This window comes from Streptomyces sp. NPDC050610, from assembly GCF_040654875.1.
Classification (GTDB): Bacteria; Actinomycetota; Actinomycetes; order Streptomycetales; family Streptomycetaceae; genus Streptomyces.
In genome coordinates this window covers 171,970-229,123 of record NZ_JBFAIV010000009.1, presented here as the reverse complement: position 1 = coordinate 229,123, position 57,154 = coordinate 171,970, and the positions used below count along the sequence as shown (strand labels likewise).

The 57,154-nt window shown below is 72.4% G+C and carries 48 protein-coding genes, 1 pseudogene and 1 riboswitch (2 of these 50 running past the window's edge); of the genes and pseudogenes, 35 read left to right on the top strand and 14 right to left on the bottom strand.

Features of this window, described 5'->3' with window-relative positions:
• On the top strand, positions 1 to 669 hold the 3' portion of the coding sequence (locus AB0I22_RS14540; protein WP_363131080.1) for a serine protease. It extends 138 nt beyond the left edge of the window; the window shows 669 of its 807 coding nt (coding positions 139-807); its start codon lies beyond the left edge, outside the window; it ends in the stop codon at positions 667 to 669.
• Between the two features lie 149 nt (positions 670 to 818).
• On the opposite strand, the gene AB0I22_RS14535 is transcribed toward AB0I22_RS14540, so the two are convergent.
• Positions 819 to 1,055 carry a hypothetical protein gene (locus AB0I22_RS14535; protein ID WP_363131079.1) on the bottom strand — a complete coding sequence of 79 codons (237 nt, stop codon included), beginning with the start codon at positions 1,053 to 1,055 and terminating at the stop codon, positions 819 to 821.
• Positions 1,056 to 1,489: 434 nt separating this feature from the next.
• Between AB0I22_RS14535 and AB0I22_RS14530 the strand changes: the two genes are divergently transcribed.
• The 5 genes from AB0I22_RS14530 (at position 1,490) to AB0I22_RS14510 (ending at position 6,577) form a co-directional block, all read left to right on the top strand.
• The gene (locus AB0I22_RS14530; RefSeq protein ID WP_363131078.1) at positions 1,490 to 3,610 is read left to right on the top strand and encodes a DNA topoisomerase IV subunit B; all 2,121 of its coding nucleotides are present in this window, start codon (positions 1,490 to 1,492) and stop codon (positions 3,608 to 3,610) included.
• Positions 3,611 to 3,800: 190 nt separating this feature from the next.
• Entirely contained in the window at positions 3,801 to 4,289 is a 489-nt protein-coding gene (locus AB0I22_RS14525; protein ID WP_363131077.1) for a DUF1453 domain-containing protein, read from the top strand.
• Positions 4,290 to 4,338: 49 nt separating this feature from the next.
• The gene (locus tag AB0I22_RS14520) at positions 4,339 to 5,502 is read left to right on the top strand and encodes a histidine kinase (protein ID WP_363131076.1); all 1,164 of its coding nucleotides are present in this window, start codon (positions 4,339 to 4,341) and stop codon (positions 5,500 to 5,502) included.
• Positions 5,503 to 5,522: 20 nt separating this feature from the next.
• Positions 5,523 to 6,227 (top strand): response regulator transcription factor, encoded by a 705-nt coding sequence (locus AB0I22_RS14515; protein ID WP_363131075.1) that lies wholly within the window; start codon positions 5,523 to 5,525, stop codon positions 6,225 to 6,227.
• Positions 6,228 to 6,415: 188 nt separating this feature from the next.
• Positions 6,416 to 6,577, top strand: a complete 162-nt coding sequence (locus tag AB0I22_RS14510) for a hypothetical protein (RefSeq protein WP_363131074.1) — start codon at positions 6,416 to 6,418, stop codon at positions 6,575 to 6,577.
• Between the two features lie 145 nt (positions 6,578 to 6,722).
• Here the strand turns inward: AB0I22_RS14510 and AB0I22_RS14505 are convergent, their stop codons facing one another.
• Positions 6,723 to 7,412, bottom strand: a complete 690-nt coding sequence (locus tag AB0I22_RS14505; protein WP_363131073.1) for a response regulator — start codon at positions 7,410 to 7,412, stop codon at positions 6,723 to 6,725.
• Positions 7,409 to 9,034 carry a sensor histidine kinase gene (locus AB0I22_RS14500; RefSeq protein ID WP_363131072.1) on the bottom strand — a complete coding sequence of 542 codons (1,626 nt, stop codon included), beginning with the start codon at positions 9,032 to 9,034 and terminating at the stop codon, positions 7,409 to 7,411. The genes AB0I22_RS14505 and AB0I22_RS14500 overlap by 4 nt, the downstream gene beginning before the upstream one ends.
• 279 nt (positions 9,035 to 9,313) lie before the next feature.
• Between AB0I22_RS14500 and AB0I22_RS14495 the strand changes: the two genes are divergently transcribed.
• The 3 genes from AB0I22_RS14495 (at position 9,314) to AB0I22_RS14485 (ending at position 12,311) form a co-directional block, all read left to right on the top strand.
• Positions 9,314 to 10,162 (top strand): ABC transporter ATP-binding protein, encoded by an 849-nt coding sequence (locus tag AB0I22_RS14495; protein WP_363131071.1) that lies wholly within the window; start codon positions 9,314 to 9,316, stop codon positions 10,160 to 10,162.
• A 46-nt stretch (positions 10,163 to 10,208) separates the two neighbouring features.
• Positions 10,209 to 11,093 carry an ABC transporter permease gene (locus AB0I22_RS14490; RefSeq protein WP_363131070.1) on the top strand — a complete coding sequence of 295 codons (885 nt, stop codon included), beginning with the start codon at positions 10,209 to 10,211 and terminating at the stop codon, positions 11,091 to 11,093.
• Positions 11,094 to 11,258: 165 nt separating this feature from the next.
• Positions 11,259 to 12,311: an ABC transporter substrate-binding protein gene (locus AB0I22_RS14485; RefSeq protein ID WP_363131069.1), complete on the top strand. Its 1,053-nt coding sequence runs from the start codon at positions 11,259 to 11,261 to the stop codon at positions 12,309 to 12,311.
• Between the two features lie 188 nt (positions 12,312 to 12,499).
• Here AB0I22_RS14485 and AB0I22_RS14480 read toward each other — a convergent pair.
• Positions 12,500 to 13,396 (bottom strand): annotated as a pseudogene (locus AB0I22_RS14480) (sucrase ferredoxin); the annotation flags it as partial.
• A gap of 249 nt (positions 13,397 to 13,645) precedes the next feature.
• On the bottom strand, positions 13,646 to 15,082 hold the full coding sequence (locus tag AB0I22_RS14475; RefSeq protein ID WP_363131068.1) for a citrate synthase: 1,437 nt from the start codon (positions 15,080 to 15,082) through the stop codon (positions 13,646 to 13,648).
• Positions 15,083 to 15,193: 111 nt separating this feature from the next.
• Between AB0I22_RS14475 and AB0I22_RS14470 the strand changes: the two genes are divergently transcribed.
• Together AB0I22_RS14470 and AB0I22_RS14465 are read left to right on the top strand one after the other, a co-directional pair.
• Positions 15,194 to 16,357, top strand: a complete 1,164-nt coding sequence (locus AB0I22_RS14470; RefSeq protein ID WP_363131067.1) for a citrate synthase/methylcitrate synthase — start codon at positions 15,194 to 15,196, stop codon at positions 16,355 to 16,357.
• 19 nt (positions 16,358 to 16,376) lie between these two features.
• Positions 16,377 to 17,501, top strand: coding sequence for a GTP-binding protein (locus AB0I22_RS14465; RefSeq protein WP_363131066.1), 1,125 nt, complete (start codon positions 16,377 to 16,379; stop codon positions 17,499 to 17,501).
• A 95-nt stretch (positions 17,502 to 17,596) separates the two neighbouring features.
• On the opposite strand, the gene AB0I22_RS14460 is transcribed toward AB0I22_RS14465, so the two are convergent.
• Positions 17,597 to 20,047: a DNA topoisomerase IV subunit A gene (locus AB0I22_RS14460; RefSeq protein ID WP_363131065.1), complete on the bottom strand. Its 2,451-nt coding sequence runs from the start codon at positions 20,045 to 20,047 to the stop codon at positions 17,597 to 17,599.
• A gap of 204 nt (positions 20,048 to 20,251) precedes the next feature.
• Between AB0I22_RS14460 and AB0I22_RS14455 the strand changes: the two genes are divergently transcribed.
• From AB0I22_RS14455 to AB0I22_RS14445, 3 genes are all read left to right on the top strand, one after another.
• The gene (locus AB0I22_RS14455) at positions 20,252 to 21,649 is read left to right on the top strand and encodes a pitrilysin family protein (protein ID WP_363131064.1); all 1,398 of its coding nucleotides are present in this window, start codon (positions 20,252 to 20,254) and stop codon (positions 21,647 to 21,649) included.
• Positions 21,646 to 23,055: a pitrilysin family protein gene (locus AB0I22_RS14450; protein ID WP_363131063.1), complete on the top strand. Its 1,410-nt coding sequence runs from the start codon at positions 21,646 to 21,648 to the stop codon at positions 23,053 to 23,055. Before AB0I22_RS14455 ends, AB0I22_RS14450 begins: the two co-directional genes overlap by 4 nt.
• Before the next feature lie 232 nt (positions 23,056 to 23,287).
• A riboswitch (cyclic di-AMP (ydaO/yuaA leader) is annotated at positions 23,288 to 23,442 on the top strand.
• Between the two features lie 13 nt (positions 23,443 to 23,455).
• Positions 23,456 to 24,262 carry a M23 family metallopeptidase gene (locus AB0I22_RS14445; RefSeq protein ID WP_363131062.1) on the top strand — a complete coding sequence of 269 codons (807 nt, stop codon included), beginning with the start codon at positions 23,456 to 23,458 and terminating at the stop codon, positions 24,260 to 24,262.
• 190 nt (positions 24,263 to 24,452) lie between these two features.
• On the opposite strand, the gene AB0I22_RS14440 is transcribed toward AB0I22_RS14445, so the two are convergent.
• Positions 24,453 to 24,734 (bottom strand): HPr family phosphocarrier protein, encoded by a 282-nt coding sequence (locus tag AB0I22_RS14440; RefSeq protein WP_030884355.1) that lies wholly within the window; start codon positions 24,732 to 24,734, stop codon positions 24,453 to 24,455.
• A 243-nt stretch (positions 24,735 to 24,977) separates the two neighbouring features.
• Here AB0I22_RS14440 and AB0I22_RS14435 point away from each other — a divergent pair, with 243 nt between their 5' ends.
• From AB0I22_RS14435 to AB0I22_RS14420, 4 genes are read left to right on the top strand one after another with little or no spacing between them, the layout of a single operon-like run.
• A complete protein-coding gene (locus tag AB0I22_RS14435; protein ID WP_363131061.1) occupies positions 24,978 to 27,809 on the top strand; it encodes a GNAT family N-acetyltransferase in 2,832 nt (943 codons plus the stop codon).
• Positions 27,810 to 27,836: 27 nt separating this feature from the next.
• The gene (locus tag AB0I22_RS14430) at positions 27,837 to 28,424 is read left to right on the top strand and encodes a DUF5998 family protein (protein ID WP_363131060.1); all 588 of its coding nucleotides are present in this window, start codon (positions 27,837 to 27,839) and stop codon (positions 28,422 to 28,424) included.
• A complete protein-coding gene (locus tag AB0I22_RS14425) occupies positions 28,424 to 29,635 on the top strand; it encodes a nucleotide pyrophosphatase/phosphodiesterase family protein (protein ID WP_363131059.1) in 1,212 nt (403 codons plus the stop codon). The genes AB0I22_RS14430 and AB0I22_RS14425 overlap by 1 nt, the downstream gene beginning before the upstream one ends.
• Before the next feature lie 54 nt (positions 29,636 to 29,689).
• Complete coding sequence (locus tag AB0I22_RS14420) at positions 29,690 to 30,349, top strand: thymidine kinase (RefSeq protein ID WP_363131058.1); 660 nt, start codon at positions 29,690 to 29,692, stop codon at positions 30,347 to 30,349.
• A gap of 79 nt (positions 30,350 to 30,428) precedes the next feature.
• On the opposite strand, the gene AB0I22_RS14415 is transcribed toward AB0I22_RS14420, so the two are convergent.
• Positions 30,429 to 31,220, bottom strand: a complete 792-nt coding sequence (locus AB0I22_RS14415) for a VOC family protein (RefSeq protein WP_363131057.1) — start codon at positions 31,218 to 31,220, stop codon at positions 30,429 to 30,431.
• 275 nt (positions 31,221 to 31,495) lie between these two features.
• On the opposite strand from AB0I22_RS14415, the gene AB0I22_RS14410 reads away from it, so the two are divergent.
• Entirely contained in the window at positions 31,496 to 32,332 is an 837-nt protein-coding gene (locus tag AB0I22_RS14410; RefSeq protein ID WP_363131056.1) for a sulfurtransferase, read from the top strand.
• Positions 32,333 to 32,529: 197 nt separating this feature from the next.
• On the opposite strand, the gene sepH is transcribed toward AB0I22_RS14410, so the two are convergent.
• Complete coding sequence (gene sepH, locus AB0I22_RS14405) at positions 32,530 to 33,600, bottom strand: septation protein SepH (protein ID WP_363131055.1); 1,071 nt, start codon at positions 33,598 to 33,600, stop codon at positions 32,530 to 32,532.
• Positions 33,601 to 34,040: 440 nt separating this feature from the next.
• Here sepH and AB0I22_RS14400 point away from each other — a divergent pair, with 440 nt between their 5' ends.
• Positions 34,041 to 35,192: a hypothetical protein gene (locus AB0I22_RS14400; protein WP_363131054.1), complete on the top strand. Its 1,152-nt coding sequence runs from the start codon at positions 34,041 to 34,043 to the stop codon at positions 35,190 to 35,192.
• Between the two features lie 34 nt (positions 35,193 to 35,226).
• On the opposite strand, the gene AB0I22_RS14395 is transcribed toward AB0I22_RS14400, so the two are convergent.
• Positions 35,227 to 36,534, bottom strand: coding sequence for a D-arabinono-1,4-lactone oxidase (locus AB0I22_RS14395; protein WP_363131053.1), 1,308 nt, complete (start codon positions 36,532 to 36,534; stop codon positions 35,227 to 35,229).
• Entirely contained in the window at positions 36,506 to 37,738 is a 1,233-nt protein-coding gene (locus tag AB0I22_RS14390; protein ID WP_363131052.1) for an MFS transporter, read from the bottom strand. Before AB0I22_RS14390 ends, AB0I22_RS14395 begins: the two co-directional genes overlap by 29 nt.
• Before the next feature lie 140 nt (positions 37,739 to 37,878).
• On the opposite strand from AB0I22_RS14390, the gene AB0I22_RS14385 reads away from it, so the two are divergent.
• Together AB0I22_RS14385 and AB0I22_RS14380 are read left to right on the top strand one after the other, a co-directional pair.
• A complete protein-coding gene (locus tag AB0I22_RS14385; RefSeq protein WP_363131051.1) occupies positions 37,879 to 38,997 on the top strand; it encodes a ferrochelatase in 1,119 nt (372 codons plus the stop codon).
• A 57-nt stretch (positions 38,998 to 39,054) separates the two neighbouring features.
• Positions 39,055 to 39,858, top strand: coding sequence for an inositol monophosphatase family protein (locus tag AB0I22_RS14380; protein WP_363131050.1), 804 nt, complete (start codon positions 39,055 to 39,057; stop codon positions 39,856 to 39,858).
• Positions 39,859 to 40,118: 260 nt separating this feature from the next.
• Here AB0I22_RS14380 and AB0I22_RS14375 read toward each other — a convergent pair whose 3' ends face one another.
• Entirely contained in the window at positions 40,119 to 40,286 is a 168-nt protein-coding gene (locus tag AB0I22_RS14375) for a hypothetical protein (RefSeq protein ID WP_169767256.1), read from the bottom strand.
• A gap of 407 nt (positions 40,287 to 40,693) precedes the next feature.
• Here AB0I22_RS14375 and AB0I22_RS14370 point away from each other — a divergent pair, with 407 nt between their 5' ends.
• The 4 genes from AB0I22_RS14370 (at position 40,694) to AB0I22_RS14355 (ending at position 44,115) form a co-directional block, all read left to right on the top strand.
• Positions 40,694 to 41,347 (top strand): response regulator transcription factor, encoded by a 654-nt coding sequence (locus AB0I22_RS14370; protein WP_363131049.1) that lies wholly within the window; start codon positions 40,694 to 40,696, stop codon positions 41,345 to 41,347.
• 6 nt (positions 41,348 to 41,353) lie between these two features.
• Positions 41,354 to 42,595 carry a HAMP domain-containing sensor histidine kinase gene (locus AB0I22_RS14365; RefSeq protein ID WP_363131048.1) on the top strand — a complete coding sequence of 414 codons (1,242 nt, stop codon included), beginning with the start codon at positions 41,354 to 41,356 and terminating at the stop codon, positions 42,593 to 42,595.
• Positions 42,596 to 42,979: 384 nt separating this feature from the next.
• Positions 42,980 to 43,279 (top strand): DUF4193 domain-containing protein, encoded by a 300-nt coding sequence (locus tag AB0I22_RS14360; protein WP_030884311.1) that lies wholly within the window; start codon positions 42,980 to 42,982, stop codon positions 43,277 to 43,279.
• Positions 43,280 to 43,293: 14 nt separating this feature from the next.
• Entirely contained in the window at positions 43,294 to 44,115 is an 822-nt protein-coding gene (locus AB0I22_RS14355; RefSeq protein ID WP_363131047.1) for a hypothetical protein, read from the top strand.
• A 74-nt stretch (positions 44,116 to 44,189) separates the two neighbouring features.
• Here the strand turns inward: AB0I22_RS14355 and AB0I22_RS14350 are convergent, their stop codons facing one another.
• Entirely contained in the window at positions 44,190 to 44,636 is a 447-nt protein-coding gene (locus AB0I22_RS14350) for a DUF3093 domain-containing protein (RefSeq protein WP_363131046.1), read from the bottom strand.
• Between the two features lie 59 nt (positions 44,637 to 44,695).
• Between AB0I22_RS14350 and AB0I22_RS14345 the strand changes: the two genes are divergently transcribed.
• From AB0I22_RS14345 to AB0I22_RS14310, 8 genes are all read left to right on the top strand, one after another.
• Positions 44,696 to 45,280 carry a PaaI family thioesterase gene (locus AB0I22_RS14345; RefSeq protein ID WP_363131045.1) on the top strand — a complete coding sequence of 195 codons (585 nt, stop codon included), beginning with the start codon at positions 44,696 to 44,698 and terminating at the stop codon, positions 45,278 to 45,280.
• Positions 45,277 to 45,792 carry a dUTP diphosphatase gene (gene dut, locus AB0I22_RS14340; protein WP_363131044.1) on the top strand — a complete coding sequence of 172 codons (516 nt, stop codon included), beginning with the start codon at positions 45,277 to 45,279 and terminating at the stop codon, positions 45,790 to 45,792. The genes AB0I22_RS14345 and dut overlap by 4 nt, the downstream gene beginning before the upstream one ends.
• A gap of 1 nt (position 45,793) precedes the next feature.
• A complete protein-coding gene (locus AB0I22_RS14335) occupies positions 45,794 to 46,558 on the top strand; it encodes a DUF3710 domain-containing protein (RefSeq protein ID WP_363131043.1) in 765 nt (254 codons plus the stop codon).
• A 323-nt stretch (positions 46,559 to 46,881) separates the two neighbouring features.
• A complete protein-coding gene (gene kdpF / locus AB0I22_RS14330) occupies positions 46,882 to 46,971 on the top strand; it encodes a K(+)-transporting ATPase subunit F (protein WP_037965490.1) in 90 nt (29 codons plus the stop codon).
• 8 nt (positions 46,972 to 46,979) lie between these two features.
• Positions 46,980 to 48,671, top strand: coding sequence for a potassium-transporting ATPase subunit KdpA (gene kdpA, locus AB0I22_RS14325; RefSeq protein ID WP_363131042.1), 1,692 nt, complete (start codon positions 46,980 to 46,982; stop codon positions 48,669 to 48,671).
• Between the two features lie 29 nt (positions 48,672 to 48,700).
• Complete coding sequence (kdpB, locus tag AB0I22_RS14320; protein ID WP_363131041.1) at positions 48,701 to 50,827, top strand: potassium-transporting ATPase subunit KdpB; 2,127 nt, start codon at positions 48,701 to 48,703, stop codon at positions 50,825 to 50,827.
• 4 nt (positions 50,828 to 50,831) lie between these two features.
• A complete protein-coding gene (kdpC, locus tag AB0I22_RS14315) occupies positions 50,832 to 51,479 on the top strand; it encodes a potassium-transporting ATPase subunit KdpC (protein WP_363131040.1) in 648 nt (215 codons plus the stop codon).
• Between the two features lie 249 nt (positions 51,480 to 51,728).
• A complete protein-coding gene (locus AB0I22_RS14310; protein ID WP_363131133.1) occupies positions 51,729 to 53,654 on the top strand; it encodes an NAD-binding protein in 1,926 nt (641 codons plus the stop codon).
• 229 nt (positions 53,655 to 53,883) lie between these two features.
• On the opposite strand, the gene AB0I22_RS14305 is transcribed toward AB0I22_RS14310, so the two are convergent.
• Positions 53,884 to 54,417, bottom strand: a complete 534-nt coding sequence (locus AB0I22_RS14305; RefSeq protein ID WP_363131039.1) for a GNAT family N-acetyltransferase — start codon at positions 54,415 to 54,417, stop codon at positions 53,884 to 53,886.
• A gap of 294 nt (positions 54,418 to 54,711) precedes the next feature.
• Here AB0I22_RS14305 and AB0I22_RS14300 point away from each other — a divergent pair, with 294 nt between their 5' ends.
• A protein-coding gene (locus AB0I22_RS14300; RefSeq protein WP_363131038.1) for a sensor histidine kinase KdpD crosses the window boundary here: on the top strand, positions 54,712 to 57,154 show its 5' portion. It continues 104 nt past the right edge of the window; the window shows 2,443 of its 2,547 coding nt (coding positions 1-2,443); the start codon lies at positions 54,712 to 54,714; its stop codon lies beyond the right edge, outside the window.

Below are 57,154 nucleotides of genomic sequence, written 5' to 3'. Positions count from 1 at the left end.
AGTCGGAGCCGATTCGGTGCGGCGCGTTCGGGGCAGTTCTGCGGCGGTGTGATGGTCTCGCCCACGGCGGTGGTCACCGCCGCGCACTGCCTGGGCCGGGAGGTGCTCGGCGTGGACCGGCAGGACGTCCAGGATCTGCGGGTTCTCGTGGGGCGCGAGGATCTGAGGGGCACGAGCGGGCGCGAGATCGCGTTGAAGGGGGACTGGGTCAACCCGGACTACGACTCCGTGAGCAATGCCGGAGATGTGGCGGTGCTCACGCTGGCGGAGCCGGTGCCGGCCTCCGACGTCATTCGAATGGCCCCGAAGGGCGACCCCGGGTACCGGGCGGGCGCCACGGCCTCGGTCTACGGCTGGGGTGACACCACGGGCAAGGGGAGGTACGCCTCGACCCTGCACGCGGCCCAGGTGCGGGTCCTGGAGGACGAGAGGTGCCGGCGCGCGTACCCGGGCAGCGCCGATGGCACGTACCGGCCCTCGTCGATGCTCTGTGCGGGGCAGCCGGGGGGCGGGCGCGATGCCTGCCAGGGGGACAGTGGCGGCCCTCTGGTGGCCCGTGGGCGGCTTATCGGGCTCGTGTCCTGGGGCAGCGGCTGCGGGGAGCCCAAGAGCCCCGGTGTCTATACGCGGATCTCAGCGGTCGCCCCGCTGGTGGCTCAGCGCGACTGAACCACGCCGTGGGTGGGTCCGGCCCTGAAGGGGGCCGGACCCACCCACGGGTGTGCCGGGACACGAGAGCGGGCGGCGTTCCCTGGGTCGGGATAGCCGCCCGCGGCTGTCCGGCCTGGCCGGACCTCGCTCGTCGTGGATGCGATGTGTCAGCGTTCCTCGTCGGACGCGGACGCGGACGCCGGGGTAGCGGTCAGCCGCTCCGTCTCGTCCTGTATTTCCGCGGCGATCTTCTTGAGTTCTGGCTCGAACTTACGCCCATGGTGAGCGCAGAACAGCAGTTCACCGCCGCTCATGAGAACGACGCGCAGGTAAGCCTGGGCGCCGCAGCGGTCGCAGCGGTCTGCGGCCGTCAGCGGGCTCGCGGGGGTCAGAACAGTAGTCACGTCGCCTCTTCTCTAGCTCGACGAGCTGTCGTACCAGGGTCAACATCCAACCAGGCCGAAAACGTTCCCGCTGCCGGCTTTTCCTCGAAACTTCCTTCCGAGGGGTCGGATCTTGACGGTTTGGCGGCGAATGAGCCGTAGTGCGTTGGCTTACGGTTTCACGTCGCTTGTCGGTATGTGTCCTCCCGGCTGGGTTGCCGGCTTGTTGAAGAGGACGTGCCCGGAGCCTAAATGGTTCATGCCTCCAAGGGAACGTGATGTGGGCGTCACTCCATTGAGGGATCGAACGTACGAGCGACTCTGGACTACCATGGGCGTTCTCATGGGTGGCGGCACAAAGGCTCTATCAGGCGTCGGTACCCTCTGAACGGCGACCGAGCCAACCTCTGAACCCGGACTCGGGTCAGACAGAAATTCAGCGAGGAGCGAACCGCGTGACCGCCGATACGTCCGTGCCGTCCACCGCATTGCTGACCGGGGCAGACCGGGACGAATCCAACTACACCGCGCGGCACCTACTCGTCCTTGAGGGCCTGGAAGCCGTCCGTAAGCGCCCCGGCATGTACATCGGGTCGACCGACAGCCGCGGCCTGATGCACTGCCTCTGGGAGATCATCGACAACTCCGTGGACGAGGCCCTGGGCGGCTACTGCGACCGCATCGAGGTGATCCTCCACGACGACGGGTCCGTGGAGGTCCGGGACAACGGCCGCGGCATCCCCGTCGACATCGAGCCGAAGACCGGCCTGTCCGGTATCGAGGTCGTGATGACCAAGCTGCACGCCGGCGGCAAGTTCGGCGGCGGGTCCTACGCCGCCTCCGGCGGCCTGCACGGCGTGGGCGCCTCCGTCGTCAACGCCCTCTCCTCACGGCTCGACATCGAGGTCGACCGCAACAGCAAGACCCACTCGATCAGCTTCCGCCGAGGCGTCCCCGGGATCTTCACCGAGTCCGGACCGGACGCGCCCTTCGACCCGGCGAACGGCCTCCTCAAGGGCAAGCGGGTGCCCAAGACCCGTACCGGCACCAGGGTCCGCTACTGGGCGGACCGGCAGATCTTCCTCAAGGACGCGAAGCTCTCCCTGGAGACGCTGTACGGGCGCGCCCGGCAGACCGCCTTCCTGGTGCCGGGGCTGACCCTCGTCGTGCGCGACGAGCGCGGCCTCGACGGGGAGGGGAAGACCGAGGAGACCTTCCGCTACGACGGCGGCATCAGCGAGTTCTGCGAGTACCTCGCCCAGGACAAGGCCGTCTGCGATGTGCTGCGCCTCAGCGGCCAGGGCAGCTTCAAGGAGACCGTTCCGGTCCTCGACGACCGCGGGCATATGACCGCCACCGAGGTCACACGTGAGCTCGGCGTGGACATCGCGCTGCGCTGGGGCACCGGCTACGACACCACGATCCGGTCCTTCGTGAACATCATCGCCACCCCCAAGGGCGGCACCCACGTCTCCGGCTTCGAGCGCTCCCTCACCAAGACGGTCAACGAGGTGCTCCGCTCCGCCAAGCTGCTGCGGGTCGCGGAGGACGACGTCGTCAAGGACGACGCCATGGAGGGGCTCACGGCGGTCGTGACCGTACGGCTGGCGGAGCCGCAGTTCGAGGGGCAGACCAAGGAGGTGCTCGGCACCTCGGCGGCCGCCCGGATCGTCGGCAACGTGGTGGCCAAGGAGCTGAAGGCGTTCCTGGCCTCGACCAAGCGGGACGCCAAGCAGCAGGCGCGGTCGGTGATGGAGAAGATCGTCGCCGCGGCCCGTACGCGCATCGCGGCGCGGCAGCACAAGGAGGCGCAGCGGCGGAAGACCGCGCTGGAGTCGTCCTCCCTGCCCGCGAAGCTGGCCGACTGCCGCAGCGACGATGTCGACCGCAGCGAGCTGTTCATCGTCGAGGGGGACTCGGCGCTGGGCACCGCGAAGCTCGCGCGGAATTCGGAGTTCCAGGCGCTGCTGCCGATCCGCGGCAAGATCCTCAACGTCCAGAAGTCATCCGTCTCGGACATGCTCAAGAATGCCGAGTGCGGCGCGATCATCCAGGTGATAGGGGCCGGTTCGGGACGTACGTTCGACATCGACGCCGCGCGCTACGGCAAGGTTCTGCTGATGGTCGACGCCGATGTCGACGGCGCCCACATCCGGTGCCTGCTGCTCACTCTCTTCCAGCGCTATATGCGCCCGATGGTGGAAGCCGGGCGGGTCTTCGCCACCGTGCCGCCGCTGCACCGGGTCGAGCTGGTGAACCCCAAGAAGGGGCAGGAGAAGTACGTCTACACCTACTCGGACAGCGAACTGCGGCAGACGCTGCTGGAGTTCGACCGCAAGGGGACGCGCTACAAGGACAGCATCCAGCGGTACAAGGGCCTCGGTGAGATGGATGCCGACCAGTTGGCCGAGACCACGATGGACCCGCGCCGACGGACCCTGCGGCGGATCAACATCAGCGATCTGGAGGGCGCCGAGCAGGCCTTCGACCTCCTCATGGGCAATGAGGTGGCGCCCCGGAAGGAGTTCATCACCAACGCGGCGTCCACTCTGGACCGTTCCCGTATCGACGCCTGAGGTGCTTGAGGCGTTTGAGGTGTTTGAGGTGCCTGGGACGTCTGAGGCGTCTGAGGTGTCTGCGTCCGGTCCATCTCCGGGTGGAGAGGTGATCTCCACCCGGAGCCGACCCGTGTGCTGATCCGCCGGCCGCCGGGCCTCCGTAGTTTCGGGAGCGTTGTCCGCTCCTGCCCCTACGGAGGCTCTCGCCATGTCCGGTCTGGTCGATGCCGCGGTGGTCGCCGCGGTTCTCGTGCTGGTGCTGCTGCGCCAGTTCGCGCCGCAGCGAGTGGCTTCGGACGTGCGGCGGTGGTGGGTACTGCCCGCGGTGCTGATCTTCATGGCGGTACGGAAGCCGGGGCTGGTCGACCACGCGCACGAGGCCGTCTCGGTGGTGCTGCTGGCGGCCGGGGTGCTGGCCGGGCTGGCGACGGGCGCGGGCTGGGCGTGGACCACGCGGGTATGGTCCGACGCGTCGGGCGCGCTGTGGGCCCAGGGCGGCAAGGCGTCGGCCCTGGTGTGGGCCGGTGGGGTCGTGCTGCGGCTCGCCCTGCACGCGGCCGGGGCGGCGGCCGGGGTCCGCCAGGCCGGGGCCGCGACGATGCTGACCGCGGCGGCCATGCTGCTGGCCCGCAGCGGCCTGGTGGTCTGGAAGGCCCAGGGGATGCGCCAGGCGCACCGTGTCCCGGCCGGTGGGTGAGTGCGCCGTGCCGGTGGGCGAGAGCGCCGCCGCGACGGAAGGACCCGACGTGCCCGTCGAGAGCTGGACCGCCTGGCCCTACCGGGAGTCGCTCTCCCAAGAGGGGGTTCCGCGCCACCGGATCGCGATGAACCGGTGCGTGAGGTTCACGCTGGTCGTTCTGATCGCCTGGAAGGCGTTCCAGGAGGGCGCTTTCCACGGGTGGGGCCTGCTCGTGCTGGCCGGCGGCGTCGTGGTCTTCGCGGCCGTGGCGCGGAGCTACTTCCGGTCCACCCTGGCGCACCGGCTGCTGCCCTCCCTGGGGCTGTTGGGGCTGCTGTTCGCCCTGTGCATCGTGATGCAGCTGTTCGGGGCGCACAGCCCTGCCCGGTCGCTCTGGGCCGTAGGCGCGATCCTCGCCGTGGAACGGCTGCCGCTGGCGTACGCGCTGCCCGTCGACGCGGCCTACATGCTGGCGTACGGGCTGGTGAGCGAGGACCGGCCGGTGGTGACCGCGGGGACCTGCGTCGGCCTCACGCTGGTCGGTTACGCGCTCCGCCTCGACGCGGAGGCGCGCGGCACCGGCTTCCGGCTGCTGGCGCAGGAGCGCGCCGCGCGGGTGGCGGAGGCCGAGTCGGCGGCGCTCGCCGAGCGCGCCCGCATCGCCCGCGAGATCCACGACGTCCTCGCCCACAGCCTCTCCGCGCAACTGGTGCACCTGGAGGCCGCCCGGCTGCTCATCGAGCGGGGCGAGAGCGACGAGCGGATTCTGGAGCGCGTCGTCCTGGCCCGCGGCATGGCCCGCGAGGGGCTGGCCGAGACGCGGCAGGCGCTCTCGGCGCTGCGGGGCGAGATGGCCCAGGTCGGGGACTTCCTGCGGGAGGTCGCCGACGCCCATGGGGTCGCCGCCGAGGTGGCGGGCGAGCCGCGGCAGCTGCCCGCGGAGGCCGGGCTGGCGGTGCGCCGAGTCGCGCAGGAGGCGCTGACGAACGTCCGCAAGCACGCTCCGGGCGCGCCGGTCCGGATGAGATTCGCCTATCTGGACGGCGAGGTGGAGCTGGAGATCCGGGACGGGGGAGCGCGGCGGGCGGCCGGCGGGCTCGCGTCCACCGGTTCCGGGTACGGTCTCCTGGGGATGCGGGAGCGCGCCGAACTGCTCGGCGGCACCTTGGAGGCCGGTCCGGCGGGGCCGGGACAGGAGGGGTTCGTGGTACGGCTGCGGGTACCCGGGTGACGCGCGTGACAGGGGGCGGCGTGGCAGAGGACGGCACGTCGCGGACGGCGGCGCGGGTCGTCGTGGCCGATGACCAGACCGTGGTGCGCGAGGGCATCGTGATGCTGCTGGGGCTGTTGCCGGGCATCGAGGTGGTCGGTTCGGCCGGTGACGGCGAGGAGGCGCTGCGGCTGGTCGCCGAACACGCCCCGGACGTGGTGCTGATGGACCTGCGCATGCCGCGCTGCGACGGCGTCGAGGCGACGCGCCGGATCCGCGCCGAGCACCCGGCCACGCAGGTCGTGGTCCTGACGACCTACGCCGACGACGACTCGCTCTTCCCGGCGCTCCAGGCCGGTGCGCGCGGCTACCTCACCAAGGACGCCGACGGCGACGAGATCGTACGGGCCGTGGCACATGTCATGTCCGGCGACGCCGGGCTGTCGCCGCAGATCCAGCGGCGGCTGCTGGAACGGCTCGCCACGTCTGCCCCGGAGCCCGCCGCGCCCGTGCGGCCCCGCGAGCTGCCGGACGGGCTGACCGCTCGTGAGGCCGAGGTGCTGGCGCTGGTCGCCGACGGGCTCTCCAATGCCGAGATCGCCGGTGGCCTGTATGTCTCCACTGCGACGGTGAAGACCCACATCAACAACCTGTTCGCCAAGACGGGGGTGCGCGACCGGGCGCAGGCGGTGCGGTACGCCTACCGGCACGGGATCGCGAAGCCGCCCGGCGCGCCGGGCGGCTGACGGGGGCGGTAGCCGCCGCCCGTCGCGTGATCGGTCGGCCGGCGGGGCAGTGGCGCGCGGGACGGCCGGTCGCTTCAGGGGCGCAGGGTGATCTTGCCGAACACGGGGGCGATGCGAGGCGCTCATGCGCGCGGCTCGACCTGGCCGATCCGGAGGACCTGCGTCCGCGCCTGGCCCAGGACCTGCTCATGGCCGCGTTCCACTGCGCCGTGGAGCAGTGGGCGAAGCAGCCCGGGCCGAAGACCCTGGCCGGCCTGCGGTCCCGGCTGGACACCACACTTGACGCGGCGTCACAGGCCGCTACGTACACCGGTGCGGCTGCGGTTGTACCTGGTGGCGGGCAGGCGTGAACGGTGGTCTGCCCGAAGTCCGGTGTGCGGAGGCGTGGCGGCCAGGGGCGCTTCCGGCGTGTGTGGTCGGTGCGTTCGGACCGAAGCGCGGCCGTCCGGTTCTCTGAGGACACGGGCGGTCCCACGGCTCGGGTATCAGAAGCCCCTACGCCGCCGGGCTGCCCTCCGTCCAGCTGTAGCGGTGCTCGGGGCGGCCCGTCTCGCCGTACCGCAAGGTGAGGCGCAGCCTTCCCGAGCCCTCCAGCTGTTTGAGGTAGCGCTGCGCCGTCGAGCGGCTCAGTCCTGAACGTTCGGCGACTTCGTGTGCCGACAGGGGCAGGGAGGCGTCCGACAGGACTCGGCGGATCAGGTCGGCGGTCGGTGCGGAGTGGCCCTTCGGCAGGGGGACGCTGGTGCTGGCGGTGCGCAGGGTGCCGAAGATGCGGTCGACCTGGTCCTGGCCCGCTTCCTGCGCGCCGTCGAGAGTGCGGCGCAGTTGTGCGTACGCGTCCAGCTTGACGCGCAGGCCGGCGAAGGTGAACGGCTTGACGATGTACTGGAGCGCCCCGAACCGCATGGCCGTCTGCACGGTGGCGATGTCGCGGGCCGCCGTCACCATGATCACGTCGGCGAGGTGGCCGGACTGCCGGAGGCGGCGGACCAGCGACAGCCCCGTCTCGTCCGGCAGGTAGTGGTCGAGCAGCACCAGGTCGACGCCGCCACGCTCCAGCAGCGCCAGCGCCTGGGCCGCGTCGTGCGCCGTGCCCAGGACATGGAAGCCGGGCACCTTGGACACGTACGCGGCGTTGATCCGGGCGACGCGGAAGTCGTCGTCCACGACCAGGACCTCGATCATCGGTTCACTCCTTCGAGTACACGCAGCGCCTCCGGCAACTCCACCGTGAACACCGCCCCGCCGCCCTCGCGACAGGTCACCTCCGCCGTACCCCCGTACCGTTCGGCGAGCCGCCGCACCAGCGCCAGGCCGAGGCCCCGACGCCGGTGCGGGGGCGGCTCCTTGGTGGACCAGCCGTCGGTGAAGACCAGGTCCCGCGCCGCCGCCGGGACGCCGGGGCCGTTGTCCGAGACGCGCAGCCACAGGGTGGCGCCCTCGGCCCGCAGCTCCACTTCGACGAAGGGAGCGTCGCCCGCCTCCCGCCGTACGCGCGCCCCGGCCGCGTCCAGCGCGTTGTCGACCAGGTTCCCGAGGACCGTGACCAGGTCGCGCGGGTCCACGACCCGGTCCGGCAGATCGGTGGCCGGCGAGATCCGCAGCGCCGCGCCGCGCTCCGCGGCGATCGCGCTCTTGCCCACCAGCAACGCGCTGACCAGCGGTTCGCGTACGCGCTCGGTCACCTGCTCGGCGGTAGCGCGATGGGCGCAGGCCACCTCGGCGACGAACTCCGCGGCCTCCTCGTGCAGCCCCAGTTCCAGCAGCCCCACGATGGTGTGCAGCCGGTTGGCGTGCTCGTGGTCCTGGGCCCGCAGCGCCTCGGTGAGGCCGCGCGTGCCGTCCAGCTCCCGCCCCAATTGCTCCAGTTCGGTACGGTCGCGCAGCGTCGCGACCGTACCCCCGTCCGCCGTGTCCATCCGGTTGGCGACCAGGACCCGGCCGCCGCAGACCGTGAGCAGGTCCGTACCCGCCACCCGGCCCGCCAGGACGTCCGTCGTACGGCCCGGCGGCAGGACCTCGTCGAGGGGACGGCCGGTGACGCGGGCGTCCGGCGACAGGCCGAGCAGCCGCTGCGCCTCGTCGTTGACGAGCCGGACCAGGCCCCGCCGGTCGAGCGCGACGACGCCCTCGCGGATGCCGTGCAGCATCGCCTCCCGCTCGTCGAGGAGCGCGGAGATCTCGGACAGCTCGATGCCGTGGGTGCGCCGCCGCAGCCGCCGGGAGGCGACGAGGGCCGCCAGGGCCCCGACGCCCAGGGCCGCGCCCGCGTATTCGAGGATGCCGGGGACGGCGTGCAGGAGCAGGGCGCGCACGCTGTCGTAGGCGATGCCGACCGAGACCGCGCCGACGACGGCGCCCGCGGAGTCGCGCAGCGGGACCTTGCCGCGGGCGGAGCGGCCGAGCGTGCCGCGGTCGATGCCGGTCCACTCGTGCCCGGCCAGCGCCTCTCCCGGGTCCGTGGAGACGCGTCGGCCGATCTCGGCGGGGGTGGTGTGGGAGTAGCGGATGCCGTGCGCGTCGACGATCACCACGTAGCTGGCGCCGGTCGCGAGCCGGACGCGTTCGGCCGCGTCCTGCGCCGGGCCGTCGACGGAGGGCCGGGTGGTCAGCAGGGCGTGGGCGATGCCCGGCCGGGCGGCGGTGGTCTGGGCGATGGCCAGGGCGCGGCGCGCCGCCTGGGTGTCGAGCTGGTCGCTGAGCGGGGCGAGGAAGAGGCCGGCGGCGAGGACGGTGACGCCGGTCGTGATCAGCAGCTGTACGAGCAGGACTTGGGCGAAGACGCGGCGGGGCCACCGGATGCGCATTCGTGTCCCTTCCCTGCCGTCGCCGCCCCGGTACGGAGCCCTGTTCTCCAGCGCGCACAGCACGTACGCGCGCTGTCGCGGCCTGCCCGTGGTCCGCCCGTTCCTCCGGTCGCCGCCGTCCCGTGCCGCATGTGCTGTTGTAGCGCGAGCAAAACGAGCAGAACAGGGTTTGCGCGCTCAAGCCGCACAGCGCGCACAAGACTCCCGTCGCACCGCGGGCCGCGCCTAGCCTCCAGCCCCAGTCGCCCCGCACGGGACCGCGGGGCAGGGAGGTGAGCGATGACCATGAACAGCGACCCGGGCCCCGGCGCCGCCCCGGCCATCGAACTGCGCGGCGCGAGCAAGGTGTTCCGTACGCCCTCGGGCGCCGGTCACACGGCCGTACGGGATCTCGGTCTGGCCGTGCGGCAGGGCGAGTTCGTGGCCGTGGTGGGCCCGACGGGCTGCGGCAAGTCGACCACGCTCACGCTGGTGAGCGGATTGGAGGAGCCGACCGAGGGCGAGGTGCTGATCGGCGGCGAACCCGTGACCGGAATCCGGCCGGAGGTCGGCTTCGTCTTCCAGCAGGACGCCGTCTTCCCCTGGCGCACGGTGCTCTCCAACGTCATGGCGGGTCCGCGCTTTCGCGGCGCGTCCAAGGCGGCGGCCAAGGAGCGGGCCCGCGACTGGCTGGACCGGGTGGGCCTCGGCGCCTTCGAGGACCGCTATCCGCACCAGCTCTCGGGCGGTCAGCGCAAGCGCGTGGCGCTCGCCCAGACATTCGTGGGCGAGCCGCGGATTCTCCTCATGGATGAACCGTTCTCGGCGCTCGATGTGCAGACGCGGGCGCTGATGTCGGACGAACTGCTGGAGCTGTGGGGCGGCGCCGCGGCGCCGGACGCCGCCGCCTCGGTCGTCTTCGTCACCCACGACCTGGAGGAGGCGATCGCGCTGGCCGACCGCGTCGTGGTGATGACCGCGGGCCCCGCCACGGTCAAGGAGACCTTCGCGGTCGATCTGCCGCGCCCGCGCCGGGTCGAATCGGTGCGGCTGGAACCGCGGTTCATCGAGATCTACCGGGAGATCTGGTCCTCGCTCGGCGAAGAGGTCCGCATCACCCGCGAGAGGGGGGCCGGCCATGCCGCCTGAGCCGTTGGATTCGCTTGCCGGGGCCGCGTCCGAGCCCGCAGCATCTGTGTCCGAGTCCGTATCCGGGCCCGCGTCCGCCGCTGTTCCAGGGAAGGGTGGTGCGGGCGGTACGGGCCGTACGGAGGCCAGGGCGCGCGCCGCCCGTACCCGTCGGCTGACCGTCCACTCGGCGCGCGTGCTGCTGCTGGTCGCGGTGATCGCCGCCTGGGAGGCCATGGCCCGCAACGGCGTCATCGACGCCTTCAACTTCTCGATGCCGTCCAAGATCTGGGACCAGATCGTCCAGTGGGTGCAGCACGGCACCGCGCAGGGTTCGCTGGGGGAGCAGATCTGGTACACGCTCTACGAGGCGCTGCTCGGCTGGCTCATCGGCGTCGTCGGCGGCGTGCTGCTGGGGATCGCGCTCGGCCGGATCTCCTTCCTCGCCGACGTGCTCGGCCCGTACATCAAGGTGCTCAACGCGCTGCCGCGGATCGTGCTCGCGCCGATCTTCCTCATCTGGTTCGGCCTCGGCCCGGCCTCCAAGGTCGCCTCGGCCGTGGTGCTGGTCTTCTTCCCCGTCTTCTTCAACGCCTTCCAGGGCGCGCGCGAGGTGGACCGCAATCTGGTCGCCAATGCCCGCATCCTGGGCGCGAGCAACCGGCGGGTGACGCTTCAGGTGGTCCTTCCTTCCGCGACCTCGTGGATCTTCACCAGTCTGCATGTGAGCTTCGGCTTCGCGCTGATCGGCGCGATCGTCGGCGAGTACATCGGCGCGACGAAGGGGATCGGGCTGCTGGTCTCCGCCTCCCAGGGCACGTTCAACGCGGCCGGGGTCTACGCGGCGATGGGCATCCTCGCCGTTGTCGCGCTGCTGGCCGAGGGGCTGCTGACCTTCGCGGAGAAGCGGCTGTTCCGGTGGAAGCCGGGCGGCTCCGGCGCCGATCGCTGACCGCTGACCGCGCCCCCGGGCCGTCGGAAGGCACCGCCTCCGGGCGCCCCGGCCGTCGGCAAGGCACCGCCTTCAGACGCCCTGGGCCGCGAGGAAGGCTCCGCCGCCAGACGCCCGGGGCCGCAGAGGAAACCTCACTTCCAATCTCCCCTCAAGGACACGATGATGCGCACTCTCAGCAGGATCTCCGCGGCCGTCGTCGCGGGCGCGCTGTGCCTGACCCTCGCCGCGTGCGCCAACGACGCGCAGGCGGGCGGCGGTTCGGGCGGTGGTTCCGGCGGCTCGGGCGGCGGCAAGGTCAAGATCATGGTCGGCGGCCTGGACAAGATCATTTACATGCCGGCCATGCTCACCCAGAAGCTCGGCTACTTCGCGGCGGAGGGCCTGGACGTCCAACTGCTCACCGAACCCGCCGGCGTGCAGGCCACCACCTCGCTGGTCGCCGGTGACGTACAGGGCGTCGTCGGCTTCTACGACCACACGCTCGACCTGCAAGTGAAGGGCAAGCATGTGGAGTCGGTGGTCCAGTTCGCGCGGACGCCCGGCGAGGTGGAGGTGGTCTCCAAGAAGGCCGCGTCCCGCCTCAATTCCCCGAAGGACTTCAAGGGCAAGAAGCTCGGGGTGACCGGCCTCGGCTCGTCCACCGACTTCCTGACCAAGTACCTGGCCGTCAGGAACGGCGTCGACGTCAACGAGATCACGCCGGTCGCCGTCGGCGCGGGCCAGACCTTCATCTCCGCGCTCCAGCAGGGCTCGATCGACGGCGGCATGACCACCGACCCGACCGTCGCGCAGGTCCTGGCCAAGGACGCGGGCAAGGTGCTCGTCGACATGCGCACCCCCGAGGGCTCCCGGGCCGCGCTCGGCGGCCTCTACCCCGCGGCGAGCCTCTACATGGACACCGACTGGGTCCAGGGCCACAAGGCGACCGTGCAGAAACTCGCCAACGCGTTCGTCAAGACGCTGAAGTGGATGCGGACGCACACGCCCGAGGAGATCGCGGCCAAGATGCCCGCCGACTACGCGCAGGGCGGCAAGGAGCTGTACGTACAGGCGATCAAGAGCACCCTGCCGATGTTCACCGAGGACGGGGTGATGCCCGCCGACGGCCCGAGGACCGTGCACGAGGTGCTCAAGGCCTTCAACCCGACCCTGAAGAACGCCTCGGTGGACCTGGAGAAGACCTACACCACGGAGTTCGTCAAGAAGGCGGGCTGAGGGCTGCTTCGGTGCTCCTCGTGACCGGAGTGCCCGGGGCGACCGGCGCAATCGGCGTGCTCGGCATGCTTGGTGCGCTTGGTGTGCTCGATGTGCTGAGCGGGGACTTCTCGTCCGGTGGTCGCTTCTCGTCCGGTGGCGACTTCTTGTCCGACGGCTTGTTCCGCGGCGACCGCGAACACACCCGTCACGTCCATCCGGGCCGGCGAGCCGAGCGCCCTGCCGCAGCTCTCGGGCCGGGGCGGTTCCGCGGCTCCCTGTTCGACCGCGACCCACCACTGACGGCCGTCCCGGTGGCCGACCGTCACGGTCCACGAGGGCGCCGCGCCCTCGGTCCGTACGACCGTGAACGCGTCGGCGCCCTCCTCACCGGTCAGCTCCCGGACCGCCAGCTCGGCGGCCTGCGCCGGGCGTTCCCACGCGGAGCGGCCGCGGCAGCCGTCGGTGACGACCCGGCCCTCGCGCACCGCCTCCACGGCCTCCTTCACGGCGGCCGCGGTGACCCGCCCGTACGCGTACCCGTACGGCAGCACGACGAGCGTCGGCGAGAAGCGGTGGCCGCCGATGTGGGTGATCTCCCAGACCTCGGCGGTGTCGGAGGCCGCCAGTTCGGCGGCGAGCGGGCGGCCCAGGAGGGCGCAGCAGCGGTCCCGTTTGCCGTTGGTGCACACGAGCACGAGCGGGTCGCCGAGGTACGCGCGCCAGTCGTACGGGCCCCGCAGCCCGCGCTCGTCGCCGGCTCCGAGCGCCGCGAAGTCCAGCTCCGTCAGGTGCGCGGGGTCGGTGATCTCGGCCGTACGCACCCAGGAGCGGCCCGGCAGGGTGTGGGCCACGTAGATCCGTCGGGCGGCCGGTTCGCGGCAGTCCGCGGTACGGGCGGGGCGCCGGATCAGGGCGACGCGCACCCCGTGGAGCTCGGCGGCCTTCTCCAGGGAGCGCCCGAGGGCCGGTTCGAGGCGGCTGGACGTGAGGGCCTCGGCACCCCAGGGGCCGGGCTGTTCGATCAGCAGCCAGGTCCGGGCGGTGGCCGCGGTACCGGCCAGCGGCTCGGACAGGTCAAGGGAAGCTGTCGCGCACGTGCTCACATAGGTAAGCCTAACCTGACCTGCCGGGCGGGGCTTACCACTTGGTGAAGGTCGCGCGGGGTGGGACGCGGGCCACGTTGATCACGGCCTCGATCAGGCTGGGCACGACCTCGGCCAGAGACTCGCCGCCCGGCCACGCGGGCTCGCCGCCCAGCCGCGCGGCTTACGCCCGCTCCGGGCCGTAAAAGACTCACGATCCCGGCCGCTCTGACCGCGCCGGCGTCCTCCCGCTCCCTGTGGCAGCGCCCCTCACGGCAGCGGCTGCGGCGGCCGCGGCCCGCGGTAGTGCCCGCTCGGGCGCATGCGCATGGGGCGTTCCTCGTACTCCTCCAGGGCGTGCGCGATCCAGCCCGCCGTGCGGGCGACGGCGAAGACGGTCTCGCCCGCTTCCACCGGCATCCCCGCCGCGACCGACAGCGCGCCCAGCGCGAGGTCGACATTGGCGTGCAGCGAGGCGTGCCGGGCCGTGGCCGCCACCACGTCCTGGGCGGCCGCCAGCGCCTCGGCGGCCCGCGGCACCTCCGCCAGCAGGCCGAACAGCGCCTGCGCGCGCGGGTCTTCGCCGGGGTAGATCCGGTGGCCGAGCCCCGGCACCCGGCGGCCCGCGCGCAGATGGTCGGCGACGACCGCCGCCGCGCTGCCGCGCTCCAGCACCTCGGCGAGCATGCGGTGCGCGAGCCCGCTGGCCGCGCCGTGCAACGGGCCGTCGAGCGCCCCGAAACCCGCGGAGACGACGGCGTACGGGTGCGCCCGCGCGGAGGCGGCGACCCGGACGGCGAGCGTGGAGGCGGCCAGATCGTGGTCGATCAGCAGCACGAGCGCCGCCTCCAGGGCCCGTAGCGACGGCTCGTCGGCGGGCTGCGCGGTCAGCCGGAGCCACAGCCGGCGGGCGAGCCGACCGCTGTCCTCACCTGTGTCCCCGGCCGCGGCCTGTCCGGCGGCTTCGCTGCCCTGTGCGTCCGCTGCTCGCCCGGCAAGTCGACCGCCCGTCGCGGCAGCCGCCCGCCCCGCAAGCCGACCGTCTTCCACCCGACCGTCCTCCCCCTGACCACCTGCCCCTCGATCGCCCTGCCCCTCCCCGTCCGCCGTTCGCCCAGCGGCTGCCGGCAGTGCGTCGACCAGGGTCGGTATGAGTCCGCGCGCGGCCCCCAGCACCGCCTCGGGGGAGAGGTCGAAGCGCAGCGGATCGGCCGCCGCGGCGGCGATGGCCGCCACCCGCAGCCGGTCCATCGGGCCGCTGTGCGCGGGCAGCGCCGCCACTGACCGGCGCGCCGCCGCCAGCGCTTCGGCGGGGGCCGGGAAGCGGGTGCCGGCGCGCATCCGGCCGGTCCACAGCCAGTCGGCGACCTCTTCGTAGGCGTACCGCGTGGCGAGTTCCGTCGCGTCCACGCCGCGGTAGTAGTAGTGGTCGGCGTCGATGAGCGTGATGCCGGTACGGACCGCCGGGTCGCCCCCGGCCGCCGACTCGCGCCGGCCGCCGCGCCGTACGAGCGCGTCGACCTCCTTCGCGTCGAAGGTGGAGCCGCGCCCGCCGGGGCGGCGGCGACTGGTCAGCTGGCCCCGGCTCACGTACGCGTAGACCGTCTCGGGCTTCACTCCGAGCCGTTCGGCCGCCTCCCGTGTGGTGAGCCGCTCACGGCTCGCCCCATCAGCCCCATCCACCCCGTCCGCCACTTGATCCACCATGCGTCACACCGTATCGATAGCGGTTCGACATTGATTCAATCAATATTGACAGCGAATGAGTCAAGCATAGACAGTCGCATCAATAGAGGAAACGGACGAGGGAGACCGAACATGCCGACCACCGCGGCGAACGCGCCGATCGACGTACCCCGCGGACTCGCGGGCGTCGTCGTCACCGAGACCGCGCTGGGCGACGTCCGGGGGCGCGAGGGCTTCTACCACTACCGCCAGTACTCGGCCATCGAGCTCGCCGAGAACCGCGGCTTCGAGGACGTCTGGCACCTGATGTGCCACGGCGCCCTCCCCGACGCCGAGCAGCGCGCCGCGTTCGCGGCCGAGACCGCGGCCCTCCGCCACCTGCCCGCCGACGTCCGCGACGCACTGCCCGCCATCGCCCGGTCCTGCGCGCTCACCGGCCCGCTCGCCGGGCTGCGCACAGCTCTCTCCCTGCTCGGCGCCTCCTCGGGAGGCCGCCCGCTGTACGACATCGACGCCGGCCGCCGCCGGGCGGACGCGCTCGCCGCGTGCGCGGCCGTGCCCACGCTGCTCACCGCGCTGCACCGGCTGGGCCAGGGGCTCGCGCCCGTGGAGCCGCGCGACGACCTGTCGTACGCGGCCAACTACCTCTACATGATGACCGGTTCCGAGCCCGACCCGGAGCGCGTACGGGCCGTCGAGCAGTACCTGGTCTCCACCGTGGACCACGGCTTCAACGCCTCCACCTTCACCGCCCGCGTCATCGCCTCCACTGGCGCGGACCTCGCCGCCTGCCTCGTCGGAGCGGTCGGCGCTCTTTCCGGCCCGCTGCACGGCGGCGCGCCCAGCCGGGCCCTGGACACCCTCGACGCCATCGGCACCCCGGAGCGCATCGACCCCTGGATCCGCGAACGCGTCCTGGCGGGGGAGCGGATCATGGGCTTCGGGCACCCCGTCTACCGCACCGAGGACCCGCGCTCCCGCATGCTGCGCGGCATCGCGGAGCGGTTCGGCGGCCCCCTGGTCGAATTCGCCGTGCACGTCGAGCGACGCGTCCTGGAGATCCTCGCGGAGCTCAAGCCGGGCCGCGAACTGCACACCAATGTGGAGTTCTACGCGGGCGTCGTCATGGAGCTGTGCGGCGTGCCGCGCGCGATGTTCACCCCGACGTTCGCGGCCGCCCGGGTCGTCGGCTGGAGCGCCAATATCCTGGAGCAGGCGGAGGACACGAAGATCATCCGCCCGGCGGCCCGCTACGTCGGCCCGCCGCCGCCCCAGCCGGTGCCCGCCGTGCGCTGACGACGATGGAGACGCCCCCTTGGCCACACGACAGATCCCGGTCATCGTGCTCGCGGGATTCCTGGGATCCGGCAAGACCACCCTGCTCAATCACCTGCTGAGCAGGGCCGGGGGCAGCCGGATCGGGGCGGTCGTCAACGACTTCGGCAGCGTCGAGATCGACGCGATGACCGTCGCCGGACAGGTCGACTCGATGGTCTCGCTCGGCAACGGCTGCCTGTGCTGCGCCGTCGACACCAGCGAGCTGGACGACTACCTCGACCGGCTGGCCCGCCCGGCGGCGCGCATCGACGTCATCGTCATCGAGGCGAGCGGCCTCGCGGAGCCGCAGGAACTCATCCGCATGATCCTGGCCAGCGAGAATCAGCACATCGTCTACGGCGGGCTCGTCGAGGTCGTCGACGCGGCGGAGTTCGCCCGTACCCGCGCCGCGCACCCCGAACTCGACCGCCACCTCGGCCTCGCCGACCTCGTGGTCCTCAACAAGGCGGACCGCGTCGCGGAGGAGGAGCGTACGGCGCTGCTCGCCACGCTGGCCGGGCTCGCCCCCGGCACGCCCGTCATCCCGGCCTCGTACGGGCGCGTCGACCCCGAGCTGCTCTTCGACCGCCGCCCCCGCGAGGACCGCCTGGAGGCGGTACGGCAACTGTCCTTCGAGGACCTGACTGCTGACGATCACGACGAGCGCGACCACGACGACCACAGCGGGCACCTGCACGCGGCGTACGACAGCCTCTCCTTCGTCACCGACGCGCCCATGAACCCGCGCCGCCTGATGGACTTCCTCGACAGCAGGCCGCCCGGGCTCTACCGCATCAAGGGCTTCGTCCGCTTCGAAGTGCCCGGCAGCCGGCAGAAGTTCGCCCTGCACGCGGTCGGCGACTTCCTGCGCTTCTACCCGTCGCCCTGGGCGCGTGGTGAGGAACGGCTCACTCAACTGGTGCTGATCGGCTCCGGCGTCGACACCGAAGCCCTCCGCAAGGAGCTCGAAGCCTGCCAGGACACGGAGGCCGCCGCCCAGGCCGCGGGCGAGCAGACCATGTGGGGCGTACTGCGGTACGTACAGGCCCCGGAGGAACAGCGCGCGCCCGAGGCCCACGAGGAACAGCGCGATCCCGAGGAACGGGCGGACGCCTGGTCGTAGCAGCGGGCGGCCGCCGTGCAGTTCCACGACAGTGGCCGGGCTCCCTCACGGGGAGCCCGGCCGCTTCTGTCCGCTGCTGCCGTCCGTCCCCGCGCCTACACCGGCCCGGCGACCACCGCGACCGCCTTGGGGACCGGGACGCCGGAGCCGTCGCGGCGCGGGTCGATCTCCGGGAGCTCCACCGGGGCGCCGTTCGCGGCCGCGGCCCGCGCCGGGGTCGCGCCCGCCCAGGCGGTGACCAGGCAGTCCTCGCCCTTGAGGAACCGCTGGCAGCGGACGCCGCCGGTCGCCCGCCCCTTGCGCGGGTACTGGTCGAACGGCGTCAGCTTCGCGCTCTGCAAGGAGTCGTCCAGCGTGCCGTGCGAACCCGCGACCGTGAAGACCACCGCGTCCGCGGCCGGGTCGATCGCGGAGAAGGAGATGACCTTCGCGCCCGCGCTGAGCTTGACGCCCGCCATGCCGCCGGCGGGCCGGCCCTGCGGCCGCACCTGTCCCGCCGGGTAGCGCAGGAGCTGCGCTTCGCTCGTGATGAAGACCAGGTCCTCCTCGCCGGTGCGCAGCTCCACCGCGCCGACGATCCGGTCGCCGTCCTTGAGGCCGATGACCTCCAACTCCTCCTTGTTCGCCGGATAGTCGGGGACCACGCGCTTGACCACGCCCTGCTCCGTGCCGATCGCGAGGCCGGGGGAGGACTCGTCCAGCGTGGTGAGGCAGATCAGCCGCTCGCCGTCGTCCAGGGACAGGAACTCCGAGACCGGTGCGCCGCCCGACAGGTTCGGCGCGACCGCCGTGTCCGGGAGCTGCGGCAGGTCGATCACGGGCAGCCGCAGCAGCCGGCCGGCCGAGGTCACCGCGCCCACGTCGGCCCGTGCCGTCGCCGGCACCGACGAGACGATCACATCGTGCTTGACGCGCTTGGCGTCCTCGTCGAACGACAGCTCGCCGCCGTTGGCCGTACGGGCCAGCAGCCCCGTCGAGGAGAGCAGCACCCGGCACGGGTCGTCCGCGACCTCCAGCGGCACCGACGCCACCGTCGCGCCCCCCGAGGCCAGCAGCACCGTGCGCCGGTCGGTGCCGAACTTCTTGGCGACGTCGGCCAGTTCCGAGGAGACCAGCTTGCGCAGCTCCGCGTCGGAATCGAGGATTCCGGTGAGCTCGTCGATCTCGCCGTTGAGCCGGTCGCGCTCCGACTCCAGCTCGACCCGGTCGAACTTCGTCAGCCGCCGCAGCGGGGTGTCCAGGATGTACTGCGTCTGGACCTCGGACAGCCCGAACCGGGCCATCAGGGCCTCCTTGGCCTGCGCCGCGTTCTCGCTCGACCGGATGAGGCGGATGACCTCGTCGATGTCGATGAGCGCGACCAGCAGCCCCTCGACCAGGTGCAGCCGGTTGCGGCGCTTGGTGCGCCGGAACTCGCTGCGCCGGCGGACCACCTCGAAGCGGTGGTCCACATAGACCTCAAGGAGCTCCTTGAGGCCCAGCGTCAGCGGCTGGCCGTCCACCAGCGCCACATTGTTGATGCCGAAGGACTCCTCCATCGGCGTCAGCTTGTAGAGCTGCTCCAGGACGGCCTCCGGGTTGAAGCCGTTCTTGATCTCGATGACCAGCCGCAGGCCGTGCTCGCGGTCGGTGAGGTCCTTGACGTCCGCGATGCCCTGGATCTTCTTCGCGCCGACCAGGTCCTTGATCTTGGAGATGACCTTCTCGGGACCGACCGCGAACGGCAGCTCCGTGACGACCAGGCCCTTGCGGCGGGCCGTCACATTGTCGACCGAGACCGTGGCGCGGATCTTGAAGGTGCCGCGCCCCGTCTCGTACGCGTCCCGGACCCCGGTCAGGCCCACGATCCGGCCGCCGGTGGGCAGGTCCGGCCCCGGTACGTACTTCATCAGGGTGTCGAGGTCGGCGCCCGGGTGCTTGATCAGGTGCCGGGCGGCGGCGATGACCTCGCCCAGATTGTGCGGCGGCATGTTCGTCGCCATGCCGACCGCGATGCCGGACGTGCCGTTGACGAGCAGATTCGGGTAGGCGGCCGGGAGGGTGACCGGCTCCTCCTCGCTGCCGTCGTAGTTCGGTGCGAAGTCGACGGTGTCCTCGTCGATCGAGTCCGTCATCAGCGACGACGCCGCCGCCATCTTCGCCTCGGTGTACCGCATGGCGGCCGGCGGGTCGTCATTGCCGAGGGAGCCGAAGTTGCCGTGCCCGTCGACCAGCGGCACGCGCATCGAGAAGGGCTGCGCCATGCGCACGAGCGCGTCGTAGATCGAGGCGTCGCCGTGCGGGTGGAGCTTGCCCATCACCTCGCCGACGACGCGGGCGCACTTCACGTGCGCGCGCTCCGGACGCAGGCCCATCTCGTTCATCTGGAAGAGGATGCGGCGGTGCACCGGCTTCAGCCCGTCGCGCGCGTCGGGCAGGGCGCGCGAGTAGATGACCGAGTAGGCGTACTCAAGGTAGGAGCCCTGCATCTCGTCGACGACGTCGATGTCGAGGATGCGCTCCTCGAAGTCGTCCGGCGGCGGGGTCTTCGTGCTGCGGCGGGCCATCGCGGCTGCGGCTCCTTCATGTACCGGTGCGGGGTGGTGACGCCGACCATTGTGGACCGCCCCACTGACAACGCCGACCGCGACCCGTCCGTAGGAGCGTTCCTCGACGGGAACTTCGCCAGATGTCGGCACGCTTGCATACAGTGACAGGACCGATTTGAACGCGGGACATCACGCGGGTCATCACGCAGCGAAGGGACGTACATGCCCATGGGTCACACGGCCACGCAACAGGCCGGTTCCAGCGGCCTGACAGCGACCGAGCACCGCCTGGCCAATGGCCTGAGGGTGGTCCTCTCCGAGGACCACCTGACCCCGGTCGCCGCGGTCTGCCTCTGGTACGACGTCGGTTCCCGCCACGAGGTCAAGGGCCGTACGGGCCTGGCTCACCTCTTCGAGCACCTGATGTTCCAGGGCTCCGCGCAGGTCAAGGGGAACGGCCACTTCGAGCTGGTCCAGGGCGCCGGCGGCTCCCTCAACGGGACCACCAGTTTCGAGCGCACCAACTACTTCGAGACCATGCCGGCCCATCAGCTGGAGCTCGCGCTCTGGCTGGAGGCCGACCGGATGGGCTCGCTGCTCACCGCGCTCGACGAAGAGTCCATGGAAAACCAGCGCGACGTCGTCAAGAACGAGCGCCGCCAGCGCTACGACAACGTGCCCTACGGCACGGCGTTCGAGAAGCTGACGGCCATGGCCTACCCGGAGGGCCACCCCTACCACCACACGCCCATCGGTTCGATGGCCGACCTGGACGCCGCCTCCCTGGAGGACGCCCGGGCCTTCTTCCGCACGTACTACGCCCCGGGCAACGCGGTCCTCTCGGTCGTCGGCGACATCGACTCCGAGCAGACCCTCGCCTGGATCGAGAAGTACTTCGGCACCATCCCCTCGCACGACGGCAAGCAGCCGCCCCGGGACGGGACGCTGCCCGACACCATCGGCGCCGAGCTGCGCGAGGTGGTCGAGGCGGAGGTGCCCTCCCGCGCCCTGATGGCCGCCTACCGCCTCCCGCACGACGGCACCCGCGAGGCGGACGCCGCCGACCTCGCCCTCACCGTCCTCGGCGGCGGCGAGTCCTCGCGGATCCACAACCGCCTGGTCCGCCGGGACCGTACCGCCGTCGCCGCCGGCTTCGGGCTGCTGCGGCTGTCGGGCGCGCCCTCCCTCGGCTGGCTGGACGTCAAGACGTCCGGCGGGGTCGAGGTGCCGGTCATCGAGTCCGCGGTCGACGAGGAGCTGGCCCGGTTCGCCGCCGAGGGGCCGACCCCGGAGGAGATGGAGCGGGCCCAGGCCCAGTTGGAGCGCGAGTGGCTGGACCGGCTCGCCACGGTCGGCGGCCGCGCCGACGAACTGGCCCGGTTCGCCGTGCTGTTCGGCGACCCGCAGCTCGCGCTGTCCGCCGTGGGGCGCGTGCTGGACATCACCGCGGAGGAGGTGCGGGCCGTCGCCGCGGCCCGGCTGCGCCCCGACAACCGCGCGGTTCTCGTCTACGAACCGACCGAGCCCGCGGAGACCGAGTCGGCGGACGCCGAGCAGGCGGCCGACGGAGCCATCGAAGACACCGCGAAGAACGCCGAAGAGCAGGAGGCGGGCCAGTGAGCGACGCCGTGGCCACCACCACCATGCAGTTCCACCCGCAGCCGCAGCCCGGCGCCCCCACGCCGTGGGCCTTCCCGGCCCCCGAGCGCGACCAGCTGCCCAACGGCCTCACGCTGCTGCACTGCCACCGCCCCGGCCAGCAGGTCGTCGCCGTGGAGGTCAACCTCGAAGCGCCGCTGGAGGCCGAGCCGGCCGGGCTCGACGGCGTCGCCACGATCATGGCGCGCGCCCTGTCCGAGGGCACCGACAAGCACTCCGCCGAGGATTTCGCCGCCGAGCTGGAGCGCTGCGGCGCCACCCTCGACGCGCACGCCGACCACCCGGGCGTCCGCGTCTCGCTGGAGGTCCCGGCCTCCCGGCTGCCCAAGGCGCTCGCCCTGCTCGCCGACGCCCTGCGGGCGCCGGCCTTCGCGGACAGCGAGATCGAGCGGCTCGTGGGCAACCGCCTCGACGAGATCCCGCACGAGCTGGCCAACCCGGCCCGCCGGGCCGCCATGGCGCTCTCCAAGCAGCTCTTCCCCGCGGGCGCGCGCATGTCGCGCCCCCGCCAGGGCACCGAGGAGACCGTCCGCGACATCGACGCCGCGGCCGTACGGGCCTTCTACGAGGCCCATGTACGGCCCGCCACCGCGACCGCCGTGGTGGTCGGCGACTTCACCGGCGTCGACCTGGCCGAGGCGCTCGCCGACACGCTCGGCGCGTGGACCGGCGGCACCGCCGAGCCGTACCCGGTGACGCCCATCACCGCCGACGACACCGGCCGGGTGGTGATCGTGGACCGCCCCGGCGCCGTCCAGACCCAGCTGCTCCTCGGCCGGATCGGCCCCGACCGGCACGACCGCGTCTGGCCCGCCCAGGTCCTCGGCGCGTACTGCCTCGGCGGCACCCTCACCTCGCGCCTGGACCGCGTCCTGCGCGAGGAGAAGGGCTACACCTACGGCGTGCGCTCCTACGCCCAGGTGCTGCGCTCCTCCGAGGCCTCGGCCCTCCAGGGGCCCACAGGCGCCTCGCTGCTGGCCATCAGCGGCTCGGTGGACACCGAGTCCACCGGACCCGCGCTCGCGGACCTGTGGACCGTGCTGCGGACGCTGGCCGCCGAGGGGCTGACGGACGCCGAGCGCGACATCGCCGTGCAGAACCTCGTCGGAGTCGCCCCGCTGAAGTACGAGACGGCCGCGGCCGTCGCCGGGACGCTCGCCGACCAGGTCGAGCAGCACCTCCCGGACGACTTCCAGGCCCAGCTGTACGCGCGCCTCGCGGAGACCGGCACGGTGGAGGCCACCGCGGCCGCCGTCAGCGCCTTCCCGGCCGACCGGCTCGTCACGGTCCTCGTCGGCGACGCCGCGGAGATCCTGGAGCCGGTCAAGGCGCTCGGCATCGGAGAGGTGACGGTCGTCTCCGGCTGAGGGGAACGCGACGGCCGCGAGGGTCTTGTCGCGAAGGTCCCATAACGGGACGAGTGGGGCGCGAGGGGTCTATGGGGCCCTCGCGCCCCGCCGTTTGTCCGGTTTATCGGAGTGGTTGCGTGTCTGCCGTGTGGCGTAGGGCACAAAATCGCGGTTCTGTTTGCCGATTGAAAGAAGGCCCGTTTAGCTTCATGGCGGTTGTCCGTCGTATATGAGTCGCAGCCGCGGCCCCGGACAACCATCGCCGAGTCCCCAATGGCGTGAGCCAGGGGAGCCGGGGACCCACACGTCCCTGGGGTGAATCGGGCCCCTTCCCGGAGGGACCCGTAGGAGACCTTCCTGCTCCGAACCCGTCAGCTAACCCGGTAGGCGAGAAGGAAGGAAAGGATCAGCCGTACCTATGGCGTTCACCCGTGCCACCGGGAAGCACCGTCGTCCGAGCCGCGCCGTGCGTGTCGGCGCCAACGCGGCGGGGGTCGCGACCCTGGCCGCCACCGGCGTCGTCGCCGGCCTCGCCTCCCCGGCCCTCGCGTCCGGCGGCGACCCCGCTCCCAAGATCGAGGACACCGGCCTCACCCAGGCCGTCGTCATGAGCAACGACGTGGCCGACAGCATCGGGGCCCAGGCCGAGTCCCAGCAGCACGCCGCCGCCGAGGCCGCCGCCAAGGCGAAGGCGGAGGCCGCAGCCAGGGCCAAGGCCGCCGAGGCCAAGAAGCGCGCGGACGAGGCCAAGCGGAAGGCCGACGCGGAGCGCGCCGCCAAGGCGAAGGCCGCCCGCGACGAGGAGCGCAAGCGCCTCAACGCCTTCGTCCTGCCGGTCGACGGCTCGTACGTCTCCACCGCCTACAAGGCGTCCAGCGGACTGTGGTCCTCCGGCAGCCACACCGGCGTCGACTTCCACGCCGGAATGGGCACCCCCGTGCACTCCGTGGGCGCGGGCACCGTCGTCGAGGCCGGCCCGGGCGGCGCGTACGGCAACAACATCGTCATCAAGATGAACGACGGCACGTACACGCAGTACGGCCACCTCTCCTCCATCGGCGTCTCCGTCGGTCAGCCGGTCACCCCTGGCCAGCAGATAGCCCTCTCGGGCGCCACCGGCAACGTGACCGGCCCCCACCTGCACTTCGAGGCCCGTACGTCCCCGGAGTACGGCTCGGACATCGACCCCGTCGCGTACCTGCGCGCGCACGGCGTCAGCCTCTGATCCCGCGCGCCTCACGCGCGCAAAGCACCGCCGAAGACCCCGGACCGCATGGCCGGGGTCTTCGGCGTGCGCCGCGGGAGAGCCGGCCGGTGAATCGGCGGCGGCGGGGAGCCCCACGAAGAAGGGCCGCGGCGACCGTGATCGGTCGCCGCGGCCCGTCGCGCGGCCGTGCCGCGCCGGTGAACCCGAATCAGACGGTCTCCGGGAGCTCCTCAAGCCCCTCGGCGACCAGCTTCGCCAGGCGGTCGAGCGCGGCCTCGGCGTCGTCGGCCTCGGAGGCGAGAACGATCTCCTCGCCGCCCTGGGCGCCCAGGCCCAGCACCGCGAGCATGGAGGCGGCGTTGACCGGGTTGCCGTCGGCCTTGGCGATCGTCACGGGGACGCCCGAGGCGGTCGCGGCACGGACGAAGATCGACGCGGGGCGGGCGTGCAGCCCCTCGGCCCAGCCGACGGTGACGCGGCGCTCAACCATGGTGTTGCCCTTCAAGTCGTCATTGGTTGTCTAGACCAGTCTCTCACGGTGCCCGGTCGCTCCTGCGGTGACGTCCGGCACCGTGCCGCCCCCCTGCTCCCTCCTCCATTGTGCCGCCCGGCCCGTCCGCACCCGCCTCCACCTGCCGTGCTCCCTCGTCCGCCGCGCCCCTGCCCACCTTGCCCCGACCCTCCGGTGTACGCGAGCGGAGGGTCTGTCAGTGCCCGGTCGTACGCTGGCCCCATGCACACGCCGTCGGAGCACGCCGCGTACCCGACCCACTGGGAAGCCGATGTCGTGCTGCGCGACGGCGGCACGGCGCAGATCCGGCCCATCACCGCCGCGGACGCGCAGCGCCTGGTCAGCTTCTACGAGCAGGTGTCGGACGAGTCGAAGTACTACCGCTTCTTCGCGCCCTACCCGCGCCTGTCCGACCGCGACGTCCACCGCTTCACCCACCACGACTACGTCGACCGGGTCGGCCTGGCCGCCACGGTCGGGGACGAGTTCATCGCCACCGTCCGCTACGACCGCATCGACGCGCGCGGAATGGCCGCCACCGCCCCCGCCGACGAGGCCGAGGTGGCCTTCCTCGTCCAGGACGCGCACCAGGGCCGCGGCGTCGCCTCCGCCCTCCTGGAGCACATCGCGGCCGTCGCCCGCGAGCGCTCCATCCGCCGGTTCGCCGCCGAGGTGCTGCCCGCCAACACCAAAATGATCAAGGTCTTCACGGACGCCGGGTACACCCAGAAGCGCTCCTTCGAGGACGGCGTCGTCCGCCTCGAATTCGACCTGGAGCCCACCGACCAGTCCCTCGCCGTCCAGCGCGCCCGCGAGCAGCGCGCCGAGGCCCGCTCCGTGCAGCGGCTGCTCGCCCCCGGGGCGGTCGCCGTCGTCGGCACCGGCCGGGAGCCCGGCGGCGTGGGCCGCGCCGCCCTGCGCAACCTCCTGGAGGGCGGCTTCACCGGCCGTGCGTACGCGGTCAACCGCGCCTTCCCGGCGGGCTCCTCGCGGCTGCGGCCGGAGGGCGTGCCCGCCTACCGCTCGGTCGGCGACATCGAGGAGACCGTCGACCTGGCCGTCGTGGCGGTCCCCGCCGAGCAGGTGCCCGGCGTCGTCGCCGACTGCGGGGAGCACGGCGTGCAGGGCCTCGTCGTCCTCTCCGCCGGGTACGCCGAGAGCGGCCCCGAGGGCCGCGACCGCCAGCGCGAGCTGGTCCGCCAGGCCCGCTCGTACGGCATGCGCGTCATCGGCCCCAACGCGTTCGGCCTCATCAACACCGCCTCCGGCGTCCGGCTCAACGCCTCGCTGTCGCCCGAGATGCCGGCCGCCGGGCAGGTGGGGCTGTTCTCCCAGTCCGGCGCCATCGGCATCGCGCTGCTGTCCGGACTGCACCGGCGCGCGGCCTCGCTCGCGGGCGTCTCCACCTTCGTCTCCGCCGGGAACCGCGCCGACGTCTCCGGCAACGACTTCCTCCAGTACTGGCACGACGACCCGGACACCGCCGTCGTCGTCATGTACCTCGAATCCATCGGGGACCCGCGCAAGTTCACCCGCCTCGCCAAGCGCACCGCCGCCGTCAAACCGGTCGTCGTCGTCAAGGGCGCCCGGCACGGCGGCACCGCGCCCAGCGGCCACGCGGTGCCCATGACCCGCATCCCCGACGCCACCGTCTCCGACCTGTTCCGCCAGGCCGGGGTCATCCGCGTGGACACCGTCACCGAGCTCGCCGACACCGGGCTGCTGCTCGCCGCCCAGCCGCTGCCCGGCGGCCCGCGCGTCGCCATCCTCGGCAATTCCGACTCCCTCGCCCTCCTCACCTACGACGCCTGCCTCACCGAGCGGCTCCGCCCGCTGCCGCCGCGCGACCTCACCACGGGGGCGGGACCGGCCGACTTTCGCGCGGCGCTCGCCGACGCCCTCGCCGACGACCTCTGCGACGCCGTCGTCGTCACCGCCATCCCCTGGGTCGGCGACGCCTCGGCGGCACAGCTCGCGGCAGCCCTGCGCGAGGCGCTGGCCGCCGCCCCGACGGCGAAGCCGGTGGCCGTCGTCCACCTCGAAATACCGGGCCTGGCCGAGGCGCTGGCCGCGCCCCAGGAGGACCCGGAAGCCGCGCCGGGCCCCGCCGCGGGCGGCATCCCCTCCTACCCCGCCGCCGAGCGGGCCGTACGGGCGCTGGCCCAGGCCGCGCGGTACGCGCAGTGGCGCAAGGGGGCGGCCGCCCCCGGGCGGGTGCCGGAGTTCGAGGACATCGACGAGGCCGGAGCCGCGGCCGACATCGACGTGCTGCTCGCCGCGCACGGCGAGGCCGCGTACGGGCGCGCCGCGCGGGCGAGCGGCGACGGCCCCCCACTCGGCGAGGCCCCGGCCGCACCCGCCCCCCGCTCCGTTCAGCTGTCCGCCGCGGACACCCAGCGGCTGCTGGCCCGGTACGGCATTCCCGTGCTGCCCGCCCTCCCCGCACCCGGTCCCGACGAGGCCGTACGCGCCGCCGGGCGGCTCGGCTACCCCGTCGCGCTCAAGCCCACCGCGCCCCATCTGCGCCACCGCGCGGACCTCGGCGGGGTCCGCCTCGACCTCGGCGGCGAGAGCGAACTGCGCCGCGCCTACGCCGAGCTGACGGAACTGCTCGGCAAGCCGGAGGAGCTGCGGCTCGTCGTGCAGTCGATGGCCCCGCGCGGCGTCGACACGGTCGTCCGGGCCACCATCGACCCCGCCGTCGGCGCCGTGCTCTCCTTCGGGCTGGCCGGAGCCCCCTCCCTGCTGCTCGGCGACACCGCGCACCGGCTCGTACCGGCCACCGACCGGGACGCCGCCGAGCTGATCCGCTCCATCCGGACGGCCCCGCTCCTCTTCGGCTGGCGCGGCACCACTCCCGTGGACACCAAGGCACTCGAAGAACTCCTGTTGCGGGTCTCCCGCCTCGTCGACGACCACCCCGAGGTCGTCGCCGCCGACCTCGAACCCGTGGTCGTCGCCCCGCACGGCCTCCAGGTCCTGGGCGCGACACTGCGCCTCGCACCCCCGCCCGTCCGCACCGACCTGGGCCCCCGCCGACTGCCCGCCTACTGAGACCCATACGCCCCGTAGGATGGGCGTATGGCGAAGACCGGTACGACGACCCAAGGGCTGCGCGCGGCGATCGAGCGCAGCGGCTACTACCCGGCCCTCGTGGCCGAGGCGGTGGAGGCCGCCGTGGGCGGTGAGCCGGTCGTGTCCTATCTGGTTCATCAGGAGACGACCTTCGACTCCAACGAGGTCCGCCGGCATGTCACGGTCCTCGTGCTGACCGACACCCGCTTCATCGTGAGCCACACCGACGAGCAGGCGGCCGACGGCACCTCGCCGTCGCCGTACGCCACCACCTCCACCGAGTCCGTGAAGCTCGGCCGGATCTCCTCGGTGGTGCTCAGCCGCGTCGTGGCCAACCCCGAGTCGTACACCCCCGGCACCCTGCCCCGCGAGGTCGTCCTGACCATCGGCTGGGGCGCGGTCGCCCGCCTCGACCTGGAGCCCGCCGCCTGCGGCGACCCCAACTGCGAGGCCGACCACGGCTACACCGGCTCCTCCACCGCCGACGACCTGAGCCTGCGCGTCAGCGAGGCGGGGGACGGACCCGACACCGTGCGGCAGACCCTGGCGTTCGCGCAGTCCCTGTCCGAGGCGACGGCGGCGACCGGCCGCTGATGACTGATTACGCCTCCGGCCCCGCCACCTCCTGGCAGGACCCGCACCCGCTCGACCCCCGCTCCGCCCCCCTCCCGCGCTACGGCGCGGGCGCCCTCTCCGACCTGCTGCCCGCCGTCGCCGCGGGCCTGGAGGTCCCCGGCATCACCTCCGGCCTCCACCTGGAGCCCGCCGACCGCGCCTGCGTCTTCCTGATCGACGGCCTCGGCTGGGAGCTGCTGAAGGCCCACCCCGCCGAGGCCCCGTTCCTGCACTCGCTGCTGGGCAGCTCCATGAACGGCACCGGGCAGCCGATGACCGCGGGCTTCCCCGCCACCACGGCTGCTTCCCTGGCCTCCGTCGGCACCGGACTGCCGCCCGGCGCGCACGGCCTCCCCGGTTATACGGTCCGCGACCCGGCCACCGGCCAGTTGATGAACCAGCTGCGCTGGCAGCCCTGGACCGACCCGTACGTGTGGCAGCCGTACCCCACGGTCTTCCAGCTCGCTGACGCCGCGGGCGTGCACACCTGCCAGGTGTCCGCCCCCGACTTCCAGCACACCCCGCTGACCAAGATCGCGCTCAGCGGCGGGACCTTCCACGGCCGGCAGCTCGGCGAGGACCGCATGGACCTCTCCGCCGACCGGCTGGGGGCAGCCGACCGCTCGCTCGTCTACACCTACTACAGCGAGGTCGACGGGGCCGGCCACCGCTTCGGCGTCGACTCGGACGAATGGCGCGGCCAGCTGATGTACGTCGACCGGCTCGCCCAGCGCCTCGCCGAGCAGCTGCCGCCCCGCTCCGTCCTGTACGTCACCGCCGACCACGGCATGATCGACATCCCCTTCGACGCCGAGTCGCGCATCGACTTCGACGAGGACTGGGAGCTGAGCGCGGGCGTCTCGCTCCTCGGCGGCGAGGGCCGCTGCCGCCATGTGTACGCGGTGCCGGGCGCGGCCGGGGACGTGCTGGCCTGCTGGCGCGAGGTGCTCGGCGAGCAGATGTGGGTGGCGGGCCGCGACGAGGCGATCGAGGCGGGCTGGTTCGGGCGGCCCGGCGACGGCGTGGACGAGCGGGTGCGCGGCCGGATCGGCGACGTCGTCGCCGCCGCCCGCGACGACATCGCCATCGTGGCCTCGCGGACCGAGCCGAACGAGTCGATGATGGTCGGCCTGCACGGCTCGATGACCCCCGTGGAGCAGTTCGTTCCGCTCCTCGAAGTACGCACCTGAACCTCCGTTCCCCCGCATCTCGCCCCCGCACGACCGAAAGGCCCTCGCCTCCTCATGTCCGAGCTGGTGTTCTTCAGCGGAACGATGGACTGCGGCAAAAGCACACTCGCTCTGCAGATCGAGCACAACCGCTCGGCCCGCGGCCTGCAAGGGATGATCTTCACCCGCGACGACCGGGCGGGGGAGGGCAAGCTCTCCTCCCGGCTCGGCCTGGTCACCGAGGCCGTCGAGGCCGCGGACGGCTTCGACTTCTACGCCTACGTCGTCGCCCACCTCTCCGCGGGCGGCCGGGCCGACTACGTCATCGCCGACGAGGCCCAGTTCCTCGCCCCCGAGCAGATCGACCAGCTGGCCCGCGTCGTCGACGACCTCGCGCTCGACGTCTTCGCGTTCGGCATCACCACCGACTTCCGCACCAAGCTCTTCCCCGGCTCCCAGCGGCTCGTCGAACTCGCCGACCGGATCGAGGTGCTCCAGGTGGAGGCGTTGTGCTGGTGCGGCGCACGGGCCACCCACAACGCCCGTACCGTCGCCGGCCAGATGGTCGTCGAGGGCGCGCAGGTCGTCGTCGGCGACGTGGACGGGGCGCAGGACACCGTGGGGTACGAGGTGCTGTGCCGCCGCCACCACATCCGCCGCATGACGGCGGCGGCCGCCGGGGCCGGGGCGCTCTCCCCGGACGTCCTGCCGGTGGACGCCGAGGCGCGCCGCTGACGCGGCGCCCCCGCGCCCGGCCCGCCCCGTACGGGCGCGAGCCCGGGCCCGTACGATCCTCCCCGTCCCGGCCCTCCGCTCAGCCGGCCTGCGGGACCGGCGTCGCGCTGCGGAGCAGGGAGAAGACCGCCCCCTCCGGGTCCGCGACCGTGGCCAGCCGGCCCGGTGCGGCGTCACGGGGCGGGGCCAGCACCCGGCCGCCCAGCTCGGTGACCCGGCGGGCCGCCGCGTCCGTGTCCGCCACCTCGAAGTACGTCATCCACCGCGGCCCCTGGTCGCGGGGCAGGGCGCTGCCGACTCCGTGGATCGCGGCGACCGGCGCACCGTCCACGGTCAGGTTCAGATAGTCGAAGTCCGCCGCCACCACGGCCTCGGTCTCATAGCCGAAGACGGACTCGTAGAACTTGGCGATCATCGTGGTCTCGCAGGTCAGCAGCTCGTGCCAGACCGGTGTGCCGGGGACGCCCGCGCCCTGCGCGCCGAGGTGGCGGCGCCCCTCCCAGACGCCGAACGTCGCGCCGGACGGGTCCAAGGCGATGGCCAGCCGGCCCTCCTCCTCCGCTTCGAGGGGCCCGACGCCCACCGTGCCGCCGCAGCACCTGATCCGCTCGGCCGTGATGTCGGCGTCGTCGCTCGCGAGATACGTCGTCCAGGAGACCGGCAGCTGCCGGTCGGGCGGCAGCTCGCCGATTCCGGCCACGGGGCGGCCGTCCAGTTCGGCGCGCACGTACGGCCCGAGCTGCCCCGGGCCCGAGTGGTACGTCCAGCCGAACAGGCCGCTGTAGAACTCCTGGGTCGCGGCCAGGCTGTGCACCATGAGGCTGGTCCAGCATGGCGTTCCAGGGGTGCGCCGAGTCGCTTCCTCGGTCATCGTCACTCTCTCCTAGACCATCGTGGTGGCCGTGTCGCCCGGGCCGGTCTGCGGCGCGCGGGGTGGTACGGGGACGGGGCAAGTCCAGATGTTCGCACCGCCTGTCGTGGCGTGCGCCCCGGCCGCGCCGGATTTGGCGGGTTCCCCCCCCGGAGCCTGCCCGAATCGGCATGTCGCATCCGTTTCGGCGCCGTTGCCGTCCGGTATCGGCCCATCGCCGCCGCGGGACCGGAACGCCGGACGCGGGCGCCGGTCACTGCGCGAGGATGGGCCTTATGAATGCCATCATCACCGCATCCGAACTCGCGAGCGAGTCGGCGGCGGCTCAGCCACCGGTTCTCCTGGACATCCGCTGGCAGCTCGGCGGCCCGCCCGGCCGCCCGGAGTACGAGGCCGGGCACATCCCCGGAGCCGTGTACATCGACCTCGACGGCGAACTCGCGGGCCCGGCGGGGGAACGGGGCCGCCACCCGCTGCCGGACGTCGCGGCCTTCGGCGCCGCGATGCGCCGCGCCGGGGTCGGCGCCGACCGCGCGGTGGTCGTCTACGACGGCGGCCAGGGATGGGCGGCTGCCCGCTGCTGGTGGCTGCTGCGCTGGACGGGGCATACGGACGTACGCGTCCTGGACGGCGGCCTGGCGGCGTGGACGGCCTCCGGAGGCGCCCTCACCGCCGAGGCCCCGGCCCCCGAGGCGGGCGACTTCGAACCGGAGCCGGGGGCGGCGGGGCTGCTGGCGGCCGACGACGCGGCGGCGCTGGCCCGCCGGGGCGTCCTGCTCGACGCGCGGGCGGGGGAGCGCTACCGGGGCGAGGTCGAACCGATCGACCGGGTCGGCGGCCACATCCCCGGCGCGGTGTCCGCGCCCACGGCGGAGAACGTGGCGGAAAACGGCCGGTTCCACCCGGCCCCCGAACTGGCGGCCCGCTTCGCGTCCCTGGGCGCGACCGGCGAAACCGAGGTCGGCGTCTACTGCGGCTCGGGCGTGTCGGGCGCTCATGAGGTGCTGGCCCTGGCGGTGGCCGGCATCCCGGCGGCGCTGTACGTCGGCTCCTGGAGCGAATGGTCCGCGGACATCGCCCGCCCGGTCGCCACGGGGGCCGAGCCGGGCTGACCGGGCCCGCCGCTCGGGCCGGGGGCCGCGCCGCGGGCGTCGCCTTCGGCCCGTGCTCCGGCCGTAGCGAGTCCTGTCACGTTCGCCCCACCCGCCCCTCGCCCGGGGCCTGAGCCGTCCGGCGGCACCGGGCGGGTGGGCCGGACGATCACAGGCGCAACGATTCCGCAGTCGGCAAGCCAGAGAGCGGTGGCCTGTTACTCCTGCTTTTTGCGGCGGGTGCCGAAGACGATCTCGTCCCAGCTCGGGACGGCGGCACGCCGCCCTGGTCGGACGCCGTCGGCCTCGGCCTGCCGGTCCGTGGTGCCCGTGAGCCGGTCCCGGTGGCCCCCCACCGAACGCGGCATCAGCACGTCCGCGTAGGCCGATCCGGCGCTGGCCGCCGGGGCGGGCGGCTCGACCGCCTCCGGCTCGTCCTCGTCCGGCTCCTCCGACGTGTCGCCGGTGGGCTGCTCCGGCACGATCATGTCGCCCCGGAAGCTGGGCACGGCCTCCAGCAGGCTGGTCAGGGAGTCGCGTTCCCTCGGCGCGTCCTCGGCGGGCGGCTCCGGCTCGGGCTCCGGGGCGGACGCCGACGACTGCCGGTCCAGCGCGCGGTCGAGCGGCCGGTCCCGGGGCAGCCGGGCGATGCGCGGCACGAAGGGGAAGCTCGGCTCGGGCGTGTCGTCGCTCTCGCCGATCAGGACCCGGGCCTCGTCGTCCATCGCCTGAACGATCCGCCGGGGCGGGTCGTAGGTCCAGCTCGCCGAGCGCATCTCGCCCGCGACCCGGTAGACGAGGAGGACCTCCCAGGTGCCGTCCTCGCGCCGCCAGGAGTCCCACTGGGCGGTGTCCTTCTCGGCGCCGCGCAGCAGCAGCCGCTCCGAAACGGCCTCGCCGAGCTGCGGTCCGGTGTTCTCGCCGGGGCGCCGTACGGGCGTCTTGCGGGCCCGCTCGGCCATGAAGGCGCGCTCCGCGAGCACGGGGCCCTCGAAGCGGCGGACGCGGTCGACGGGGATGCCCGCCATCTGCGCGACTTCCTCGGCGGAGGCTCCGGCCCTTATACGGGCCTGGATGTCGCGCGGGCGGAGGTGGCTCTCCACCTCGATCTCGATCTGGCCGAGGCGGGCGCGGTCGTTGCGCACGGCGGCGCGCAGCCGCTCATCGATCGGAAGCGTGTACTCCGTGCTGTCCGCAGCCTTGAGCACCAGCCGTGTGCCGTCGTTTGAGACGGCCACGACACGCAGTTCGGGCATGGGGACCTCCCGGGTGGTGCCTGCCGACGTCACGTGCGTCGCTGCTTCCGCTAGTCGAGTGTGGCCTGCCCGGGTGCAGCCTGCCACAACATTGCCGAGTTGACCGGCGTGTCGGGTCGGGGACCCGATGCGCCGTTATGCCACGGTTACCGGTTCGCCACTCTCGGTGACCGTGTCGTTTTCCCTGTACAGCCGCTTCCCGTGCCGTATTGCGTCCTCCGGAGGAGGGCCTTCCGGGGCCCTCTCCCGTGAGTCCGGGCAGCCGGACGGGATACCGGGCCAGGGCTCGCCACAGTACTCCATTCGGGCCACCTGGGTGGATCGGCGCGCCATGGAACCTCTCGCGGGGCAAGGGAGTTGATCGCCGGCCCGTTCACCCCTGGGGGTGGTGTGAGTGGCGAGGTTCACACAATCACCTAAATCGGAACTGATCGGATCGCCCATAAGTCCCTTCTCTATGCAGGGTGGAGCGAATGGGCAAGCAGAGGCTGGAGATGCAAGTAAAGGACGAAAGCGAGGAAAAACCGCAAGGCAAGCGGCTGGATCTCAGTGTCGCCCAGGTGGCCGGCAGCGGTCTGGCCGCCGTGATCGCCGCGCTCCTCGCGGGCAAGCTCGGCGTCTACGGAACGATCATCGGTGCGGGCGTGGTGAGTGTCGTGGCCACCACGGGCGGCACGATTTTTCAGCATCTCTTCCGGCGAACGGGTGAACAGATCCGTGATGTGACGGTGCTGGCGAAGCCGAAGGCGCGCCAAGTCCCCGTCACGGACACGGACGGTGACCGCCGGCGCGATGATTCCTCCGGGGACGAGCAGGCGACGACCATGCTCCCGGCGGTCGGCCAGGGCGAGCACGACGGCGACGCCCACCCCGATGCCGACCCGGACCGTACGCAGCTGCTCAAGCGGGCCGAGGCCACCCAGATGCTGCCGCGCGTCGAAGCGACGCAGATGCTGCCGCGGGCCGAGGACCCCACCCAGTTGCTGCGGCAGGCCAAGGGCGGGGACCAGGCGTCCGGTCCCGGGGAGGTCTCTTCCGAGGAGTTCACCGCGTCCACCACGCACGGCACGCGGCTGCGGCGCTGGAAGAGCCCGCTGCTCCACGCGGTCGTGATCTTCGTGCTCGCGATGGTCACCGTCACCGTCGTCGAACTGGCCACGGGCTCCACGCCGGACGGCAAGAGCGGCACCACCTTCCAGCAGATCTTCCGCTCGAACGACTCCGGGAACCACGCCCCGTCGAAGCCGACCGGCACCCCCGGCACCGGCCAGTCCTCCGAGGGCGGCACCTCCGGCAACGGCTCGACGCAGTCCCCGGACACCGACCAGTCCGGCGGCGGCAGCGACAGCGGCAGCGGCGACAAGCCGTCGCCGCACTCGACGCCCTCGAACCCGGCGGGCGGCGACTCGACGCCCACGCGGCAGCCGACCCCCACCCCCTCGCAGTCGCAGGGCGGCACGGACCAGGGCGGCGCGGACGGCGGCACGGGCACCGGCAAGGACAAGGGCAAGGGCAGCGGCCAGAACGACGACAAGCCCGGCAGCGGGAACCAGAACCCCGACCCCGGCGCGCCGCAGAACGACGCCGCGGCGGCCGGCGCCCAGGGCGCCGAGTCGGGCTCGTAGCGGCAGCTCAGGCTCGTAGCACCTGGCCGCCGGCTCAGGCTCCGAGCACGCGCCGCAGGTAGTCGTTGCCGAACAGGCGCTGCGGGTCCAGCCGGTCCCGCAGCGCCGTGAACTCGCCGAAGCGCGGATAGACCCCGGCCAGATACGCGGCGTCGCGGCTGTGCAGCTTCCCCCAGTGCGGCCGCCCGCCGTGCGCCGTCATGATCTGCTCGGCCGCGGAGAAGTAGGCGTGGTGCGGGGTGCCCCGGTACTGGTGCACCGCGATGTAGGCCGTGTCGCGGCCGGCGGCGGTGGAGAGCGGGATGTCGTCGGCCGGGGCGGTCCGTACCTCCACCGGAAAGCTGATCCGCAGGCGCGAGCGCTCGACCATCGCCTTCAACTCGCGGAGCGCCGCGACGGCCGCCTCGCGCGGCAGCGCGTACTCCATCTCCACGAAGCGGACCCGGCGGGGGCTGGTGAAGACCTTGTACGGGATGTCGGTGTACGTACGGGCCGAGAGCGCGCGGCTGGAGATCCTGGCGACGGGCGGGATGGTCGCGGGCGCCGCCCGGCCCAGCGCGCAGACGGCCCTGAAGAGGGCGTTGGAGATGAACTCGTCCTCGATCCAGGCGCTCAGCGGCGAGGGCGGCGCGGCCGGGCCCGGACTGCGGTTGTTGCGCTTGGTGTTGCAGTTGCGGGTGTGCGGAAACCAGTAGAACTCGAAGTGCTCGTTCTCGGCCACGAGCTGCTCGAACTCGGCCGTGACCCGGTCGAAGGGCATCGGCTCCTCGCGGGCCAGCAGCCAGAACTCCGGTTCCACGGCGAAGGTGACGGCCGTGATCACCCCGAGCGCGCCGAGGCCGAGCCGGGCCGCCGCGAACACCTCCGGGTTCTCCTTCTCGGAGCACGTCAGCACCGAACCGTCCGCCGTCACCAGCTCAAGCCCCGTGATCTGGGCAGAAGTCGAGGCCGAGTCGCGGCCGGTGCCGTGCGTTCCGGTGCTGGTGGCGCCGGAGACCGTCTGCTCCATGACGTCGCCCATGTTGGTCAGCGACAGCCCGTGCGCGCTGAGCGTCTCGTTCAGGCGCTTGAGCGAGGTGCCCGCCGCGACCGTCACGGTCCCGGCCGCACGGTCGATCTCCCGGACGCCGGTGAGGCGTTCGGGCCGTATCAGGAGTCCGTCCGTGGCCGCCGCCGCCGTAAAGGAGTGGCCCGTGCCCGCCGCCTTCACCCGCAGGCCGTCCTCCGCCGCCTTGCGGACCGCCGCCGCCAACTCCTCGGAGCTGGAGGGCGCAACGGTCCGAGCGGGCCGGACCACGACGTTCCCCGCCCAGTTACGCCACGCGCTGCTCGTTTCGGTCATGTGCGCCAGACCCCTCCCGATGCGGCGCCGGCCGCAGCCGGCGGTACCCGAGGAACGCGACCGCGGCCGCGAGCGCACCCGCCACGCCGGACACCGCGTACCCCGCCCCGGGCCCGGACGCGTCCACCACCCAGCCGGCGGCCGACGAGCCGAGCGCGAATCCGACCGCGAGCCCGGTGCTCGTCCACGTCATGCCCTCGGTCAGCTTCGCGCGCGGTACATGCTGCTCGACGAGGGCCATGGTGGTCACCATCGTCGGCGCGATGGACAGGCCCGCGACAAAGAGCGCCACGGCCAGGAACGGCAGGTTCCCGACCAGTTGGAGGGGGATCATACTCACGGCCATCGCGCAGACGCCCAGCAGCCAGCGGCGGGACGGCTCGCTCTTGAAGCGCAGCAGCCCGTAGACCGCGCCGGCCAGACAGGACCCCAGCGCGCACACCGCCAGCACCAGGCTGGCGGCGGACTTGTGGCCCTGGTCGTCGGCGAACGCCACCGTCACCACGTCGAGCGAGCCGAAGATCACCCCTGTCGCCACGAACGTCGCCACCAGCACCTGGAGCCCCGGAGCGCGCAGCGCGGAGCCGCTGGAGTGCTCACCGCGCGGGTGCGGTACGGGCTCCGTGGCGCGCTGCGCGGTCAGCGCGAAGACGCCGCCGATCAGGAAGCAGCCCGCCAGCAGCGGCCCCGCCTCCGGGAACCAGGAGGTGGACAGGCCGATGGAGATGATCGGCCCGAAGATGAAGCACACCTCGTCGACCACGGACTCGGCGCTGTAGGCGGTGTGCAGCAGGTGCGGCGAGTCCCCGTAGATCGCGGCCCAGCGGGCCCGGACCATCGCGCCGACGCTCGGCACGCAGCCGACGCCCGCCGAGAAGACGAAGAGCGTCCAGTCCGGCCACCGCTGCTGCGTACTCACCAGCAGCCCGGCGAGGGCCGCCGTCGTGATGAGCGTCGCGGGGCGCAGCACCCGGCGCTGCCCGTGCCGGTCCACGAGCCGGGATATCTGCGGTCCGGCCACCGCGTCGGCGACCGCGACCGTCGCGGAGAGCGCGCCGGCCAGCCCGTACCGGCCGGTGAGCTGGGAGATCATCGTGACGATGCCGATGCTCATCATCGACAGCGTCATCCGGCCGAAGAAGCCGGCGGTCGAGAAGCCCTTCGCGCCGGGGGCGGCGAATATCGCGCGGTAGGGACTGGGCAAGGGGTGGACTCCACCGGTAAGGGATGTTCGTGGCCGATACAGGTTACGGGGGGGCCGCCATCGGCCGCACCGGTATTTTCCGCCTGCCGGAAGGGGGTGGCAGGGTCGGACTGTCAGAGGGGGGTGGCAGGATCGGACGTATGTCGGATCAGCCAGCCCCCGCCCCGTATGACGCCCTCCTCCTGCTCTCCTTCGGCGGACCGGAAGGCCCGGACGACGTCGTGCCGTTCCTGGAGAACGTCACACGTGGCCGGGGCATCCCCCGCGAGCGGCTCAAAGAGGTCGGGCAGCACTACTTCCTCTTCGGCGGCGTCAGTCCGATCAACGCGCAGAACCGCGAGCTGCTCCAGGCGCTCCGCAAGGACTTCGCGGAGAACGGCCTGGACCTCCCGGTCTACTGGGGCAATCGCAACTGGGCGCCGTATCTGACCGACACGCTGCGGCAGCTCGTGGCCGACGGCCATCGCCGCGTCCTCACCCTGGCCACCAGCGCGTACGCCTCGTACTCCGGCTGCCGCCAGTACCGCGAGAACCTCGCCGACGCGCTCGCCGCGCTGGAGGCCGAGGGCGTCGAGCCGCCGCGCGTGGACAAGCTGCGGCACTACTTCAACCACCCCGGCTTCGTACGGCCCATGGTCGACGCGACCCTCGCCGCCCTCGCCGAGCTCCCCGAAGGGCTGCGGGCCGGGGCGCAGCTGGCCTTCACCACGCACTCCATCCCGACCGCCGCCGCCGACACCTCCGGCCCCGTGCCCGCCCACGGCGACGGCGGCGCGTATGTCGCCGAGCACCTTGACGTCGCCCGCGTGATCGCCGAAGCGGTCCGCGAGGAGACCGGCGTCGAGCACCCCTGGCAGCTCGTCTACCAGTCCCGCAGCGGCGCCCCGCACATCCCCTGGCTGGAACCCGACATCTGCGACCACCTGGAGACCCTGCACGCCGAGGGCGTACCGGCCGCCGTGATGGTCCCCATCGGCTTCGTCTCGGACCACATGGAGGTCAAGTACGACCTCGACACCGAGGCCGCCGCGAAGGCCCAGGAGCTGGGCCTGCCCGTCGCCCGCGCCGCCACGGTCGGCTCGGACCCGCGCTTCGCCGCGGCCGTGCGGGACCTGGTGCTGGAGCGGGCGGCGACCGAGCGCGGCGCCGCGCCGGAGCGCTGCGCGCTGGGCGCGCTCGGCCCCAGCCACGACGTCTGCCCGGTGGGCTGCTGCCCCGCGCGGACCCCGCGCCCGGCCGCCGCGGGCGCCGCCGAGTGACCGGCGCGCCCGTACGACGCCGGCCGATTCCGCCGCCCCACACGATCTAGGAGTGCCGTGACCGACCGACCCCTCAAGGACGAGCTCCTCGCCGTCGCGCTCGAAGCGGCCCGCCGGGCCGGCGAGCTGCTGCGCGACGGCCGCCCCGCCGATCTCGGCGTGGCCGCCACCAAGTCCAGCCCCATCGACGTCGTCACCGAGATGGACATCGCCGCCGAGAAGCTGATCACCGCCTTCCTCGCCGAGGAGCGCCCGCACGACGGGCTGCTGGGCGAGGAGGGCGCCAGCACGCCGGGCAGCAGCGGCGTGCGCTGGGTCATCGACCCGATCGACGGCACCGTGAACTACCTGTACGGCCTGCCCTCCTGGTCGGTCTCCATCGCCGCCGAGCTGAACGGCGAGGCGGTGGTCGGCGTCGTCGCGGCGCCGATGCGCGGCGAGACCTACCGTGCGGTCCTCGGCGAGGGCGCGTACGCCGGCGACGAGCGGGTGCGCTGCCGCCCCGCCCCCGCCTTCGAGCAGGCCCTGATCGGCACGGGCTTCGGCTATCTCACCGAACGCCGGGCGGCCCAGGCCGGGGTGGTCCGCGATCTGCTGCCGCGCGTCCGCGACATCCGGCGCGCCGGTTCGGCCGCCATCGACCTGTGCGACGTGGCCTGCGGCCGCCTGGACGGCTATTACGAGCGCGGCCTGAACCCTTGGGACTTCGCGGCGGGCGCCCTCATAGCCCGCGAAGCGGGGGCCCGCACCGGCGGCCGCCCCGGCGATCCCCTCTCCGGGGAGCTCGCCGTCGCCGCCCCGCCCGGCCTCTTCGAGCCCCTCCAGGAGCTGCTGGACAACCTGGGGGCCTGGCACGACTGACGGGGCTCCGCCGAGACGCCCGTACGGGGCGTACGGGCCGTCTCACGCCGCCGGGGAGCCGCCCGCCGACCCATCCGGTCGACCGGCCCCGGGAAGGGCGGTGTGGGGCCGTACGGCCGTCCGTACGGGAACGGGGCCGACCGAGCGTCCGGGGCCCCGGGCGGGCAACACGAAGCGCCTCCGCACCGAGTCGGTGCGGAGGCGCTTCGCTGCGTGGGTGGTGCCGTTCGGTCGGGCCCCGGGGTCCGGGGCGGCGTGACTCAGGCGGCGGTGACCTCGACGCCGTGCTCGGCGGCCAGCCGGCGCAGGTCGTCCAGTTCTGCCAGCTCGACCTCGACGAGGAAGTCGTCGCCTGCTTCGCGGGCCTGGTCGAGATCGGTCTGAGTGCTCTCTATACGCTGCAGAATTCCAGCGGTGAACGCGTCCATGATGCGCCCCCTCGGCATGGGTCGATGGCACGGGGGTGTGCCGACGGCGGTTCGATCACGTGCGTGGCCCCTGAGCGGCAACGAGGTGTGGCGCGCCACAGTCAGGGCGTGATCGCGGGTGTGTGAAATCGTCCTCCCCAACCCCGAGTGAGGGGAAACCTCGGGCGGCGCGTCGAAATCTCGGCAGCCTCGAAGAATCGTCGAGGACGAGGCGAGGACGAGGCGAGGACGAGTCGAGGGCGCGGCCGTGACGTGGCGGGGACGTGGCGAGGATGCGACGAGGGCGCGGCGAGGAATCCTTGGTCATGATCGGCCGCTCGCCCCCCTTACAGCCGGTTTATCGGGCTTGGAGGCAGGATGGAGGGGCTAACAGCCTGCCCACAGGGGCCAAACGGAAGGACAGCGCCGTGCGCGTACTCGTCGTCGAGGACGAGCAGCTGCTCGCCGATGCGGTAGCCACCGGATTGCGCCGGGAGGCCATGGCCGTCGACGTCGTGTACGACGGTGCCGCCGCCCTGGAGCGCATCGCCGTCAACGACTACGACGTCGTGGTCCTCGACCGCGACCTCCCGCTCGTCCACGGCGACGACGTCTGCCGCAAGATCGTCGAGCTGGGCATGCCCACCCGCGTGCTGATGCTGACCGCCTCCGGCGACGTCAGCGACCGCGTGGAGGGCCTGGAGATCGGCGCGGACGACTACCTCCCCAAGCCCTTCGCGTTCAGCGAGCTGACCGCGCGCGTGCGGGCGCTGGGGCGCCGTACGACCGTCGCGCTGCCGCCGGTCCTGGAGCGCGCGGGGATCAAGCTCGACCCGAACCGCCGCGAGGTCTTCCGGGACGGCAAGGAGGTGCAGCTGGCGCCGAAGGAGTTCGCGGTGCTGGAGGTGCTGATGCGCAGCGAGGGGGCCGTGGTCTCGGCCGAGCAGCTGCTGGAGAAGGCGTGGGACGAGAACACCGACCCGTTCACCAACGTCGTACGGGTCACGGTCATGACGCTCCGCCGCAAGCTCGGCGAGCCCGCCGTGATCGTCACCGTGCCCGGCTCCGGATACCGGATCTGACCCCGCATGGCCTCGACCCCCGCCCCGCCGACGGCTCCGCCGAAACCCGCCTGGGACCCGCGCCAGCCCGTCGTGCGTCCCTTCCCGTGGTTCCGCCCGACCATCCGGATACGGCTCACCCTGCTCTACGGCGGGATGTTCCTGATGGCCGGGATCGTGCTGCTCACGATCATCTACCTGCTGGCGGCCCAGGCCCTGCACGTCGGCAACGAGCTGCCGTTCAAGCTGCTGGGCGGCAGCGTGCAGTCGACCAACGACACCTGCCCGGGGATCTCCGGCAACCTCAAGACGGACCAGTTCAACGAGGTTCTCTACAACTGCATGCAGGACCAGCGCCGGCTCGCCCTCAACGGGCTGCTGCGCCGCTCGCTGCTGGCCCTGCTGGGGCTGAGCGTGGTCGCGTTCGCCTTCGGCTACGCGATGGCCGGCCGGGTCCTCTCCCCGCTGGGCAAGATGACCCGCACGGCCCGCCGCGTCGCCGGTACGGACCTGAGCCGGCGCATCGAACTGGGCGGCCCGGACGACGAGTTGAAGGAGCTCTCGGACACCTTCGACGAGATGCTCGACCGGCTGGAGCGCTCGTTCACCGCGCAGCAGCGCTTCGTGGCGAACGCCTCCCACGAGCTGCGCACGCCGCTGGCGATCAACCGCACGCTCCTGGAGGTGCACCTCTCCGACCCGGAGGCGTCCCCGGAGCTCCAGCAGCTCGGCAAGACGTTGCTGGCGACCAACGAGCGCAGTGAGCAGCTCGTGGAGGGGCTGCTGCTGCTCGCGCGCAGCGACAACGAGCTCGTGGACCGCAAGCCCGTGGACCTCGCCGAGGTGGCGACCCAGGCCGTCGACCAGACCCGCGCGGAGGCCCAGGCCAAGGACGTGGAGCTGACGGGCGACCGGCAGCCCGCCGTGGTCCAGGGCAACGGCGTGCTGCTGGAGCGGATCGCGCTGAACCTGGTGCAGAACGCGGTGCGCTACAACACCCCGGACGGCTGGGTGCGGGTCACCACCGAGAGCCAGCGGGGGCAGGCGCTGCTGGTGGTGGAGAACACCGGGCCGGTCGTCCCGGCGTACGAGGTGGACAACATCTTCGAGCCCTTCAGACGGCTGCGTACGGAACGCACGGGCAGCGACAAGGGCGTCGGTCTGGGCCTGTCGATCGTGCGCTCGGTGGCCCGCGCGCACGGCGGCCGGATCACCGCGGAGCCCCGGGAAGGCGGTGGCCTCGTGATGCGCGTCGTGCTCCCGGCCTGAGATCCTTCTCTTGAGAGGTTCGCTTTGGGCGGAATTTTCATGGTCCGCCGACGCCGTGATCGTGTGTGATCGATCACATGGGCAAACTTCAAGCCATCTACGCTCCGTGATCGAAAAAGCCGCGGTAAGGCCGGGAAAATCCGGGTTTCCAGGGGTCTTGATCACGGGAAGTACTCGTGATGGCGCGTGACCGTGCGACTTTCGGACCGTGTACGGTCCCGATCGCCACCCAACCTGATCACCTCTTCAGGGGTGCGGTTGGGTGTCGATTGAGTAACAGACCTTGATGTGAGGCAAAATCTCCGCCTCAGGTCGGGCACAAGTCCGGCCTCTCACGCGTTACGTGCGCTGAGACACCGCAGACACCCAGAGGGGGAGAGCGACATGGCAACGGATTACGACACCCCACGCAAGACCGACGATGACGTCAACGAGGACAGCATCGAGGAACTCAAGGCTCGGAGGAACGACAAGTCGGCGTCGACTGTGGACGTCGACGAATTCGACCAGGCCGAGGGCCTCGAACTGCCCGGTGCGGACCTCTCCAACGAGGAGCTGTCCGTCCGGGTCCTGCCCCGGCAGGCCGACGAGTTCACCTGCATGGAGTGCTTCCTCGTGCACCACCGCAGCCAGCTGGCCGCAGAGAAGAACGGTCAGCCGATCTGCCGCGACTGCGCGGCCTGAGGGCCGGGTCTGCGATGGCAGGCTCGTCCCCGTTCCGGAAGCGGCGCTCCCGGCAGCCCGAACCGACCCCCGAGCTGACCGAGGACGCCGCCTCGCAGCGCGCCCTGGCCCAGAACGACGAGCGAGGCCGCACGGCCTCGCTCGCGGCTGCCGTCGGCCGTGGCGCGAAGACCGGCGCCAAGCGGGGCGGACAGGGCGCCAAGGCGGGCCTGACCGCCATCGCCGACCGCATCATCGGCAACGCCCCGCGCATCCCGGTGCGCGACCTCGCGACGCTGCGCGCGCAGTTCCCGGGCCTCGGCCCGGAACAGCTCGCGGACAAGCTGGTGGCGGGCGCCGCGAACGGCACCTCCACCGTCGGCGCCGGCATCGGCGCGGCGGCCATGCTGCCCGTACCGCCCGCGATGCCCGCGGAACTGGCGACCGAGATCGTCGGCGTCGCCGCGGTCGAGTTCAAGCTGATCGCCGAGCTCCATGAGGTCTACGGCCTGCGGGCGCCCGGCACCGTCCGGCAGCGGTCCATCGCCTACCTCGGCGCCTGGGCCGACGAGCGCGGCATCGACATCACCGCACCCACCACCGTCAACGCCGCGCTGGGCGGACAGCTCAAGCGCGAGCTGCGGCAGCAGATCCTCAAGCGCACCTTCCGCAACCTGCCCAACCTCGCGCCCTTCATGGTCGGCGCGGCCGTCGGCGCGGTGCTGAACCGGCGCGACACCAGAAAGCTCGCGGGGAAGGTCCGCAAGGACCTGCGGACCAAGCAGGTGCCCTGGGACGCGCTCCCGCCGTCCGGCGCCGGCCGGGAGCTGCCCTCGCCGCCCGGGACCGAGGACTGAGAAGTCCCGCCGGCCGGCGGCTCGAAGAAACGGCCCCAGGACGTGCGTACGGCCGTCAAGGGCGGGAACCGGACCTAGGACGCGGGTACGGCCGTCAGAGCGGCCGCCAGGCGCTGTGGTGAGCGCGTGGAGAGATAGACGTACGGGGTCGGGTCGTCCGGATCCGTGATCTCGACCCGCAGCGCCGTCGGAATGTAGCTGCGCAGCAGCATGAACGCGCGCGTATCGGCCTTGTACGAACGCCAGGCGCGCGCCTCCTCCGCGTCCAGCACCTCGGGCGTCCCCAGCGCCGTCAGCGGGATCTTCGCGTCCCCCGCGACCAGCGAGCCCGCGACCACCCGGATGCGGGGCGAGCCGTACGAGCTCACCACCACGCACGCAACCGCCGCGCCGCCGATCAGACCGCCGAGGATCGGCAGCGTGCCGAACGGCACCATGATCAGTGCCATCGCGACGCCGACGAGGACCGCGATGAACCACCAGGAGCGCGGCGCGGTCAGCCGCTCTTCGTAAGGCTGCATGCGGTCCAGCTTGGCACGGCAGCGCCTGCCCGCCGCGCGCGCGGGTAAGGTCAGCCCCTGTGAGTGGACGAACGACAGCGCTGACGCCGCCGGCCGGCGCCGTGGAGCCGACGCGGCACCCCGACGCACCCGCGCCTGGCGAGATCATAGGCGCGCACTACGACCGCTGCTTCGGCTGCGGCGACGGGGCCCCGCACGGCCTGCACCTGGTGACCCGGGCGGGCGAGGGGGTGCGGATCACCGCCGAGTTCACCGTCCAGGAGGCCCATCAGGGCGCCCCCGGCCTCGCCCACGGCGGGGTGCTGGCCACCGCGCTGGACGAGACGCTCGGCTCGCTGAACTGGCTGCTGCGGGTGATCGCGGTGACGGGGCGGCTGGAGACCGACTTCGTACGGCCCGTTCCGGTGGACACCGTGCTGCACCTCGACGCCGAGGTCCTGGCCGTCGCCGACCGCAAGATCTACTCCACGGCGACCGGCCGGATCGGCGGCCCGGACGGGCCCGTCGCGGTGCGCGCCGACGCCCTCTTCATAGAGGTGAAGGTGGACCACTTCATCGACAACGGCCGCCCCGCCGAGATCGACGCCGCCCTCGCCGACCCCGACCAGGTGAAGGTCGCGCGAGCTTTCGAGGTGAACCCGTGACCCGTGACCCCCTTGACGTGTTGATCCGCCGGGTGGACCCCGAGGTCCCCGTTCCCGCGTACGGACACCCCGGCGACGCCGGGTGCGACCTCGTCACCACCGAGGCGGCCGAGCTGGCCCCCGGCGAGCGCGCCGTGCTCCCCACCGGAGTGTCGATCGCGCTGCCCGACGGGTACGCGGCCTTCGTGCACCCCCGCTCGGGCCTGGCGGCCCGCTGCGGAGTCTCCATGGTGAACGCCCCGGGGACGATTGATGCCGGGTACCGTGGAGAGATCAAAGTGATCGTGGTCAATCTGGACCCGCGCGAGAGCGTGCGGTTCGAGCGGCTCGACCGGGTCGCCCAACTGGTCGTCCAGCAGGTCGAGAAGGTGCGCTTCCACGAGGTGGCGGAACTTCCCGGCTCGGCGCGGGCCGAGGGCGGCCTGGGGTCCACCGGCGGCCATGCCGCCGTGGGCGGTGCAACGGGTGGGAATGGATTCGCTTCGGTCGTAGCCGACCGGGAAGGACAGTGACGTGTTCGGTCGTCGCCGCAAGGGCAGCGAGGAGACCGTCGACCAGCTCGACGACGGCGTGACCTCCGAGGAGCTGGCGCAGGACGGGGAGTCCGGTACGGACGAGGCCCCGGCGAACCTGCCGCCGGGGCCGCGCCCCGACGGTCCCTGGGACATCAGCGAGGTCCGGGAGCCCGGCGAGGGCCGGGTGGACCTGGGCGGGATCTTCGTGCCCGGGGTCGAGGGCATGGAGCTGCGGGTGGAGGTCGCGGGCGACGCCATCGTCGCCGCGACCCTGGTGCTGCGGGACAGCGCCGTGCAGCTCCAGGCGTTCGCCGCCCCCAAGCGCGAGGGCATCTGGCGCGAGGTGCGGGACGAGATCGCGGGCGGCATCACCCAGCAGGGCGGTGTCGTGGACGAGGTCGAGGGGCCGCTCGGCTGGGAGCTGCGGGCCCAGGTGCCCGTACAGCTGCCGGACGGCACCAACGGGGTGCAGCTGGTGCGCTTCGTCGGCGTCGACGGGCCGCGCTGGTTCCTGCGCGGGGTGATCTCGGGCCAGGGCGCGGTCCAGCCCGACACCGCGGGGCTGCTGGAGCAGATCTTCCAGGACACGGTCGTGGTGCGCGGCGACTCCCCGATGGCGCCGCGGGACCCGATCGTCCTGAAACTCCCGGACGACGCCCAGATGATGCCCGACGGCGTGCAGCAGGAGGAGGCCGAGGGCTCGCGCTTCGCGGGCGGCGTGGACCGCCTCCAGCGCGGTCCGGAGATCTCCGAAGTGCGCTGATCAACGGTCGTATCGGGACGGTCCACGGACTGTCCAGCGGCCGGATTTGAACGTTCCGATGGGTCGGATTCCCTTTCGAGGGGACCGGCCCATCGGCGTTTTCGCAGGTCTGAGACGTCTGCGTATGAATTACGTCAACGAGGCGCTAATGGCCGTAAGGGAGGCGTCAACGGGTCATTCGGGTGCGCGAAACGGAGGTTTCCTTCAGAGGTCCGTTCATATCCGAACCTCTAGGAGCACACGATGGCCGACGTGGCCTTCGTCGTCACCACGATCGCGGTCTTCGCGCTGGTGGCACTCGTCGCCAAGGGGGTGACGAAGCTGTGACCGCCGAGAACATCGTCGGCCTCGTCGTGGCCGTCGCCCTGCTGGGCTACCTCGTCATAGCCCTCGTTTTCCCGGAGAGGTTCTGAGCACAGATATGAGCCCCGTCCTCGCCGGAGTCCTCCAGCTGCTCGCGCTGCTCGTGGCGCTGGCCCTGGTCTACCGTCCGCTCGGCGACTACATGGCCGCCGTGTACAGCTCCAACAAGCATCTGCGCGTCGAGAAGTGGATCTACCGCTGCATCGGCGCCAACCCCGCGGCCGAAATGCGCTGGCCCGCGTATCTGCGCGGCGTCCTCGCCTTCTCCGCCGCCGGCCTGCTCCTCCTCTACCTGCTCCAGCGGGCCCAGGGCGTGCTGCCCAAGGGCCTCTCGCTCGGCTTCCACGCGATCAGCCCGGACCAGGCGTTCAACACCGCCGCGTCCTTCGTCGCCAACACCAACTGGCAGTCGTACTCGGGCGAGCAGGCCATGGGCCACGCCGTCCAGACGCTCGGCCTCGCGGTGCAGAACTTCGTCTCCGCGGCCGTCGGCATCGCGGTGGCCATCGCGCTCGTACGGGGCTTCGCGCGATCCCGCACCGGGAACCTCGGCAACTTCTGGGCCGACCTGGTGCGCGGCACCGTCCGCATCCTGATCCCCATCGCGGTCCTCGGCGCGCTCGTGCTCGTCGCGTGCGGCGCCATCCAGAACTTCGCGGGCATCCATGAGATCGGCCAGCTCACCGGCGGCGGCCAGCAGGTCAACGGCGGCGCCGTGGCCTCGCAGGAGGTCATCAAGGAGCTCGGCACCAACGGCGGCGGCTACTTCAACGCCAACTCCGCCCACCCCTTCGAGAACCCCAACGGCCTCTCCAACCTCTTCGAGCCGTTCCTGATCCTGGTGATCCCGTTCGCGCTCACCCGCACTTTCGGCAAGCTCGTCGGGAACGTCCGGCAGGGCTACGCGATCCTCGCCACCATGGGGCTGATCTGGATCGGCTTCACGGCGCTGATGATGTGGACCGAGTTCCACCACGGCGGCCCGGCCCTCCAGGCCGCGGGCGGCGCGATGGAGGGCAAGGAGCAGCGGTTCGGCGTCGGCGGCTCGTCGATCTTCGCGGTCGCCACGACGCTGACGTCGACCGGCGCGGTGGACTCCTTCCACTCCTCGTACACCGGCTTCGGCGGCGGCCTCACCCTGCTCGGCATGATGCTCGGCGAGATCGCGCCAGGCGGCGTCGGCTCCGGCCTGTACGGCATCCTCGTGATGGCGATCATCGCGGTGTTCATCGCGGGGCTCATGGTCGGCCGCACGCCCGAGTACCTCGGCAAGAAGATCGGCACCCGCGAGATCAAGCTGGCCGCGTGCTACATCCTCATCACGCCGACCCTGGTACTGGGCTTCACCGCCCTGTCGATGGCGCTCGCCGGACCGCCGGACTCCATCCTGAACACCGCCACCAACTCGGTGCACGGCAGCGGCGCGCACGGCTTCTCCGAGGTGCTGTACGCCTTCACCTCCGGCGCCAACAACAACGGCTCCGCCTTCGCCGGCCTCAACGCCAACACGCCCTGGTACAACACCACGATCGGCCTCGCGATGCTGCTCGGCCGCTTCCTGCCGATGGTGTTCGTACTGGCCCTGGCCGGCTCGCTCGCCGAGCAGCGGCCGGTGCCCGAGACGGCCGGCACCCTGCGCACCCACAAGCCGCTCTTCGCGGGGCTGCTGGTCGGCGTGATCCTGATCATCACCGGTCTCACCTACTTCCCGGCGCTGGCCCTCGGGCCGATGGCGGAGGGACTGTCATGAGCCGCGTAGACACTTCTGTTGAGGACCCCATGTCCACTGCGACACCCGTACGCACGCCCGAAGGGGGCGCGGCGCAGCACTCGGCGGAGGCGGAGCAGGGCCGCGTCTCCGGCGGCATCTTCGACCCGAAGGCGCTGCTGAAGTCGTTCCCGGACGCGTGCCGCAAGCTCCATCCGCGGGTGATGATCAAGTCCCCGGTGATGTTCGTGGTCGAGGTGGGCTCGGTGGTCACCACCGTCCTCGCCGTCAAGGACCCGGGCGACTGGTTCGGCTGGGCGATCACCGTCTGGCTGTGGCTGACCGTCCTGTTCGCCAACCTGGCGGAGGCCGTCGCCGAGGGCCGCGGCAAGGCGCAGGCGGACACCCTGCGCAAGGCCAAGACGGATACGGTCGCGCGGCGCCTGAACGGCTCCGGCGCCGACCGGAGCGAGGAGCGGGTGCCCGGCACGGAACTGCGCGTCGGCGACCTCGTCGTCTGCGAGGCCGGCGACATCATCCCCGGCGACGGCGACGTCGTCGAGGGCGTCGCGTCCGTCGACGAGTCCGCCATCACGGGCGAGTCGGCGCCGGTCATCCGCGAGTCCGGCGGCGACCGGTCCGCGGTCACCGGCGGCACCAAGGTGCTCTCCGACCGCGTGGTCATCAAGATCACGACGAAGCCGGGCGAGACCTTCATCGACCGCATGATCAACCTGGTCGAGGGCGCGGCCCGGCAGAAGACGCCGAACGAGATCGCGCTCAACATCCTGCTCGCCTCGCTCACCATCGTCTTCCTGCTCGCCGTCGTCACCCTCCAGCCCTTCGCGATCTACGCCAAGGCCGAGCAGACGATGATCGTGCTCGCCGCCCTGCTGGTCTGCCTCATCCCGACCACCATCGGCGCGCTGCTCTCCGCGATCGGCATCGCGGGCATGGACCGGCTCGTGCAGCGCAATGTGCTGGCGATGTCCGGCCGCGCGGTCGAGGCCGCGGGCGACGTCTCCACCCTGCTGCTCGACAAGACCGGGACCATCACCCTCGGCAACCGGCAGGCCGCCGAGTTCGTACCGGTCAAGGGCGCCACGGCGGCCGAGGTCGCCGACGCCGCCCAGCTCTCCTCGCTCGCCGACGAGACGCCGGAGGGCCGCTCGATCGTCGTACTCGCCAAGGAGGAGTACGGGCTCCGGGAGCGCCACGAAGGCGAACTGGAGCACGCGGAGTGGGTGCCGTTCACGGCGCAGACCCGGATGTCGGGCGTCGACCTCGAAGAGAACGGGGCGGCCCGCAAGGTCCGCAAGGGCGCCTCCGGTTCGATCATCGCGTGGGTCCAGGAGCGCGGCGGCCGGGTCGCCGACGACGCGCGGCAGCTCACCGAGACGATCTCCGCGGCGGGCGGCACACCGCTGCTGGTCGCCCTCGAAGACGCGGACGGGGCCCGGATCCTGGGCGTCATCCACCTCAAGGACGTCGTCAAGGAGGGCATGCGGGAACGGTTCGACGAGCTGCGTCGGATGGGCATCAAGACCATCATGATCACGGGCGACAACCCGCTGACGGCCAAGGCGATCGCCGAGGAGGCCGGCGTCGACGACTTCCTCGCGGAGGCCACGCCCGAGGACAAGATGGCGCTGATCAAGCGGGAGCAGGCGGGCGGCAAGCTCGTCGCGATGACCGGCGACGGCACCAACGACGCCCCCGCGCTGGCCCAGGCCGACGTCGGCGTGGCCATGAACACCGGCACCTCGGCCGCCAAGGAGGCCGGGAACATGGTGGACCTGGACTCCAACCCGACCAAGCTCATCGAGATCGTCGAGATCGGCAAGCAGCTCCTGATCACCCGTGGCGCGCTGACGACCTTCTCGATCGCCAACGACGTCGCGAAGTACTTCGCGATCATCCCGGCGATGTTCGCGGTGGCCTACCCCGGCCTCGACAAGCTCAACATCATGAGCCTGCACTCGCCGCAGTCCGCGATCCTCTCGGCGGTCGTCTTCAACGCGCTGATCATCGTGGCGCTGGTGCCGCTCGCCCTCAAGGGCGTCCGCTACCGCCCCATGAGCGCCGACTCCATGCTCCGCCGCAACCTCGGCCTGTACGGGCTGGGCGGGCTCGTCGCCCCGTTCATCGGCATCAAGATCATCGACCTGCTCATCTCCCTCATTCCTGGCATCGGGTGACGTCATGAACAACTCCGTACGCGGCACGGTCCGGCTGCTGGGGGCGGGCCTGCGCGCCATGCTCGTCCTCACCCTGGTCTGCGGCGTGATCTACCCGCTGGTCGTCACCGGCATCGCCCAGACGGCCTTCCACTCCAAGGCGAACGGCTCCGAGGTGAAGTCCGACGGCAAGCCCGCCGGCTCCTCCCTCCTGGGCCAGACCTACACGCTCGACAAGAAGGACAAGGCCGGCAACCCGCTGCCCGACCCGAAGTACTTCCAGTCCCGCCCCTCGGCAGCGGGCCCCAACACCGAGAACACCCAGTACCACCTCACCGTCTCCGGCGCCTCCAACCTGGCCGCCGACAGCAAGGTCCTGCTCACCTCGGTGCAGCAGCGCCGCACGGACATCGCCGAGTTCAACGGCGTCTCCCCGTCCGCCATCCCCCCGGACGCCCTGACCGCCTCCGCCTCCGGCCTCGACCCGGACATCTCCCCGGCCTACGCCGAACTCCAGACCCAGCGCGTGGCCAAGGCCAACCACCTGCCGGAGGCCAAGGTCGCCGAACTGGTCGAGGACCACACCGAGGGCCGCATCGCGGGCTTCCTCGGCGACCCGCGCGTCAACGTCCTGGAACTCAACATCGCTCTCCAGAAGCTCGCGAAGAACTGAGGCGTCAGGCAGTCATCGCGGCTCCGAACGGCGTGCCGTGCCGCACCAACCGTCGTCCTCGACTGGTGCGGGCGCGGCACGTCGCGAGAGTCGGCGGTGCGTACGGACACACCGTCAGGTACTGGGATCAGTCGGCCCGGTGCGGCGAACGGTCGCTGCTCCAAGGGTCCGTCGAGGGTGTCCGCAAGGCACCCTTGACGGGTGTCTCCTCTACCTCAGCAGTCCCAACAGCCCGCGGCCGCCCCGCACATGGTGGTCTGCGGCGACGACGGATTGGTGCACCGGCTCGCCGCCGAGCTCTCCGGCGTCTACAGCGAGCGCGTCACCGCACTGTTGCCGGGAGCCCGTACGGACCGCCGTCAGCCCTCCGCCATGGCGGGGCGGGCGGCGGCGCTGTTCGGGCGGGTGACCGGGGCGGTGGGCGGCAGGGGGCCGGCCGCGGCCGGCGGTGCGCCCGCGCAGCCCGTACGGATCGTCGAGGCCGCCGAGCCCGACGACGAGGCGCTCATCGAGGCCGGGGTGCAGTACGCCGAGGCGCTGGCGCTCGTCTATGACGACGACGAGACCAACATCCACGCCGCCTTGCGGGCCCGGCGCCTCAACCCCCGGCTGCGGCTGGTCATCCGGCTCTACAACCGGCGGCTCGGCCAGCACCTGGAGAAACTCCTCGACCAGGCCGCCCTGGTCTCCGCCCCCGACCTCGACCCCGAGGCCACCGACGCGTCCACCACCGTGCTGTCCGACGCCGACACCGCCGCCCCCGCGCTGGTCGCCGCGGCCATCGCGGGCAGCAGCAAGGTCATCCCCGCCGGCGGCGCGCTCCTGCGCGCCGCCGAACGTCCGCCCGGCGGGGGAGGAGGCCGCGAACGCGCCCTGTGCGCCCTCGCCGTCCTCTCGGCCCCGCGCGACGGCTCCTCGGACGGCGACCCAAGCGCCGACGAACCGCTGCTGCTGCCCGACGATGACGAGGTGGCGCGGGCGGCCGGCCGCGGCACGATGGTGCTGGAGACGGTCACGCACATGGGACCGGCGCTCCCGCCGTCCCGGTTCGCCGCCCGCGCCCTGCCGCTCGGCTCGTTCTTCTCGCGCCGGCTCCGCTGGTCGCTCGCCGGCCTCGCGGCCGCCGTCGGCGCGTTGGCCGTCGCCTCCTGGCTGGTCACCGACGAGGACCCGGCGCACGCCGCGTACCTTTCGCTGCTCGACCTGTTCGCCATCGACGACCCGGCGATCGGCGAACCCCTCGGCCGCCAGCTCCTCCAGCTCCTCTCCGGGCTCACCGGACTGCTGCTGCTCCCGCTGCTGGTCGCCGCCGCCCTGGAGGGCCTCGGCACCTTCCGCACCGCGTCCACGCTGCGCCGCCCGCCGCGCGGGCTCTCCGGCCACGTGGTGCTGCTCGGACTCGGGAAGGTCGGTACGCGCGTACTGGCCCGGCTGCGCGAACTCGACATCCCCGTGGTGTGCGTCGAACAGGACCCGCAGGCGCGCGGCATCGCCCTCGCCCGGAACCTGCGCGTGCCGACCGTGATCGGCGACGTGACGGAGGAGGGCGTACTGGAGGCCGCGAAGATCGGCGCCAGCCTAGCCGTACTGGCCCTGACCAGCAGCGACACCACCAACCTGGAAGCCGTGCTGTCCGCCCGCGCCTGCAAGCCCGACGTACGGGCCGTGATGCGGCTGTACGAGGACCGGTTCGCCGCCGCCGTCTACCGCACCCTGCGCGACTCGCACCCGCAGGCGCTGACGCGCAGCCGCAGCGTCTCCTCGCTCGCCGCGCCCGCCTTCGCCGGGGCGATGATGGGCCGCCGGATGCTGGGCGCGATCCCCGTCGAACGCAAGGTCCTCCTCTTCGTCGCCCTCGACGTCAAGGCCCACCCGGAACTGGCGGGCCTCACCGTCGCCCAGGCGTTCCGGCCCGGCGCCTGGCGAGTGCTGGCCCTGGACACGACCGCCCCCGGCGAACGCCTCGACGACCTGGCGGAGGCCCCGCCGCCGAGGGACGGCGAGCGCCGTCCCGGTCTGGACTGGGACCTGTCCGCCGACTACGTGCTGAGCGCGGAGGACCGCGTCGTCCTGGCCGCCACCCGCCAGGGCCTGGCGGACCTGCTCAGCCGCCGGGACCGTGCCCCGCACCCCGACCCGGCAGGCGGCCGCACCGCCGACGCCGGGCGGGGGTGAGGCCGGGCCCGGCACCACCGGTCTGGGGGCGCTCCCGGCCCGTACCCGGCCGTACCGTCGAGGCTGACGCAGGGCTGGCTACGGGTCTGGGCGGCGCCCCGGCCCGTACCCCGACCCGGCGGGCGTGGCTGCGGCCGGGCCCGGCACCACTGGTCTGGGGGCGCTCCCGGCCTCATCCGCCGACACCGGGGGAGTGCTGTACCCCCGGCCCGCGCCCGTACCGCCCCCGCTACCAGGCGTCCCCCGACCGCCAGTCGCACGCCAGGTCGCCGTCCGGCGACAGTTCCGCGCTCACCGGCAGCACGAAGACGCCGCCCTCCTCGTCCGGCAGCCGCTCGATGCCCGTCGGCCCGAGCACCGACGTGGTGCCCTGCCAGAGCTGCCAGCCGCGCCCCGCGTAGAAGCCGACCGCCTCGTCGGAGGCCGACAGCGCCCCCAGTTCGTAGCCGCCGCGCAGCAGCCGTTCCGCCTCGTCCATCAGCGCGGAGCCGTGCCCCCGGCCGCGCCGGTCCGCCCGTACGCCCACGCCCTCCACGTATCCGGCGCGCACAGCCCGGCCCGCGTGCAGGAACTGCCGGCGGACCACCGCCCCGTGCCCGATCAGCTCCCCGTCCTCCCACAGCAGCACATGCATGCCGCCGAGCGTGTGGTCCCAGTCCTCGTCCGACATGTCCCCGTCGAAGGCGTCGTCGAGAAGGGCCCGTGCGGCCTTCAGCGTCGCCGGGTCCAGATCCGCCGTATGCGCGGTACGTACGTCAGCCATACGGGGCATCCTGGCAGCGCCGGGCGGCGGGGGCAGCCGAATTATCCGCGGCAGGACCCGCGGCGAGCCCCCTGCCAGAGCCCTTGGCGGAGCCCCCGGCAGAACGTGCGGCACGATCCCGGCGTGACCCATGGCCGCGTCCCCGCCGCGCCCCGCGGCGACAGGCGTCAGAGCTGCGTCAATACCCGGCCGGACACCGTCCCCCAGGCCATTTGTCCGAATCCTTGGCCGTAAGGTCGACAGTGCGTGGAGATAAACAGGGCGCAGAGTCGGCCCGGGACAGAAGATGGGGCCATGGGACGCGGCAAGCTTCGGATCTATCTGGGGGCGGCACCGGGGGTCGGGAAGACGTACTCGATGCTGTCGGAGGCGCACCGCCGCATGGAGCGCGGCACCGACGTCGCCGTCGGCTTCGTCGAGTGCCATGACCGCCCGCGCACCGAGGTCATGCTGCACGGCCTGGAGGAAGTGCCCCGCCGCGAACTCGAATACCGGGGGACCGTCTTCCCCGAGATGGACGTCGACGCGGTCATCGCCCGGCGCCCCGCCGTCGCCCTCGTCGACGAACTCGCCCACACCAACGTCCCCGGCTCCCGCAACACCAAGCGCTGGCAGGACGTGGAGGAGCTGCTCCAGGCGGGCATCGACGTCATCTCCGCCGTCAACATCCAGCACCTCGAATCGCTCGGCGACGTCGTCGAGTCCATCACCGGCGTGCGCCAGCGCGAGGCCGTGCCCGACGAGGTCGTGCGCCGCGCCGACCAGATCGAGCTGGTCGACATGTCGCCGCAGGCGCTGCGCCGCCGCATGGCGCACGGCAACATATACAAGTCCGCCAAGGTCGACGCGGCCCTCTCCAACTACTTCCGGCCCGGCAACCTCACCGCGCTGCGCGAGCTGGCCCTGCTGTGGACCGCCGACCGCGTCGACGAATACCTGCGCCAGTACCGCACCGAGCACAGCGTCTCCACCATCTGGCAGGCCCGCGAGCGCATCGTCGTCGGCCTCACCGGCGGCCCCGAGGGCCGTACCCTCATCCGCCGCGCCGCCCGGATGGCCGCCAAGGGCTCCGGCAGCGAGATCCTCGCCGTCTACATCGCCCGCAGCGACGGACTGACCTCCGCCTCGCCCAAGGAGCTGGCCGTCCAGCGCACCCTGGTCGAGGACCTCGGCGGCACGTTCCACCACGTCATCGGCGACGACATACCCAGCTCGCTCCTCGAATTCGCGCGCGGCGTCAACGCCACCCAGATCGTGCTCGGCTCCAGCCGCCGCAAGACCTGGCAGTACATCTTCGGCCCCGGCGTCGGCCAGACCGTCGCCCGCGACTCCGGCCCCGACCTCGACGTGCACATCGTCACCCACGAGGAGGTCGCCAAGGGCCGCGGCCTGCCGGTGGCGCGCGGCACCCGGCTCGGCCGCCCCCGCATCGTCGCGGGCTGGTGCGCCGGCGTCATCGCCCCGATCCTGCTCTCGCTCTTCCTCACCCAGCTGGACGACGACGGCCCGGGGCTCGCCAACGACGTGCTGCTCTTCCTCTTCCTGACCGTCGTCGCCGCGCTCCTCGGCGGGCTGTTGCCCTCCCTCGCCTCCGCGGCCGTCGGCTCGCTGCTGCTCAACTTCTACTTCACGCCGCCCACCCACAACCTCACCGTCCAGGACCCGCAGAACCTCGTCGCCATCGTGATCTTCTTCGCGGTGGCCGTGTCGGTGGCCTCCGTCGTGGACGTCGCCGCCCGCCGTACGCACCAGGCCGCCCGGCTGCGCGCCGAGTCCGAGATCCTCTCCTTCCTCGCGGGCAGCGTGCTGCGCGGCGAGACCAGCCTGGACGCCCTGCTGGAACGGGTCCGCGAGACCTTCGCGATGGAGTCCGTGGCGCTGCTGGAACGGGCCGGCGACGTCGAGCCCTGGACCTGCGCGGGCAGCGTCGGCCCCCGGACGCTGACCCGGCCCGAGGAGGCGGACGTCGACATGCCCGTCGGCGACCACATGGCGCTCGCCCTCTCCGGCCGGGTGCTGCCCGCCGAGGACCGCCGGGTGCTCGCCGCCTTCGCCGCCCAGGCCGCGGTCGTACTCGACCGGCAGCGGCTCGTCGGCGAGGCCGAACGCGCCCAGGAGCTCGCCGAGGGCAACCGCATCCGCACCGCCCTGCTCGCCGCCGTCAGCCACGACCTGCGCACCCCGCTGGCCGGCATCAAGGCCGCCGTCACCTCGCTCCGCTCCGACGACGTCGCCTGGTCCGACGAGGACGAGGCGGAGCTGCTCGCGGGCATCGAGGACGGCGCCGACCGCCTCGACCACCTCGTCGGCAACCTCCTGGACATGTCCCGGCTCCAGACCGGCACCGTCACCCCGCTGATCCGCGAGATCGACCTCGACGAGGTGGTCCCGATGGCACTCGGCGGCGTGCCGGAGGGCAGCGTCACCCTCGACATCCCCGAGACGCTGCCGATGGTCGCCGTCGACCCCGGCCTGCTGGAGCGCAGCGTCGCCAACCTCGTCGAGAACGCCGTCAAGTACAGCCCCGACGACGCGCCCGTCCTGGTGGCCGCCAGCGCGCTCGGCGAACGGGTCGAGGTGCGCGTCGCCGACCGCGGCCCCGGCGTCCCCGACAGCGCCAAGGACCGCATCTTCGAGCCGTTCCAGCGCTATGGCGACGCACCACGCGGCGCGGGCGTCGGCCTCGGCCTCGCGGTAGCCCGCGGCTTCGCCGAGGCCATGGGCGGCACGCTGACCG

Bases quoted from the DNA above. Each gene is read 5' to 3' on its own strand.
- AB0I22_RS14525 (WP_363131077.1), top strand. From the start codon at position 3,801: ATGTCCGGTCTGGTCGATGCCGCGGTGGTCGCCGCGGTTCTCGTGCTG.
- AB0I22_RS14510 (WP_363131074.1), top strand. From the start codon at position 6,416: ATGGCCGCGTTCCACTGCGCCGTGGAGCAGTGGGCGAAGCAGCCCGGG.
- AB0I22_RS14505 (WP_363131073.1), bottom strand. From the start codon at position 7,412: ATGATCGAGGTCCTGGTCGTGGACGACGACTTCCGCGTCGCCCGGATC.
- AB0I22_RS14500 (WP_363131072.1), bottom strand. From the start codon at position 9,034: ATGCGCATCCGGTGGCCCCGCCGCGTCTTCGCCCAAGTCCTGCTCGTA.
- AB0I22_RS14495 (WP_363131071.1), top strand. From the start codon at position 9,314: ATGACCATGAACAGCGACCCGGGCCCCGGCGCCGCCCCGGCCATCGAA.
- AB0I22_RS14485 (WP_363131069.1), top strand. From the start codon at position 11,259: ATGCGCACTCTCAGCAGGATCTCCGCGGCCGTCGTCGCGGGCGCGCTG.
- AB0I22_RS14475 (WP_363131068.1), bottom strand. From the start codon at position 15,082: ATGGTGGATCAAGTGGCGGACGGGGTGGATGGGGCTGATGGGGCGAGC.
- AB0I22_RS14470 (WP_363131067.1), top strand. From the start codon at position 15,194: ATGCCGACCACCGCGGCGAACGCGCCGATCGACGTACCCCGCGGACTC.
- AB0I22_RS14460 (WP_363131065.1), bottom strand. From the start codon at position 20,047: ATGGCCCGCCGCAGCACGAAGACCCCGCCGCCGGACGACTTCGAGGAG.
- AB0I22_RS14455 (WP_363131064.1), top strand. From the start codon at position 20,252: ATGCCCATGGGTCACACGGCCACGCAACAGGCCGGTTCCAGCGGCCTG.
- AB0I22_RS14445 (WP_363131062.1), top strand. From the start codon at position 23,456: ATGGCGTTCACCCGTGCCACCGGGAAGCACCGTCGTCCGAGCCGCGCC.
- AB0I22_RS14440 (WP_030884355.1), bottom strand. From the start codon at position 24,734: ATGGTTGAGCGCCGCGTCACCGTCGGCTGGGCCGAGGGGCTGCACGCC.
- AB0I22_RS14435 (WP_363131061.1), top strand. From the start codon at position 24,978: ATGCACACGCCGTCGGAGCACGCCGCGTACCCGACCCACTGGGAAGCC.
- AB0I22_RS14430 (WP_363131060.1), top strand. From the start codon at position 27,837: ATGGCGAAGACCGGTACGACGACCCAAGGGCTGCGCGCGGCGATCGAG.
- AB0I22_RS14425 (WP_363131059.1), top strand. From the start codon at position 28,424: ATGACTGATTACGCCTCCGGCCCCGCCACCTCCTGGCAGGACCCGCAC.
- AB0I22_RS14420 (WP_363131058.1), top strand. From the start codon at position 29,690: ATGTCCGAGCTGGTGTTCTTCAGCGGAACGATGGACTGCGGCAAAAGC.
- AB0I22_RS14415 (WP_363131057.1), bottom strand. From the start codon at position 31,220: ATGACCGAGGAAGCGACTCGGCGCACCCCTGGAACGCCATGCTGGACC.
- AB0I22_RS14410 (WP_363131056.1), top strand. From the start codon at position 31,496: ATGAATGCCATCATCACCGCATCCGAACTCGCGAGCGAGTCGGCGGCG.
- AB0I22_RS14400 (WP_363131054.1), top strand. From the start codon at position 34,041: ATGGGCAAGCAGAGGCTGGAGATGCAAGTAAAGGACGAAAGCGAGGAA.
- AB0I22_RS14395 (WP_363131053.1), bottom strand. From the start codon at position 36,534: ATGACCGAAACGAGCAGCGCGTGGCGTAACTGGGCGGGGAACGTCGTG.
- AB0I22_RS14385 (WP_363131051.1), top strand. From the start codon at position 37,879: ATGTCGGATCAGCCAGCCCCCGCCCCGTATGACGCCCTCCTCCTGCTC.
- AB0I22_RS14375 (WP_169767256.1), bottom strand. From the start codon at position 40,286: ATGGACGCGTTCACCGCTGGAATTCTGCAGCGTATAGAGAGCACTCAG.
- AB0I22_RS14365 (WP_363131048.1), top strand. From the start codon at position 41,354: ATGGCCTCGACCCCCGCCCCGCCGACGGCTCCGCCGAAACCCGCCTGG.
- AB0I22_RS14360 (WP_030884311.1), top strand. From the start codon at position 42,980: ATGGCAACGGATTACGACACCCCACGCAAGACCGACGATGACGTCAAC.
- AB0I22_RS14355 (WP_363131047.1), top strand. From the start codon at position 43,294: ATGGCAGGCTCGTCCCCGTTCCGGAAGCGGCGCTCCCGGCAGCCCGAA.
- AB0I22_RS14350 (WP_363131046.1), bottom strand. From the start codon at position 44,636: ATGCAGCCTTACGAAGAGCGGCTGACCGCGCCGCGCTCCTGGTGGTTC.
- kdpA (WP_363131042.1), top strand. From the start codon at position 46,980: ATGAGCCCCGTCCTCGCCGGAGTCCTCCAGCTGCTCGCGCTGCTCGTG.
- kdpB (WP_363131041.1), top strand. From the start codon at position 48,701: ATGTCCACTGCGACACCCGTACGCACGCCCGAAGGGGGCGCGGCGCAG.
- kdpC (WP_363131040.1), top strand. From the start codon at position 50,832: ATGAACAACTCCGTACGCGGCACGGTCCGGCTGCTGGGGGCGGGCCTG.
- AB0I22_RS14310 (WP_363131133.1), top strand. From the start codon at position 51,729: ATGGTGGTCTGCGGCGACGACGGATTGGTGCACCGGCTCGCCGCCGAG.
- AB0I22_RS14305 (WP_363131039.1), bottom strand. From the start codon at position 54,417: ATGGCTGACGTACGTACCGCGCATACGGCGGATCTGGACCCGGCGACG.